This is a genomic window from Delftia sp. S65, assembly GCF_016516495.1.
Classification (GTDB): Bacteria; Pseudomonadota; Gammaproteobacteria; order Burkholderiales; family Burkholderiaceae_C; genus Comamonas; species Comamonas acidovorans.
Window position 1 is genome coordinate 1 of sequence record NZ_JACVUR010000033.1, and the last position, 56,160, is coordinate 56,160.

51 protein-coding genes and 1 riboswitch are annotated in these 56,160 nt (G+C 66.8%); of the genes, 25 read left to right on the forward strand and 26 right to left on the reverse strand.

Annotation, left to right across the window (positions count from 1 at the left end; translation table 11 throughout):
• Positions 1-442: 442 nt before the first annotated feature.
• From eda to IAE24_RS21995, 6 genes are all read right to left on the reverse strand, one after another.
• Entirely contained in the window at positions 443-1,081 is a 639-nt protein-coding gene (gene eda, locus IAE24_RS21970) for a bifunctional 4-hydroxy-2-oxoglutarate aldolase/2-dehydro-3-deoxy-phosphogluconate aldolase (RefSeq protein ID WP_199961703.1), read from the reverse strand.
• Positions 1,066-2,892 (reverse strand): phosphogluconate dehydratase, encoded by a 1,827-nt coding sequence (gene edd, locus IAE24_RS21975; protein WP_199961702.1) that lies wholly within the window; start codon positions 2,890-2,892, stop codon positions 1,066-1,068. Before edd ends, eda begins: the two co-directional genes overlap by 16 nt.
• Positions 2,893-3,002: 110 nt before the next feature.
• The gene (locus tag IAE24_RS21980; RefSeq protein ID WP_012205590.1) at positions 3,003-4,022 is read right to left on the reverse strand and encodes a TRAP transporter substrate-binding protein; all 1,020 of its coding nucleotides are present in this window, start codon (positions 4,020-4,022) and stop codon (positions 3,003-3,005) included.
• 28 nt (positions 4,023-4,050) lie between these two features.
• The gene (locus IAE24_RS21985; RefSeq protein WP_013802434.1) at positions 4,051-5,331 is read right to left on the reverse strand and encodes a TRAP transporter large permease; all 1,281 of its coding nucleotides are present in this window, start codon (positions 5,329-5,331) and stop codon (positions 4,051-4,053) included.
• A gap of 12 nt (positions 5,332-5,343) precedes the next feature.
• Positions 5,344-5,850, reverse strand: a complete 507-nt coding sequence (locus IAE24_RS21990; protein WP_199961701.1) for a TRAP transporter small permease — start codon at positions 5,848-5,850, stop codon at positions 5,344-5,346.
• Between the two features lie 18 nt (positions 5,851-5,868).
• Positions 5,869-6,456, reverse strand: a complete 588-nt coding sequence (locus tag IAE24_RS21995; RefSeq protein WP_233626322.1) for a gluconokinase — start codon at positions 6,454-6,456, stop codon at positions 5,869-5,871.
• A 156-nt stretch (positions 6,457-6,612) separates the two neighbouring features.
• On the opposite strand from IAE24_RS21995, the gene IAE24_RS22000 reads away from it, so the two are divergent.
• Positions 6,613-7,707, forward strand: a complete 1,095-nt coding sequence (locus IAE24_RS22000) for a LacI family DNA-binding transcriptional regulator (RefSeq protein WP_012205586.1) — start codon at positions 6,613-6,615, stop codon at positions 7,705-7,707.
• Positions 7,708-7,743: 36 nt separating this feature from the next.
• On the opposite strand, the gene IAE24_RS22005 is transcribed toward IAE24_RS22000, so the two are convergent.
• Entirely contained in the window at positions 7,744-8,715 is a 972-nt protein-coding gene (locus IAE24_RS22005) for a chemotaxis protein (protein ID WP_199961700.1), read from the reverse strand.
• 240 nt (positions 8,716-8,955) lie between these two features.
• Here IAE24_RS22005 and IAE24_RS22010 point away from each other — a divergent pair, with 240 nt between their 5' ends.
• Both IAE24_RS22010 and IAE24_RS22015 read left to right on the forward strand, forming a co-directional pair.
• A complete protein-coding gene (locus IAE24_RS22010) occupies positions 8,956-9,222 on the forward strand; it encodes an antitoxin (protein ID WP_199961699.1) in 267 nt (88 codons plus the stop codon).
• Positions 9,223-9,230: 8 nt separating this feature from the next.
• Complete coding sequence (locus IAE24_RS22015) at positions 9,231-9,629, forward strand: type II toxin-antitoxin system VapC family toxin (RefSeq protein ID WP_233626321.1); 399 nt, start codon at positions 9,231-9,233, stop codon at positions 9,627-9,629.
• Positions 9,630-9,662: 33 nt separating this feature from the next.
• Here the strand turns inward: IAE24_RS22015 and IAE24_RS22020 are convergent, their stop codons facing one another.
• From IAE24_RS22020 to scpA, 4 genes are all read right to left on the reverse strand, one after another.
• Positions 9,663-11,711 (reverse strand): acetyl-CoA carboxylase biotin carboxylase subunit, encoded by a 2,049-nt coding sequence (locus IAE24_RS22020; RefSeq protein WP_199961697.1) that lies wholly within the window; start codon positions 11,709-11,711, stop codon positions 9,663-9,665.
• 215 nt (positions 11,712-11,926) lie between these two features.
• Positions 11,927-13,459 carry an acyl-CoA carboxylase subunit beta gene (locus tag IAE24_RS22025; protein ID WP_199961696.1) on the reverse strand — a complete coding sequence of 511 codons (1,533 nt, stop codon included), beginning with the start codon at positions 13,457-13,459 and terminating at the stop codon, positions 11,927-11,929.
• 56 nt (positions 13,460-13,515) lie between these two features.
• Positions 13,516-14,577 carry a methylmalonyl Co-A mutase-associated GTPase MeaB gene (gene meaB / locus IAE24_RS22030; protein WP_199961695.1) on the reverse strand — a complete coding sequence of 354 codons (1,062 nt, stop codon included), beginning with the start codon at positions 14,575-14,577 and terminating at the stop codon, positions 13,516-13,518.
• 10 nt (positions 14,578-14,587) lie between these two features.
• The gene (gene scpA / locus IAE24_RS22035) at positions 14,588-16,765 is read right to left on the reverse strand and encodes a methylmalonyl-CoA mutase (protein ID WP_199961694.1); all 2,178 of its coding nucleotides are present in this window, start codon (positions 16,763-16,765) and stop codon (positions 14,588-14,590) included.
• A gap of 114 nt (positions 16,766-16,879) precedes the next feature.
• Here scpA and IAE24_RS22040 point away from each other — a divergent pair, with 114 nt between their 5' ends.
• Positions 16,880-17,515 (forward strand): GntR family transcriptional regulator, encoded by a 636-nt coding sequence (locus IAE24_RS22040; RefSeq protein ID WP_199961693.1) that lies wholly within the window; start codon positions 16,880-16,882, stop codon positions 17,513-17,515.
• Positions 17,516-17,791: 276 nt separating this feature from the next.
• A complete protein-coding gene (locus IAE24_RS22045) occupies positions 17,792-19,735 on the forward strand; it encodes an AMP-dependent synthetase/ligase (protein WP_199961692.1) in 1,944 nt (647 codons plus the stop codon).
• A 138-nt stretch (positions 19,736-19,873) separates the two neighbouring features.
• Here the strand turns inward: IAE24_RS22045 and IAE24_RS22050 are convergent, their stop codons facing one another.
• From IAE24_RS22050 to IAE24_RS22065, 4 genes are all read right to left on the reverse strand, one after another.
• Positions 19,874-21,475 (reverse strand): methyl-accepting chemotaxis protein, encoded by a 1,602-nt coding sequence (locus IAE24_RS22050; protein ID WP_099750877.1) that lies wholly within the window; start codon positions 21,473-21,475, stop codon positions 19,874-19,876.
• A gap of 281 nt (positions 21,476-21,756) precedes the next feature.
• Positions 21,757-22,101, reverse strand: a complete 345-nt coding sequence (locus tag IAE24_RS22055; RefSeq protein ID WP_071955876.1) for a FlxA-like family protein — start codon at positions 22,099-22,101, stop codon at positions 21,757-21,759.
• A 63-nt stretch (positions 22,102-22,164) separates the two neighbouring features.
• Complete coding sequence (locus IAE24_RS22060) at positions 22,165-22,461, reverse strand: AzlD family protein (protein ID WP_199961691.1); 297 nt, start codon at positions 22,459-22,461, stop codon at positions 22,165-22,167.
• A 3-nt stretch (positions 22,462-22,464) separates the two neighbouring features.
• Entirely contained in the window at positions 22,465-23,202 is a 738-nt protein-coding gene (locus IAE24_RS22065; protein ID WP_016446045.1) for an AzlC family ABC transporter permease, read from the reverse strand.
• 309 nt (positions 23,203-23,511) lie between these two features.
• Here IAE24_RS22065 and IAE24_RS22070 point away from each other — a divergent pair, with 309 nt between their 5' ends.
• From IAE24_RS22070 to IAE24_RS22110, 9 genes are all read left to right on the forward strand, one after another.
• On the forward strand, positions 23,512-23,826 hold the full coding sequence (locus IAE24_RS22070; RefSeq protein WP_199961690.1) for a DUF4148 domain-containing protein: 315 nt from the start codon (positions 23,512-23,514) through the stop codon (positions 23,824-23,826).
• Between the two features lie 164 nt (positions 23,827-23,990).
• Positions 23,991-24,518, forward strand: a complete 528-nt coding sequence (locus tag IAE24_RS22075; RefSeq protein WP_199961689.1) for a MarR family winged helix-turn-helix transcriptional regulator — start codon at positions 23,991-23,993, stop codon at positions 24,516-24,518.
• 69 nt (positions 24,519-24,587) lie between these two features.
• Positions 24,588-26,063, forward strand: coding sequence for an efflux transporter outer membrane subunit (locus tag IAE24_RS22080; protein WP_199961688.1), 1,476 nt, complete (start codon positions 24,588-24,590; stop codon positions 26,061-26,063).
• A gap of 132 nt (positions 26,064-26,195) precedes the next feature.
• Entirely contained in the window at positions 26,196-27,557 is a 1,362-nt protein-coding gene (locus tag IAE24_RS22085) for an HlyD family secretion protein (protein WP_063326173.1), read from the forward strand.
• 45 nt (positions 27,558-27,602) lie between these two features.
• Positions 27,603-29,237 (forward strand): DHA2 family efflux MFS transporter permease subunit, encoded by a 1,635-nt coding sequence (locus tag IAE24_RS22090; RefSeq protein WP_013802448.1) that lies wholly within the window; start codon positions 27,603-27,605, stop codon positions 29,235-29,237.
• Between the two features lie 168 nt (positions 29,238-29,405).
• Positions 29,406-30,497: an MBL fold metallo-hydrolase gene (locus IAE24_RS22095; protein WP_199961687.1), complete on the forward strand. Its 1,092-nt coding sequence runs from the start codon at positions 29,406-29,408 to the stop codon at positions 30,495-30,497.
• An 82-nt stretch (positions 30,498-30,579) separates the two neighbouring features.
• Positions 30,580-30,990: a polyhydroxyalkanoate granule-associated phasin gene (locus tag IAE24_RS22100; RefSeq protein ID WP_065345843.1), complete on the forward strand. Its 411-nt coding sequence runs from the start codon at positions 30,580-30,582 to the stop codon at positions 30,988-30,990.
• Between the two features lie 265 nt (positions 30,991-31,255).
• Positions 31,256-32,704 carry a D-serine/D-alanine/glycine transporter gene (gene cycA / locus IAE24_RS22105; RefSeq protein ID WP_180319568.1) on the forward strand — a complete coding sequence of 483 codons (1,449 nt, stop codon included), beginning with the start codon at positions 31,256-31,258 and terminating at the stop codon, positions 32,702-32,704.
• Positions 32,705-33,029: 325 nt separating this feature from the next.
• A complete protein-coding gene (locus IAE24_RS22110) occupies positions 33,030-35,027 on the forward strand; it encodes a TonB-dependent receptor domain-containing protein (protein ID WP_199961686.1) in 1,998 nt (665 codons plus the stop codon).
• A 95-nt stretch (positions 35,028-35,122) separates the two neighbouring features.
• On the opposite strand, the gene IAE24_RS22115 is transcribed toward IAE24_RS22110, so the two are convergent.
• Positions 35,123-35,608, reverse strand: coding sequence for a rod shape-determining protein (locus IAE24_RS22115; protein ID WP_034398539.1), 486 nt, complete (start codon positions 35,606-35,608; stop codon positions 35,123-35,125).
• A 9-nt stretch (positions 35,609-35,617) separates the two neighbouring features.
• Positions 35,618-36,067: a winged helix-turn-helix transcriptional regulator gene (locus IAE24_RS22120; protein ID WP_199961685.1), complete on the reverse strand. Its 450-nt coding sequence runs from the start codon at positions 36,065-36,067 to the stop codon at positions 35,618-35,620.
• A 76-nt stretch (positions 36,068-36,143) separates the two neighbouring features.
• On the opposite strand from IAE24_RS22120, the gene IAE24_RS22125 reads away from it, so the two are divergent.
• Positions 36,144-37,355: an MFS transporter gene (locus tag IAE24_RS22125; protein WP_199961684.1), complete on the forward strand. Its 1,212-nt coding sequence runs from the start codon at positions 36,144-36,146 to the stop codon at positions 37,353-37,355.
• Here the strand turns inward: IAE24_RS22125 and IAE24_RS22130 are convergent.
• Entirely contained in the window at positions 37,352-38,119 is a 768-nt protein-coding gene (locus IAE24_RS22130) for an AraC family transcriptional regulator (RefSeq protein ID WP_013802455.1), read from the reverse strand. The two genes, IAE24_RS22125 and IAE24_RS22130, sit on opposite strands and share 4 nt — an antisense overlap.
• Positions 38,120-38,247: 128 nt before the next feature.
• Here IAE24_RS22130 and IAE24_RS22135 point away from each other — a divergent pair, with 128 nt between their 5' ends.
• Positions 38,248-39,054, forward strand: a complete 807-nt coding sequence (locus IAE24_RS22135) for a sulfite exporter TauE/SafE family protein (protein ID WP_199961683.1) — start codon at positions 38,248-38,250, stop codon at positions 39,052-39,054.
• A 9-nt stretch (positions 39,055-39,063) separates the two neighbouring features.
• On the opposite strand, the gene IAE24_RS22140 is transcribed toward IAE24_RS22135, so the two are convergent.
• Positions 39,064-39,255 (reverse strand): helix-turn-helix transcriptional regulator, encoded by a 192-nt coding sequence (locus tag IAE24_RS22140; protein WP_012205558.1) that lies wholly within the window; start codon positions 39,253-39,255, stop codon positions 39,064-39,066.
• A gap of 25 nt (positions 39,256-39,280) precedes the next feature.
• A complete protein-coding gene (locus tag IAE24_RS22145) occupies positions 39,281-39,670 on the reverse strand; it encodes a hypothetical protein (protein ID WP_012205557.1) in 390 nt (129 codons plus the stop codon).
• 96 nt (positions 39,671-39,766) lie between these two features.
• A riboswitch (cobalamin riboswitch) is annotated at positions 39,767-39,992 on the forward strand.
• 70 nt (positions 39,993-40,062) lie between these two features.
• On the opposite strand from IAE24_RS22145, the gene IAE24_RS22150 reads away from it, so the two are divergent.
• Complete coding sequence (locus IAE24_RS22150) at positions 40,063-41,967, forward strand: TonB-dependent receptor domain-containing protein (protein ID WP_199961682.1); 1,905 nt, start codon at positions 40,063-40,065, stop codon at positions 41,965-41,967.
• Between the two features lie 5 nt (positions 41,968-41,972).
• Positions 41,973-42,923, forward strand: coding sequence for an ABC transporter substrate-binding protein (locus tag IAE24_RS22155; RefSeq protein ID WP_199961681.1), 951 nt, complete (start codon positions 41,973-41,975; stop codon positions 42,921-42,923).
• A 40-nt stretch (positions 42,924-42,963) separates the two neighbouring features.
• On the opposite strand, the gene IAE24_RS22160 is transcribed toward IAE24_RS22155, so the two are convergent.
• The gene (locus IAE24_RS22160; protein WP_012205554.1) at positions 42,964-43,284 is read right to left on the reverse strand and encodes a heavy metal-binding domain-containing protein; all 321 of its coding nucleotides are present in this window, start codon (positions 43,282-43,284) and stop codon (positions 42,964-42,966) included.
• A gap of 126 nt (positions 43,285-43,410) precedes the next feature.
• Between IAE24_RS22160 and IAE24_RS22165 the strand changes: the two genes are divergently transcribed.
• On the forward strand, positions 43,411-44,004 hold the full coding sequence (locus IAE24_RS22165) for a sugar O-acetyltransferase (RefSeq protein WP_199961680.1): 594 nt from the start codon (positions 43,411-43,413) through the stop codon (positions 44,002-44,004).
• Between the two features lie 72 nt (positions 44,005-44,076).
• Positions 44,077-44,418 (forward strand): H-NS histone family protein, encoded by a 342-nt coding sequence (locus IAE24_RS22170; RefSeq protein WP_013802462.1) that lies wholly within the window; start codon positions 44,077-44,079, stop codon positions 44,416-44,418.
• 212 nt (positions 44,419-44,630) lie between these two features.
• Here the strand turns inward: IAE24_RS22170 and IAE24_RS22175 are convergent, their stop codons facing one another.
• The 4 genes from IAE24_RS22175 to IAE24_RS22190 all read right to left on the reverse strand — a co-directional run bounded on the left by IAE24_RS22175 (position 44,631) and on the right by IAE24_RS22190 (position 47,889).
• Positions 44,631-44,999 (reverse strand): antibiotic biosynthesis monooxygenase family protein, encoded by a 369-nt coding sequence (locus IAE24_RS22175; protein WP_012205544.1) that lies wholly within the window; start codon positions 44,997-44,999, stop codon positions 44,631-44,633.
• A 95-nt stretch (positions 45,000-45,094) separates the two neighbouring features.
• Positions 45,095-45,799: a glutamine amidotransferase gene (locus IAE24_RS22180; RefSeq protein ID WP_199961679.1), complete on the reverse strand. Its 705-nt coding sequence runs from the start codon at positions 45,797-45,799 to the stop codon at positions 45,095-45,097.
• Positions 45,800-45,850: 51 nt separating this feature from the next.
• Positions 45,851-46,930: a 2Fe-2S iron-sulfur cluster-binding protein gene (locus tag IAE24_RS22185; protein ID WP_199961678.1), complete on the reverse strand. Its 1,080-nt coding sequence runs from the start codon at positions 46,928-46,930 to the stop codon at positions 45,851-45,853.
• Positions 46,927-47,889: an AurF N-oxygenase family protein gene (locus IAE24_RS22190; RefSeq protein ID WP_012205541.1), complete on the reverse strand. Its 963-nt coding sequence runs from the start codon at positions 47,887-47,889 to the stop codon at positions 46,927-46,929. The genes IAE24_RS22185 and IAE24_RS22190 overlap by 4 nt, the downstream gene beginning before the upstream one ends.
• A gap of 507 nt (positions 47,890-48,396) precedes the next feature.
• Here IAE24_RS22190 and IAE24_RS22195 point away from each other — a divergent pair.
• Positions 48,397-49,677: a serine hydroxymethyltransferase gene (locus tag IAE24_RS22195; RefSeq protein ID WP_170962038.1), complete on the forward strand. Its 1,281-nt coding sequence runs from the start codon at positions 48,397-48,399 to the stop codon at positions 49,675-49,677.
• Between the two features lie 30 nt (positions 49,678-49,707).
• On the opposite strand, the gene pdxR is transcribed toward IAE24_RS22195, so the two are convergent.
• A complete protein-coding gene (pdxR, locus tag IAE24_RS22200) occupies positions 49,708-51,222 on the reverse strand; it encodes a MocR-like pyridoxine biosynthesis transcription factor PdxR (RefSeq protein WP_013802466.1) in 1,515 nt (504 codons plus the stop codon).
• Between the two features lie 191 nt (positions 51,223-51,413).
• Here pdxR and IAE24_RS22205 point away from each other — a divergent pair, with 191 nt between their 5' ends.
• Genes IAE24_RS22205 through glyA form a run of 4 tightly spaced genes read left to right on the forward strand, consistent with a single transcriptional unit; the run spans position 51,414 to position 56,143 of the window.
• Positions 51,414-52,670 (forward strand): benzoate/H(+) symporter BenE family transporter, encoded by a 1,257-nt coding sequence (locus IAE24_RS22205; protein WP_012205538.1) that lies wholly within the window; start codon positions 51,414-51,416, stop codon positions 52,668-52,670.
• Positions 52,671-52,674: 4 nt separating this feature from the next.
• Complete coding sequence (locus IAE24_RS22210; RefSeq protein ID WP_012205537.1) at positions 52,675-53,526, forward strand: YggS family pyridoxal phosphate-dependent enzyme; 852 nt, start codon at positions 52,675-52,677, stop codon at positions 53,524-53,526.
• Between the two features lie 57 nt (positions 53,527-53,583).
• Entirely contained in the window at positions 53,584-54,822 is a 1,239-nt protein-coding gene (locus IAE24_RS22215) for an aspartate aminotransferase family protein (RefSeq protein WP_442778760.1), read from the forward strand.
• 46 nt (positions 54,823-54,868) lie between these two features.
• The gene (glyA, locus tag IAE24_RS22220; protein ID WP_013802470.1) at positions 54,869-56,143 is read left to right on the forward strand and encodes a serine hydroxymethyltransferase; all 1,275 of its coding nucleotides are present in this window, start codon (positions 54,869-54,871) and stop codon (positions 56,141-56,143) included.
• Positions 56,144-56,160: the final 17 nt, after the last annotated feature.

Below are 56,160 nucleotides of genomic sequence, written 5' to 3' on the forward strand. Positions count from 1 at the left end.
GATGCTCGATGCTCGATGCTCGATGCTCGATGCTCGATGCTCGATGCTCGATGCTCGACCAATAAAAATTGGCACTGGCGCCGCGAGGCGCCAGTGCCAATTTTTATTTTCAGGCCCTGCAACGGCAATTGCATTTTTCTTGGTCGGTAAGGAATGATTGCGGCGGAAACTTCAGGCGGCAATTATTCTTGTGCATATGCGAATGCTTCAAGACAGCCTATTGATATCGTCTTGTCAAAAGGCTGTTTGAAGGATAAGCAATGATTGTAACGTTGTGTTATGAAATCAATCCCTCATTTCCTCGCACCTTGACTTTGCATTTTGCGCAAACATTGCCGCAATACGCATAATTTTCAATGGATTCAAGTCCCCATCCCCAATCGATGGCCCAGACAAACAAAAGCGGCCCCTTGGGGGCCGCTGGTTCCGGGGCAATGGCGACTCAGGCGCTGCGCAGGCTTTTGGCTGCTCCGGCCAGTGCGGTGATCCGCTTCCAGTCACCCTGCTCCAGCGCATCGGCAGGCACCAGCCAGGAGCCACCCACGCAGACCACGTTGGACAGCGCCAGGAATTGCGCCGCATTGTCTGGAGACACGCCGCCCGTGGGGCAGAACCGCACGTCGCCGAACGGGCCTTGCCAGGCCTTGAGCATGGCCGTGCCGCCCGCCTGTACGGCGGGGAAGAATTTCAGCTCGTTGAAGCCGTCGTCCTGGGCGGCCATGATTTCGCCGCTGGTGGCCACGCCGGGCAGCAGCGGCAGCTGCAGGGCCTGGCAGGCCTGGCCCAGTGCGCTGGTGTAGCCGGGGCTCACGGCAAAGCGCGCACCGGCGCTGGCGGCGGTACGGGCATCGGCGGCGCTGCGCACGGTGCCGGCACCCACGATGGCCTCGGGCACGGCACGTGCAATGGCTTCGATGCTGGCCAGGCCCTCGGGCGTACGCAGCGTGACTTCCAGTATGCGGATGCCGCCCGCGACCAGGGCCTGGGCCATGGGCACGGCATGTGCGACGTTGTTCAGGACGATGACCGGGATGACCGGCGCGTCCTGCATGATGGCCAGTGCCGTCAGTCGTTGATCCATGTGCAAGCTCCCTCTTCTGCGCTGAGCGCGTGGCGCCGGAATCCGGCAAACAGTTCGCGGCCAAAGCCCCGGCCGTTGGCCTGGCGCAGTGCCTGCGGCATGGTGGCCAGGGGCCGCTGCTGCCATTCGGTGTCATCGACCAGCACGGCCAGGGTGCCGGCCACGGCGTCCAGGCGTACCAGGTCGCCGTCTTGCAGGCGCGCCAGCGGTCCGCCCACGCAGGCCTCGGGCGAGACATGGATGGCGGCGGGCACCTTGCCCGAGGCGCCGCTCATGCGGCCGTCCGTGACCAGGGCCACCTTGTAGCCCTTGCCCTGCAGCACGGCCAGCGGTGGGGTGAGCTTGTGCAGTTCGGGCATGCCGTTGGCGCGCGGACCCTGCCAGCGCACCACGCAGATGACATCGCGGTCCAGCTCGCCGGCCTTGAAGGCCTGCTGCAGTGCTTCCTGCGAGTCGAAGACGCGCGCGGGCGCCTCGACCACATGGCGGTCCTCGGGCACGGCGCTGACCTTGATCACGCTGCGCCCCAGGTTGCCGGACAGCAGCTTGAGCCCGCCCGTGGCGCTGAAAGGCGCATCGGCCGGGCGCAGCACGGACAGGTCGCCGGAGACTTCGGCCTCGTGCCAGACGAGATGGCCGTCGTCCACGGCGGGAATGCGCGCAAATTCCTGCAGGCCCTCGGGCCGCACGGTGAGCACATCGCCATGCATGAGGCCGGCCTTCAGCAGCTGGCCGATCACATAGCCCGGCCCGCCTGCCGCCTGGAACTGGTTCACGTCGGCGCTGCCGTTGGGATAGACGCGGGCCAGCAGCGGCACCACGCCCGAGAGTTCCGAAAAATCATTCCAGTCGATGACGATTCCTGCCGCACGCGCTACGGCCACCCAATGGATCAGGTGGTTGGTCGATCCGCCCGTGGCCAGCAGGGCCACCATGGCGTTGACGATGCAGCGCTCGTCCACCACATGGCCAATGGGCGCGAAGCGGCGGTTCTTGGTGATGGCCAGCGCGCTGCGCATGGCCTCGCGCGTGAGCAGTTCGCGTTCGCCTTCGGCCGGGTTGATGAAGGCCGTGCCCGGCACATGCAATCCCATGGCCTCCAGCAGCATCTGGTTGCTGTTGGCCGTGCCGTAGAAGGTGCAGGTGCCTTCGCCGTGGTAGGCCGCCGTTTCGGCGGCCAGCAGTTCCTTGCGGCCCACCAGGCCCTGCGCGGCCTGCTCGCGCACCTTGGCCTTGTCGCCATTGGACAGGCCCGAGGTCATGGGGCCGGCCGGCACGAACACCGTGGGCAGATGGCCGAAATGCAGGGCCCCGATCAGCAGGCCCGGCACGATCTTGTCGCAAATGCCCAGCATCAGCGCGGCGTCGAACACGTCGTGCGAGAGCGCGATGGCCGTGCCCATGGCAATGGCATCCCGGCTGAACAGGCTCAGTTCCATGCCGGGCGCGCCCTGGGTCACGCCGTCGCACATGGCCGGCACGCCGCCGGCGACCTGCGCCGTGGCGCCGAGCTTGCGCGCCTCGTCCTTGAGGATGTCGGGATAGCGTGCCAGCGGCGCATGGGCCGAGAGCACGTCGTTGTACGCGGTGACGATGGCGACGTTGGGCGCCTTCTCTTCCACGATGCGTATGCGGTCGCCGCCTGGAATGCCCGCAAAGGCATGGGCCACATTGGCGCAGCCCATGGACTGGGCGCCGGGCGGGCGCGCGGCCATGGCGTCCACCTGCTCCAGGTAGGCGGCGCGTGATTGGGCACTGCGCTCGCGGATGCGGCGCGTGACCTGCTCGACGATGGGGTGGATGGTGCTCATGCGGGGTTCCTGCGGATGCGCTGGTGCGCGTTTTCTCTCTGTCGCGTTGTCTTTATGGGAAATGTCGGCCGGGGCATCCCTCCCAGGTGCGTCCGGCCCTGCTCCGAAGCTTACTTCACTGCACGCGCCTGCTTGACGGCGGCCTGCACCTCGTCCCACGTGCCCTGGCCCACGGTCTTGGCAATGCCGGCATTCACCGCCGCGAGCTTGTCGCGCATGCGGCTGGCTTCTGCGGCGGGCAGCTCGTTGACCTGCATGCCCTTGGCCTTGATGTCGGCCAGGGCCTTGGCGGCTTCCTCGCGCGTGTCCTTGCGTTCGAACTCGCGGCTCTTGACGGCGGCATCCTGCAGCACCTTCTTCTCGGCCGGGCTCAGCGTGTCCCACCACTTCTTGCTGACGGTGACGATCCAGGGGCTGTAGACGTGGTTGGACACCGTGAGGTACTTCTGCACTTCATAGAACTTGCTGGACAGCACGGTGTTGAAGGGGTTTTCCTGACCATCGACGGCACGGGTCTCCAGCGCCGTGAACAGCTCGGAGAACGGCAGCGGCACGGCATTGGCGCCCAGGGCCTTGAAACTGTCCAGGAAGACGTTGTTCTGCATCACGCGCAGCTTCACGTCGGCCAGGTCTTCCATCTTGGCGATGGGGCGCTTGTTGTTGGTGAGGTTGCGGAAACCGTTTTCCCAATAGACCAGGCCCACCATGCCCTTGGGCTCCAGCGTGGCCTTGACCTTCTCGCCCACGGGGCCGTCCAGCACGGCGTCGGCTTCCTTGACATTGCTGAACAGGAAGGGCGTGTCCCAGACGGCCATCTCGGGCGACAGGCCCACCAGGGTGGCTGTGGAGCCGACCATCATCTCCTGTGCGCCGCCGATCAGCGCCTGCTGCATCTGCGTGTCCGAGCCCAGCGAGGCATTGCCGATGGCACGCACCTTCATCTTGCCGCCCGTGGCCTTCTCGACCTCCTTGGCAAAGAAGCGCGCCGCGCGGCCCTGGTTGGACTCATCGACCAGGCCATAGCCGAAGCGCACGATGCGCGGCTTGAAGTCCTGGGCCATGGCCTGGCCCGTGGCGGCCAGCGTGGTGACGGCGGCCATCAGGCCGGCGAGTGCAAAGGGAATACGCATGTTCATCTCCTTGGGTTGTAGTGAGGGATCAATGCATCCAGCGCAGAGGGGCCAGGATGATTTGCGGAAAAATCACGAAAAGCACGGCAAGCAGCACATAGACCATCAGGAACGGGTTCGTGCCCTTGATCACGGTCTCCATGCGCAGCCGGCCCACGCCGGCGACCACGTTCTGCACCGTTCCCACGGGCGGCGTGATCAGGCCGATGCAGCCCACATAGATGAACATGAAGCCGAAGTAGATGGGATCGATGCCGGCCTTGACGGCCAGCGGCGCGCACACGGGGCCGAAGATCAGGATGGTTGGCGTCAGGTCCATGGCCGTGCCCACCACCAGCAGGAACAGCATCATCGTGGCCATGAACAGCACGGGACTGCCCAGCAGGCCCGAGAAGCTGTCGGCCAGCATGTTGGGCAGGTCCGCCAGGGTGATCATGTAGGCCGTCACAGTGGCGGCGCCGCACAGGAACATGACCACGGCCGTGGTCTTGGCGGCGGCCAGGAACACGGCGTAGAGCCGGGTCCATGTCATCTCGCGGTAGATCACCATGGACACGAACAGCGCGTAGACGGCTGCGACCACGGCCGCCTCGGTGGGCGTGAACACGCCGCCCTTGAGGCCGCCCAGGATGATGACCGGCATCATCATGGCCCAGAAGCTCTTGGCCAGTGCCTTCAGACGCGGGCCCCAGGCCATGCGCTCGCCGCGCGACAGGTCGTACTTGCGGGCGATGGACCACCAGGCAAAGATCAGGAACACGCCCATGATCAGGCCCGGCACCACGCCCGACAGGAACAGCTTGCTGATCGAGGTGTTGGTCGTCACGCCGTAGATCACGAAGGGCATGGACGGCGGAATGATGGGCGCAATGATGCCGCCCGAGGCCAGCAGGCCCGCGCTGTAGCTGTCGGGATACTTCTGGTCGCGCATCATGGGCAGCAGGATGGTGGCCAAGGCGGCGGTATCGGCAATGGCCGAGCCGCTCATGGACGCCAGCAGCACCGCCGCGCCAATGGCCACATAGCCCAGGCCGCCACGGATATGGCCCACATAGGCCCGCGCCAGGTCGATGATGCGGCGCGACAGGCCGCCTGCATTCATCAGCTCGCCGGCCAGGATGAAGAAGGGCACGGCCAGCAGCGGGAAGTTGTCGAAGCCGGCCTGCAGGTTCTGCGCAAGCAGCTGCGAGTCGAAGAAGTCCAGATGCCACATCAGCGCCACGCCGGTCAGCACCAGCGCCTGGGCGATGGGCATGCCGATCACCATGCCGCCAATCAGCACGGCCAGAAAGATCAGGGTCACAACCATGGTGCGTACTCCTTACTCGACCGTCGTTTCGGCATGGTTTTCTGCCGGCGCGCCACGGCGCAGGTCGCGCAGCGTCACCACCAGCAGGCCCACGGCCAGCACCAGGGTGGCCGCGGCGCCCAGGGCCAGCGGGTAGCCCAGCACCGTGCTGTAGCTGTTCAGTCCGGCCTCCACCTGGGCCCAGGAGCCCCACAGCAGCAGGCCCATGCAGACCAGGACCAGTGCCTGCGACACCCAGAACAGCACCTTGCGCGCGCCAGGCCCCACGCGGGATGTCACGAGGTCGAAGCCCAGGTGGCTGCCCTCGAAAGCGGCCACGATGGCGCCAATGGCCACCAGCCAGACGAAGAGCAGGCGCGAGATTTCCTCATAGGAAACGATGCTGGTGTGGAACACATAGCGCAGCACCACGTTGACGAACACGGCAATGACCATGCCGGCCAGGGCCAGCACCATCAGCACCTCGGCAAAGTGCTGCAGGCGCGGCTTGGGCCGGACTGCGGGGGAATCGGATTGCATGGGGCTTGTCTCCTGGCGTTATGGGTTTTGGGAGAAGGTGTCGGCCTGCGCCGCGGGCAGCACCTGCCAACTTTGGGCGCGGTGCACGATGTCGGTCAGCGGCAGCGTGGCGTCCACGGACAGCACGGCGCATTCGCCATCAGGGCGTTCCAGCGTGGCGAACTGGTTGGCCACCAGCTCGGGCGAGAAGAAGTGGCCGGCGCGCTCCTGCACGCGCTGCAGCGCCGTGTCGTAGTTCAGGTCCAGGAACACGAAGCCCACGGCACCGGCCGGGCCGGCGGCACGCAGCCGGTCGCGATACTTGCGCTTGAGGGCCGAGCAGGTCAGCACCACGCCCTGCCCCGGCATGGCCTGGGCCAGCAGCTGGGCCAGCCGGTCCAGCCAGCCGCTGCGGTCGTCGTCGGTCAGGGGGATGCCGGCCTGCATCTTGCGGATGCTTTCCTCGGCATGGTGGGCATCGCCCTCGTGCAGGGTCCAGCCCAGGGCATCGGCCAGGGCCTGCCCCACGCTGGACTTGCCGCAGCCGGAAACGCCCATGACGACCAGCGCCCGTGGGTGGGTGTCTGCGGGGGCCGCCGCGGTGGTTGTTGGGATAGCGCTATCCATGTTCTTGCAAAAATTGGCAGACCAGGGTCTGCCTTGGATTTCGTTGTGCTTCAGAGGCCTTCGTCCGGGTTTACACGCAGGAGCAAGGGCCTTCGAATGATTGGGATAGCGCTATCATAATCTTCAACCCTCCCGCCCCCGACCTAGGACAATCCCTTGGCCCGTCAGATTCCGCCTGCCTCCCCAGAATCGCCCTCCGCCGATGTTTCCGGCCCGGCCCTGCCCGCCACGGGACGCGCACGCTCCTCGCGGGCCAGCGGGCGCATCACGCTCAGCGATGTGGCACAGGCCGCTGGCGTCAGCCCCATGACGGTCTCGCGCGCCCTGCGCGGCGAGCGCCGCGTGGACCCGGCCCTGGTCGAGAAAATCCGCACGGCCGCCGCGCAGATGGGCTACGTGCCCGACCCCGCCGCTCGCGCCCTGGCCTCGCAGAAAAGCGCCCAGGTGCTGGTGCTGGTGCCCATGCTGTCCAACACCCTGTTCGTGGACCTGATCGAGGCGGTTCACAAGGTGCTGTTCTCTGCGGGCTACCACGCGCTGATCGGCGTGACCCACTACGACCGGGCCGAAGAAGAACAGCTGCTGCGCACCTACCTGCCCATGCGCCCGGCCGGCCTGCTGCTCACGGGTTTTGACCGCAGCCCCGCTGCGCGTGAACTGGTACAGGCCAGCAAGGTCCCCTGCGTGCACCTGATGGAACTGGGCGGCGAGCCTGGTGCGCCCAGCGTGGGCTTTTCGCAGGCCGAGGCCGGAGCCGCCATCACGCGGCACTTGATGGAGCGCGGACACAGGCGCATTGCCTTTTGCGCAGGCCAGCTCGATGCCCGCGTGATGCAGCGCGCCGCGGGCTACCGCCATGCCCTGCAGGCGGCGGGCCTGCATGACCCCGCCCTGGAACTGCTCTGGCCCCGCCCCACGTCGATGGCGCTGGGCGCCGAGCTGCTGGACGCGGCCCTGCGCCTGGACCCTGCCGTCGATGCCCTGTTCTTCTGCAACGACGACATCGCCCAGGGGGCACTGCTGGAGGCTCTGCGCCGGGGGATACGCGTGCCCGAGCAGATCGCCATCGCAGGCTTCAACGACCTGCCCGGCAGCGACCAGATGGTGCCGCCGCTGACCACCATCCGCACGCCGCGCGGCCATATCGGCACCGAAGGTGCGCGCATGCTGCTGCAGCTGATGCGGGGCGAGGCCGTGGAGCCGCCCAGCGTGGATCTGGGCTACGAACTGGTGGTGCGGCAGAGCAGTTGAAGCGAAGAGGGCTTTGTGCGCCCTCCTCCGTGGCCATCAGCCCGGCAGCAGGCGGCGCAGGGTCTCGGCCAGATCCTCTGCCGAGAACTTGGCCACGTAGCCGTCCGCGCCAACGCTGCGCACATGGTCTTCGTTGGCCGATCCGGACAGCGAGGAATGGATGAGCACGGGAATGGAATGGAAGCGCGCGTCCTGCTTGATGTGGCGGGTGAGCGTGAAGCCGTCCATCTCGGGCATCTCCAGGTCGGTCAGCACCAGGGCGACCTTGTCGGCCACCGTCAGGCCCTCTGCCTGGGCGCTGTCGGCAATGGCGTTGAGGCGGTCCCAGGCCTCCTTGCCGGACTTGAGCATTTCATACGGTGCCTGCAGGACCTTGAGCTCCTTCTCGATCAGCGAGCGCGCCACGAAGGAATCATCGGCGGCCAGCACGATGGCGCCGGGCTTGAGCTTGAGCCTGGCGCCCACTTTTTCCGGCGTGATTTCCTGGGCGTCGGTGGGAGACACCAATTGCAGGATGGCCTCCACATCCAGCACCTGGGCCAGGCGCGAGTTGTCGGTGTCGCCATCCAGGCGGGCGATGCTGGTGACCAGCTTGCCGCCGGTGCCGCTGGCCTCGGCCGACAGCACCTGCTTCCAGTCCAGGCGCACGATGTCCTCGACGGACTCCACCGCGAATGCCTGGGTGGTGCGCGCATATTCGGTGACCAGCATGATGTTCAGGCCGGTCTGGGGCTTACAGCCCATGATGGCGGGAAGATTCAGCACCGGGATCACCTGCCCGCGCAGGTTTGCCACACCCAGCGAATGGGCCGTGCCCCCCGCGATGGGCGTGATGTGCGGCATGGCCACGATTTCGCGGACCTTGAACACATTGATACCGAACAGCTCGGACTGGCCCAGGCCGGAGTCGCTGCCCAGCCGGAACAGCAGCAGCTCGAACTTGTTGTTGCTGGTGAGGTTGGTGCGCTCGTCGATCTCTCTTTGAGCTGCCTTGGAATTGAGGTTCATGCCGGTCCTGGAGAGTGACACATATTTTTACAAATTCTAAAGCGAGCGCCTCGGATTTAGCAAAAATTTATTGCGCAACGCAGCTTGCCTGTGGCGCCAACAACGCAGCAGCGCTGGGTCAAGGTATGGGCCGGCCGTGCGACAGCGCCGTCGGGTTCAAGGCCGGATCTGAACAGACAGGTCCATATCCGGTCAATATAGGAAGATGGATCTTTCCGCCAGCACCATGAGGAGCGCGCCATGCCACCCGTTACCGCCCAACTTTTCGCCACTGATGGCGTTCAAGCCGTAAAGCTGCCTGCCGAGTTTCGCTTCGAAGATCGAGCCGAGGTGTATATCCGCCGCGATGAAAACACCGGAGACGTCATTCTTTCGACCATTCCTCGCGCGGACTGGAGTGAATTCATGCGGCTGCGCCACCAGCTGGGGCATGCGGCCGAGTCGGCCCTCCCCGCGCGCCAACAGGGCAGCGAGCAACGCGATCCCTTCCAAGGGTGGGAGGAATGATGCTGTACATGCTGGACACCAATGCCGCCAGCGAAGCCATCCGGGGCAATCCCTTGTTTGATGCGCGCTTGCAAGCCCTCGCACCAGGGCAGTGGTGCGTAGGTGCAGTGACCTGTTCCGAGCTGCGCTATGGAATTGCCCGGCGGCCCGAGGCGGTACGGCTGGCACGGATCGTGGAGGCGTTCCAGCACATCACCGCCATCCTGCCCTGGGACGCCAGGGCGGCCAACCAGCATGGTCAGCTGCGTGCTTATCTGCGTGCCCAGGGCTCGCCGATTGGAGACTTCGACGAAATGATCGCCGCACATGCGCTGGCCCTGGACGCGATCCTGGTCACAGACAATGTGCGGCATTTCGAACGCATTCCCGGGCTCAGGATCGAAAACTGGCTGCGTCAGGGGCATTGATCCCGGCGCCGGGAAAGAGGTTACGCGCAGGAATCACTCGAATTCCAGGATCACATCGTCCACGGCCAGCGAATCGCCCTTGCTGGCACTGATCTTGCCGACCACGCCGTCCTGGGACGCGAACAGGATGTTCTCCATCTTCATCGCCTCGATCACCGCCAGCTTCTCGCCGGCCTGCACCTTCTGGCCCGGCTGCACGGCCACGTCCACCAGCAGACCCGGCATGGGCGACAGCAGGAACCTGGACAGGTCCGGCGGCGCCTTGTAGGGCATGAGGCGGTGCAGTTCGCCGCCGCGCGGCGAGAGCACCAGGGCGTCGATCTGCGTGCCGTTGTGGATGACGCGCAGGGCCAGCGGGTTCCTGGCCGTGCCGCGCTCGACCTGGGCCGTGAAGGGCTTGCCGTTGCAGCTGCCCTGCACGCACATGGCACGCATGGGGGTTTCGCTGCGGAAGGTGTAGGGCTTGCCATCCACCGTGACCGTGCTGGCGCGGCTTTCGGCGTCGAAGTCCGAGACCTGCACGGCGCGGTACTGGTGCTGGCCTTCGGCGCCCAGCACGACCACGCAGTAGTCGGCCGAGACCTTGAGCTCGTGCCCCCGCATCTGGCCGCTGATGGTGGCGGCGCGCGCGCGGTAGCGGCGGTTCATGTGGCCGGCCAGGGCGACCAGGAAGTCCGGGTCGCCGTGGGGCACGTCCTCGGCGTGGAAGCCGTGGGAGTAGTGCTCGGCGATGAAGCCGGTGTTGAAGTCGCCGCTCTTGAACTTGGGATGGGCCAGCAGCGCGGCCTGGAACGGGATGTTGGAGCTGATGCCCCGGATCACGAAGGCATTGAGCGCCTCGCGCATCTTGGCGATGGCGTCGTTGCGGTCGCTGCCGTGCACGATGAGCTTGGCGATCATCGAGTCGTAGAACATCGGAATTTCGCCGCCCTCATAGACGCCCGTATCCACGCGCACGCCGTGCAGGTGGCCGGTGTCGGCCTGCCACATGGTCTGCTCGGGCGGCGCAAAGCGCACCAGGCGGCCCGTGGAGGGCAGGAAGTTTCGGAACGGGTCCTCGGCGTTGATGCGGCACTCGATGGCCCAGCCATTGCGCTTGACGTCTTCCTGCGCGATGGCCAGCTTCTCGCCAGCGGCCACGCGGATCATCTGCTCGACCAGGTCCAGGCCGGTGATGCACTCGGTCACCGGGTGCTCCACCTGCAGGCGGGTGTTCATTTCCAGGAAGTAGAAATCCTGGTCCTTGCCGACCACGAACTCCACCGTGCCCGCGCTCTGGTAGCCCACGGCCTTGGCCAGGGCCACGGCCTGCTCTCCCATGGCGCGGCGCGTGGCGTCGCTGATGAAGGGGGACGGCGCCTCTTCGATCACCTTCTGGTGCCGGCGCTGGATGGAGCATTCGCGCTCGTTCAGGTAGATCACGTTGCCGTGGCCGTCGCCCAGCACCTGGATCTCGATGTGGCGCGGCTCCTGCACGAACTTCTCGATGAAGATGCGGTCGTCGCCAAAGCTGTTGCGTGCCTCGTTCTGGCAGCTGGCAAAGCCCTCGAAGGCTTCCTTGTCGTTGTAGGCCACGCGCAGGCCCTTGCCGCCGCCGCCGGCGCTGGCCTTGATCATCACGGGGTAGCCGATGCCCTTGGCGATTTCCACGGCGGCCTCGGGGCCGGCAATGGGGTCGTTGTAGCCGGGGATGGTGCTCACGCCGGCCTTGTCGGCCAGCTTCTTGGAGGCGATCTTGTCGCCCATGGCCGCAATGGCCGCGTGCTTGGGGCCGATGAAGGTGATGCCCTCTTCCTCCACGCGCCGGGCGAAGGCCTCGTTCTCGGACAGGAAGCCGTAGCCCGGGTGCACGGCCTGGGCGCCGGTCTGCTTGCACGCGGCAATGATGCGGTCGGCCTGCAGGTAGGACTCGCGGCTGGGCGCGGCGCCGATGTGCACGGCCTCGTCGGCCAGCTTGACGTGGCGTGCCTCGCGGTCCGCATCGGAGTACACCGCCACGGTCTGTATGCCCATTTTGCGGGCGGTGGCGATGACACGGCAGGCAATCTCGCCGCGGTTGGCAATCAGGATCTTATTGAACATCTTCTTAGCCCATTCTTGGAACTAAATCATGGGAACCGGAGCTGTCGTCAGCTTCGCTGTCCCTGTTTTGCGCTTCGCCAGCACTGTCAGTAACCGGCGCGACCAAAGCGAGGGACACCGAGGAAGGGCCTAGGCCGGCCGCGCCGCCCCGCACCGAGGGTGTCTCGCGAAGCGAGTTAGAGAGGGGGAAGCGGCGGAGCCGCTCAGGGGGTGCTTCACAAGGGGATGTTTCCATGCTTGCGCCACGGATTTTCCAGCTGCTTGTTCTTGAGCATCTGCAGCGAGCGGCAGATGCGCTTGCGCGTCTCATGCGGCTGGATCACATCGTCGATGAAGCCGCGCGCGCCTGCCACGAAGGGGTTGGCGAAGCGGGTCTTGTACTCGGCCTCGCGCGCTGCCAGCTTGGCGGGGTCGTTCTTGTCCTCGCGGAAGATGATCTCCACGGCGCCCTTGGCGCCCATCACGGCGATCTCGGCATGGGGCCAGGCCAGGTTGACGTCGCCGCGCAGGTGCTTGGAGGCCATCACGTCATAGGCGCCGCCGTAGGCCTTGCGCGTGATGACGGTGATTTTCGGCACCGTGGCCTCGGCGTAGGCGTACAGCAGCTTGGCGCCGTGCTTGATGATGCCCCCGTACTCCTGGCTGGTGCCGGGCATGAAGCCGGGCACGTCCACGAAGGTGACCACGGGGATGTTGAAGGCATCGCAGAAACGCACGAAGCGCGCGGCCTTGATGGAGCTCTTGATGTCCAGGCAGCCGGCCAGCACCAGGGGCTGGTTGGCGACGACGCCCACGGTCTGCCCGTCCATGCGCGCAAAGCCGGTGATGATGTTCTTGGCGTAGTCGGGCTGCAGCTCGAAGAAGTCGCCGTCGTCCACGGTCTTGAGGATCAGCTCCTTCATGTCGTAGGGCTTGTTGGCGTTGTCGGGCACCAGGGTGTCCAGCGACTTGTCGGCGCGGTCCACGGGGTCCGAGGTGTAGCGCACGGGCGCCTTCTCGCGGTTGTTCAGCGGCAGGTAGTTGTAGAGGCGGCGCAGCATCATCAGCGCCTCCACGTCGTTGTCGAAGGCCATGTCGGCCACGCCGCTGCGCGTGGTGTGGGTGATGGCGCCGCCCAGCTCCTCGGCCGTGACCTCCTCGTGCGTCACGGTCTTCACCACTTCGGGGCCGGTGACGAACATGTAGCTGCTGTCCTTGACCATGAAGATGAAGTCCGTCATGGCCGGCGAATACACGGCGCCGCCCGCGCAGGGGCCCATGATCATGGAGATCTGCGGCACCACGCCGCTGGCCAGCACGTTCTTCTGGAACACATCGGCATAGCCGCCCAGGGAGGCCACGCCTTCCTGGATGCGGGCGCCGCCCGAGTCGTTGAGGCCGATCACGGGGGCGCCGACCTTCATGGCCTGGTCCATGATCTTGCAGATCTTCTCGGCATGGGTCTCGGACAGCGCGCCGCCGAAGACGGTGAAGTCCTGGCTGAAGACGAAGACCAGGCGGCCGTTGATCATGCCGTAGCCGGTGACCACGCCGTCGCCGGGGATCTTGCTGTTTTCCATGCCGAAGTCGGTGCAGCGGTGCTCGACGAACATGTCCCATTCCTCGAAGGTGCCGTCGTCCAGCAGCAGCTCGATGCGCTCTCGCGCCGTGAGCTTGCCCTTCTTGTGCTGTGCGTCTATGCGCTTTTGGCCGCCACCCAGGCGGGCCTGTTCGCGCTTTGTCTCCAGTTGATCCAGGATGTCTTGCATGCTGCGATTCCTCTAACGTCTAACGGTACGGGTTGCTGGTGTTGTCTTGTCTGCGGTCACTGCGGCGCTGCGGCGGGTGCAGTCGCCGGCGCTGAAGATGGCGCCATTGCGGGCCCGGCCTGTGCCTGCAGCAGATTTCTGGCGGCCGTGCTGGCCGCGATGCGCCCTGCTGCCACATCGGCCTGCAGCTGGGGCAGCAGCGCCCGCACCTGCGGATGCTGTCGGAAGGCCTGCTTGAGGCCGGAGTCGATGCGCTCCCACATCCAGGACAGGGCCTGGCGTTCGCGGCGCAGCGCCAGGCGGCCGTTGGCCTGCTGCAGGCGGCGGAATTCCTCCACCGCGCTCCAGAAGCCGTCAACGCCCTCTTGCTTGAGCGCGCTGATGGTGATGACCCTGGGCTGCCACAGGCGCTCGTCGTGGTGGGCGTGCTCGGGATTGCCGTGCATGCCCAGCAGGCGCAGGCTGGAGGTGATCTGGGCCTGCGCGCGCGTGGCGGCATGGGGATCGATGTCGGCCTTGTTGATGACGACCAGGTCAGCCAGCTCCATCACGCCCTTCTTGATGGCCTGCAGGTCATCGCCCGCATTGGGCAGTTGCAGCAGGCAGAACATGTCGCACATGCCCTGCACGGCGATCTCGCTCTGGCCCACGCCCACGGTCTCGACGATGACCACATCGTAGCCAGCAGCCTCGCAGACCAGCATGGCCTCGCGGGTTTTCTCGGCCACGCCGCCCAGGGTGCCGCTGCTGGGGCTGGGGCGGATGTAGGCGTCCAGGTGAACGGACAGATGCTCCATGCGCGTCTTGTCGCCAAGGATGGAGCCGCCCGACACGGTGGATGAGGGGTCGATGGCCAGCACCGCCACCCGCAGGCCGCGTGCGATGAGGAACAGGCCTAGCGTTTCGATGAAGGTGCTTTTGCCCACGCCCGGCACGCCGCTGATGCCCAGGCGGAAAGACCCGCCCGTATGCGGCAGCAGGGCCGTGAGCAGCACATCGGCCGCCGCACGGTGGTCGGCGCGCGTGGATTCCAGCAGGGTGATGGCCTTGGCCATGGCCCGGCGCTGAACGGCGGGGTTGCCGTTCAGGATGCCGTCTTGCATTTGCTCGGGAGTCACTGCGGCGGGCTCAGAGGCTGTTGGCCTGGCGGATCTGTTCGAGCACATCCTTGGCGCTGGCCGGTATGGGGGTGCCTGGGCCGTAGACGCCCTTGACGCCGGCGTTGTAGAGGAAGTCGTAGTCCTGCGCGGGAATCACGCCGCCCACGAAGACGATGATGTCGTCCGCGCCCTGGCGGCGCAGCTCCTCGATGATGGCCGGCACCAGGGTCTTGTGGCCGGCCGCCAGCGTGGACACGCCCACGGCGTGCACGTCGTTCTCGATGGCCTGGCGCGCGCATTCCTCGGGCGTCTGGAACAGAGGGCCCATGTCCACGTCGAAGCCCAGGTCGGCAAAGGCCGTGGCCACCACCTTGGCGCCGCGGTCATGGCCGTCCTGGCCCAACTTGGCGATCATCACGCGCGGGCGTCGGCCCAGTTGCTCGGACGATGCATCGATCTCGCCCTTGAGCTTTTCCCAGCCCTCGGCCGAGTCGTAGGCTGCTGCATACACGCCGGTCACCTTTTGCGTATCGGCGCGGTGGCGCCCGAAAACCTTCTCCAGCGCATCCGAGACCTCACCCACCGTGGCGCGCAGGCGCACGGCCTGGATGGCCAGGTCCAGCAGGTTGCCCTCGCCGCTTTCGGCGGCCTGGGTCAGCGCCTGCAGGGCGGCCTCGACCTTGGCCGCATCGCGGCTGGCCTTGATCTGGTTCAGGCGTGCGATCTGGCTGTCGCGCACCTTGACGTTGTCCACCTCGAGGATGTCGATGGGATCTTCCTTGGCCAGCTTGTACTTGTTGACGCCAACGATGACATCCTTGCCCGAGTCGATGCGCGCCTGCTTCTCGGCGGCGGCGGCCTCGATCTTGAGCTTGGCCCAGCCCGAGTCCACGGCGGCCGTCATGCCGCCCATGGCCTCGACCTCCTCGATGATCTTCCAGGCGGCGTCGGCCATGTCCTGGGTCAGCTTTTCCATCATGTAGCTGCCGGCCCAGGGGTCGATCACATTGGTGATGTGGGTCTCTTCCTGGATGATCAGCTGCGTGTTGCGCGCAATGCGGGCCGAGAACTCGGTGGGCAGCGCAATGGCTTCGTCAAAGCTGTTGGTGTGCAGGCTCTGCGTGCCGCCGAACACCGCGGCCATGGCCTCGATGGTGGTGCGCACCACGTTGTTGTAGGGGTCCTGCTCGGTCAGCGACCAGCCCGAAGTCTGGCAGTGCGTGCGCAGCATCAGGCTCTTGGCCTTCTTGGCGCCGAAGCCCTTCATGATGCGGCACCACAGCAGGCGGGCCGCGCGCATCTTGGCGATTTCCAGGTAGAAATTCATGCCGATGGCCCAGAAGAAGGACAGCCGGCCCGCGAAATCGTCCACATCCATGCCCTTGGCCGTGGCGGTCTTCACGTACTCCTTGCCGTCGGCCAGCGTGAAGGCCAGTTCCAGCGCCTGGTTGGCGCCCGCCTCCTGCATGTGGTAGCCCGAGATCGAGATCGAGTTGAACTTGGGCATGTTCTTGCTCGTGTACTCGATGATGTCGCCGATGATGCGCATCGACGGCTGGGGCGGGTAGATATAGGTGTTGCGGACCATGAACTCCTTGAGGATGTCGTTCTGTATGGTCCCCGACAGCTGGTCCTGGGCCACGCCCTGCTCCTCGGCCGCCACCACGTAGCCGGCCAGCACGGGCAGCACGGCGCCGTTCATGGTCATGGACACGCTGATTTTGTCCAGCGGGATCTGGTCGAACAGCACCTTCATGTCCTCGACCGAATCGATGGCCACGCCGGCCTTGCCCACGTCGCCCGTCACACGCGGATGGTCGCTGTCGTAGCCGCGGTGCGTGGCCAGGTCGAAGGCCACCGACACGCCCTGCCCGCCGGCGGCCAGCGCCTTGCGGTAGAAGGCGTTGGACTCCTCGGCCGTGGAAAAGCCCGCGTACTGGCGAATGGTCCAGGGCCGGCCCGCGTACATGGTGGCCTGCGGGCCGCGGATGTAGGGCTCGAAGCCTGGCAGGCTATCCGTATGGGGCAGGTTGGCCGTGTCTGCCACCGTGTACAGCGGCTTGACGTCGATGCCGTCGGGCGTGGTCCAGTGCAGTGCCTGGATGTCGCCCCCGGGAGCGGCCTTGGCGGCCGCCTGGGCCCATTTCTGCAGGTCGGCAGTTGCGAATTCCTGGCCGTTCTGCGCTGTCGGATGGTCTTGTCTCATGTTCTCAGGCTCGTGAATGACAGGTGCCCTTGAGGGCATGCCCCAGAGCTGCCGCAGTTTACATCATTCATAATTATTCATTCAAAATATCTTTGCCGATACAATCCGGGCCACATGTCGACAAACACCCTCACTCCCCGCGCTCTCTACGAACAGGTGGCAGAGAAGCTGCGCCTGCGCATCTTCGAGCACGAGCTGGCGCCCGGTGACTGGATCGACGAACTGAAGATTGCCGAGGAATACGGCATCAGCCGCACCCCGCTGCGCGAGGCCCTGAAGGTGCTGGCCGCCGAGGGCCTGGTCACCATGAAGGTGCGCCGTGGCGCCTATGTGACCGAGGTGTCGTCCAAGGACATTGCCGATGTCTATCACCTGCTGAGCCTGCTGGAATCCGATGCCGTTCAGGTGGTGGCCGAATCGGGCAGCGACGAAGAGCTTGCCGCCCTGCAGCAGACCCACGAGGAACTCAAGACGCAGACGCGCGATGCAGACCGCTTCTTCGAACTCAACGAGAGCTTTCACATGCAGCTGCTGCAGATTGCCGACAACCGCTGGCGCAACCAGCTGGTGGCCGATCTGCGCAAGGTGATGAAGCTCAACCGCCACAAGTCGCTGTTCAAGCAGGGCCGCATCGAGGATTCGCTGGCCGAGCACGAGACCGTCATGCAAGCCCTGCTGCGCCGCGATGGCGCTGCAGCGGCCCAGGCCATGCGTCAGCACTTCCAGAACGGCCTGGCTGCGGCGTCCTGAAGCCTGCCGTTCGGCGCTCTTGCACAGCCGGCACCAGCTGGCGCGGCCATGACGCGCAGGCGGCCGCCCCGTCTGGAATCGGGCCTGGTGTGCAACGGTGGCGACGTAGGCAGACATGCGGCTCCTGGTTGGTTTCAGAGTGGACACACGAATACGCTGCAGTGCAGCATAAACGCGTGCGCCGCACCCACTCATGTCCGAAGCTGACGCCAGGACCTGCGGAAAGCCCCGGCTATCATCAGCGGCTACATACACTTCGGCCCGCACCCTCCTCGCATGAGCATCCAAGACCCAGCCCGCGCCCCTTCCCTGGCCATGAGCCTGCCAGCCGATGCCAGCATGGCCACGGCCTCCACCCTGGTGGAAATGCTGGCCCTGCGCGTGCAGCAGACGCCCGCAGGCGAGGCCTACCGGGCCTATGACGAGGATGCGCGCAGCTGGAAGACGCTGAACTGGGCACAGGCCGGCGAGCGCGTGGCCCTCTGGGCGCAGGCGCTGGCCGCGCAGGAGCTGCCGGCAGGATCGCGCATCGCCATCCTGCTGCCCAACGGTCTGGACGCCATGTCCATCGACCTGGCCAGCCTGCGCTGCGGCCATGTGCCCGTGCCGCTGCACGCCATAGACAACGCGGGCAGCATTGCCTACATCCTGGCCAACGCCCAGGTGTCCATGCTGTTCGTGGCACAGCAATCCACCTGGGACAAGATCTGCGCCACAGGCCAGGCCCTGCCCGCGTTGCGCAAGGTGGTCGTGGCATCGGCCAAGCCGGCTTCCCGGGCCGCAGAGCCTGAAACCGAAGGCGATGCCGCCGCACTGGAGGCCCTGCGCCAGATCCCCGTGCAGCCGCTGGCCCAATGGCTCGCTGAAGGCGACGCAGTCCCCCTGCCCCCGCCTCCCTCTGCCGAGGACCTGGCCGCCGTGGTCTACACCTCGGGCACCACGGGCAAGCCCAAGGGCGTGATGCTCACGCACCGCAACGTGGTCTCCAACGTGCAGGCCGTGATGCAGCGGCTGCAGCCGCGCAGCGATGATGTTTTCCTCTCCTTCCTGCCGCTGTCGCACACCTTCGAGCGCACGGCTGGCTACTACCTGGCGCTGGCAGTGGGCGCCTGCGTGGCCTATGCGCGCTCGGTGGCCCAGCTGGCCGAGGATCTCAAGACCCAGCGCCCCACTGTGCTGGTGTCCGTGCCACGCATTTACGAGCGCGTGCACGCCAAGGTCATGGAGACGCTGGCCCGCGCACCGCTCAAGGCCCAGCTGTTCGAGCTGGCCCAGGCCAGGGGCTGGCAGCGCTTTTGTGAAACACAGGGCATTGCCGATGCGCAAGCGCCCCAGCCCGACGTGCCGGGCTGGATGCAATGGCTGCCCTGGCCGGTGCTCAACCACCTGGTGGCCAAGCCGCTGCTGGCCCAGTTCGGTGGCCGCGTGCGCGTGGCCGTCAGTGGCGGCGCGCCGCTGTCGCCGACGATTGCGCGCTGTTTTCTGGGCCTGGGCCTGCCGCTGATCCAGGGCTATGGAATGACGGAAACCTCGCCCGTGGTCTGCGCCAACACGCTGGAGGACAACCACCCCGCCACCGTGGGCCGCGCCTTGCCCGGCGTGGAGGTGCGGATTGGCGAGAACCGGGAGCTGCAGGTGCGTGGCCCCTGCGTGATGCGCGGCTATTGGGAGCGCCCCGAAGACACCGCCAAGACCTTCACCGACGACGGCTGGCTGCGCACGGGCGACCAGGCGGTGATCGAGGACGGGCGCGTGCGCATACAGGGACGCATCAAGGAAATCATCGTCACCTCCACCGGCGAAAAGATTCCGCCGGCCGACCTGGAGCTGGCCATTACCGGCGACCCGTTCTTCACCCAGGTCTTTGTCGTGGGCGAAGACCGCCCTTTCATCGCCGCCGTGGCCGTCATCGAGCGCGGCGAATGGCAGGCCATGGCCCAGCGCCTGGGCCTGGATCCCGAAGACCCCAAGAGCCTGAACCACTCCGCCGCCGAACGCGAAGCGCTGGCACGCATCGAAAAGCAGGTGGCCAGCTTTGCCCGCTATGCCGTGCCACGCGCCGTGCATCTGGAGCTGGAGCCCTGGACCATAGAAAACGGGCTGATGACGCCTACCCTCAAGCTCAAGCGCAACAACCTCATGACCCGGTTCGAGTCCCAGATCGCCGCCATGTACAGCAAGCCTGCCGAGCGCTGGCAAGGCCGCAACAGCGCGGGTTGACCCCTGCTTCTGACAAACAGCAGCCGCTCAAAACGGTGGCTTTTTCTATTTTTGATATGGGTTCAATTTATGTAAGTTACATTGAATTGATCAAAAAGAAAGGAAGAGCGCACTGCGCACGCTCTTCCTGGGTCTGCGTCAAGCAGCTGCCAATGTCAGGCTGGGGCTCGCCATGCCGATCTCCTTCGCCGAGCTGATCTGGAACGTGGCCACCGCCTGTGCCAGCACCCGAGCCTGCCGTTCCAGGCTGGCTGCAGCGGCTGCCGACTCTTCCACCAAGGCGGCATTCTGTTGCGTGACCTGGTCCATCTGGGAGACGGCCTGGGTGATCTGCCCCAGGCCACCGCTCTGCTCCACGCTGGAGGCAGAGATGGCCTCGATCAGCGACGCCACCTCGCTCACCTGGGCTTCAATGGCATCCATGGCCTTGCCTGCTTCCCGGACCTGGTTGCCGCCTGTTCGCACCTTGTCGGTGGATGCCGTGATCAGTGCCTTGATCTCCCGCGCCGCTGCGGCGCTGCGCTGGGCCAGGGAGCGCACTTCCCCGGCCACCACGGCAAAGCCCCTGCCCTGCTCGCCTGCCCGCGCGGCCTCCACCGCTGCATTGAGCGCCAGGATATTGGTCTGGAAGGCAATGGAGTCGATCACGCCCGTGATCTCGGCAATCTTTCCACTGCTGGCCGAGATTTCGTCCATGGTGCCGATGACCCTGGCGACCGCGCCGCCGCCCACGCCGGCCACCTCCTTGGCACGCACGGCCAGGGCGCTGGCCTGCCGGGCGTTCTCGGAGCTCTGGCCCACGTTGCCGGCCAGCTGCTCCATCGACGCCGCCGTTTCCTGCAGGCTGGAGGCCTGGTGCTCGGTGCGGCTGCTCAAATCCTGGTTGCCGGCAGCGATCTGGCTGGAGGCCGTGGTCACCGACTCCACCCCGCGCCGCACATCGCCAACGATGTTTGCCAGCGACTCGCGCATGGCGCTCATGGAGCGCAGCAGGTCGCCGACCTCGTCACGCCCAGTGGCCTGGATTTCCGAAGCCAGGTCGCCCTGCTCGATGTGCCGGGCCACTTCCACGGCCGACTTCAAGGGCACCGTGATGGAGCGCGTGACCATGTAGCCCAGGGCCACGGCCAGGATGACGGCAGCCGCCACAAAACCGTAGATCAGCATCTGCGACCGTGCAAAAACCTCCCTGGAGTCCCCATAGACATCCTCCGACGTCTTGAGCTGCAGCTCGACCAGCTCGCCGATCTTGGCGCTGATGGGGTCGATGCTGGCATACAGCGCGCCGTCGAACTCATCCAGGCTGCCGGCCTTCTTGCCGTCCAGCTGCTTGAGGCGCTGCAGCAGTTTGTCGATGCTCTGGTTGGCCGGCGCGAACAGTGCCTGGGCCTGTTTGGCCAGCACGGCCTCCTGCGCTGTGAGCTGGGTGGACGAGTAGCTGCGCCAGGCGGCCTCGATCGCGGGCAGCGTGCCCGAGATGCTGGCCGATGCCTCCTGCGCCGTGATCAGGCCCGCATTGGCTTTATTGACCGTGTCTATGACGTTGACGGCATAGGCATCCGCAATCTGCTTGAGCTGCTTGAGTGGAACCACACGGTCCTGGTACAGGGTCTCCGTGCCCGAAAACACATGGCCCAGCGCCCTTGCGCCGACGCCCCCTACGGCCATCAGGCAGACCAGCAGGACAAGAAAGACGGCTGTAAGCCGGGTACCGATACGCACATCGCTGAGTTTTTTCATCGCAGAACCTCTGGCCCAGTGCTGCCGTCGGTATAGGCCATCGCTATCGCATCCAGGCAGTCACATTAGCTGCCTTATCGGTAGCGGTGGCCGATTTCTTGAGAGACAAAACTCAATAAGTTCCGCGAGATGTGTAAAGACGCCCGCCACAGTGAGGATGCCCTGCCCCTGCCCTCAACCCCGTTGCCAGGCCAACCCATCCAAGGCACGGCCAATTCACTCATGTAAGTTACATTGATATCATCAAAAAAATGGCCCGTGAAAGCACGAGCCATTTCCATTCAGACGTAGACGTCGACCACACCACCCAGTCCGGGCGCCTTGTTGCTCTTCGGCTGGGACGGCGACTTGGCTTCAGCCGCCTGCTGCTGCTCGCGCTGCTTGTCGATCTGGGCCTGCTGCCTGGCGCGCATGAGCGCCTCGATCTGGCTTTGCACCATCATGATCTGCGACTGCAGCAGCTTGGCCTTCGTCTGCTTGGCCTTGGCGTCGATGTTCTCGGAAGACACTTCCTTGAGCGCCTGCTGCAGCTCCTTGAGCTTGCGCTGCAACGCAGCGATGTCATTGCCGCCGGAGGATGAAGCGGCTCCCGAGGCGGAAGCCGATGTGGAGGATGAGACTTGCATGCCTCATACATCGTCCACCGCCGCACAAACTGAAGGCCGAAAACACGCCTGCCCCGCCAGTAGTCACCCCAGCACATGCCGCAGCGCTGCCGCCGATGCAATGCCGACCAGCACCGTCGGCAGAATGGGCAGCCGGCTCGCCGCCACCAGCGTCACCACCAGTGCCAGCAGATCGGCCGGCCGCTCGGACACAAACGCCGGGGCAATCACCGAGATCAGCACGCAGCCCGGCAGGCTTTCCATCACGTACTGCATGCGCGGGCTCAGCGTGCGCCCGCGCAGCAGCAGGTAGCCGATCACCCGCGTGAAATACGTGCTGCACGCCATGAGCACCAGCGTCAGCAAGGTTGTGGCTTCCATCGCTCAGCTCCTGGGCGCCAGCAAGGCCGCGCAGATCAGGCCCGAAACGGCGCCGGCCGCCACATACCAGGCGCCAGGCACCAGCTTGTAGACCAGGGCCGCCGTCAGCAGGCTCACCAGCCAGGGCCGGCAAGGCCTGACGCCCTTCCACATGCCGCGCAGCAGCACCAGAAACACGGCGGTGAACGCCATGTCGAAGCCGTACTGCTCCAGGTCGCCAATGCGCGGTCCCAGAAACGCACCGGCCGCCGTGCACGACACCCAGGCCATGTACAGGCCCGCCGACACGCCCATGTAGTAAGGCAGGCTCACGCGCCGGGCGGCACTGCGCTGGGCGTCTGCCAGGGCCAGCGCCCAGCTTTCGTCGCACATGAAGAACAGGGCCGGCAGCGCACGGCGCCTGGGCAGATGGCGCAGATAGGGCGCCAGCGCCGCACCCATCAGGATGTGCCGGCAATTGACCAGGAAAGACATGGCGACGATCAGCAGCACATGCGGCGGCGAGGTCCACAGCCGTATGGCCGTGAACTCCGAGCCGCCGCCGAAGTTCATCCCGGTCATGAGAGGAACTTCCAGCGGTGCCAGCCCCTTTTGCACGGCCTGGGCGCCCAGCACCAGGGCAAAGGGCACGAAGCCCAGCATCACGGGAATCGCATCCCTGAAGCCGCGAAAGGCCTCGGAACTGCGGGAGACGGAATCTGCCGAAACGGCAGCGGGGGAAAGTGGAATGGATGAAGACATGGAGAGCGGCGATTGTCGGCCTGTGCCGCTGAAATTTGCTGCCGATTCATGCTTCCACCAGTCATTTCACAGCTGTTCATGCCGATTTATTCGATTAACTTGAAATTATCTGCTGCACAAGCGCCGCTCAACCCATTTCCATGGCTGGCGGCGCTCCTCGGATGGCCGCGCCTGCCCTCCTGACATTTCACGAAACCCAACAGCCATTGGCTCCCGCCATGCTGCAGTGCGTCGCAAACGGCTGTGCCGGCCAGGGCGGCGGCGGGACCATGAAGCCCTCATCACTTCGCTTCACCTGAAAGGTTCCCCATGCGCACTTCCGACTTCACCCGCTTCGTCGCCCTGACCGCCCTCAGCCTCGGCCTGGCCGGCAGCGCCCTCGCCCAGGACGCCACGCCCTCCTCCACTGCTGCCCCCACCGACCTCAGCCGAGCCCAGGTGCTGGCCGACCTGGAAATGTGGCACCGCGCCGGACTCACCTATCTCTCCGACCGCGAGATCGATGTCCGCTCCACCGAATACCAGCGCGGCCTGGAGCGCTACCAGCAACTGCGCGCCAGCCCCGCCTACCGCGAGGCCGTGGCAAGGCTGGAGAAGGGACATGCCGTGGCCCTGGACAAGTGAGCTTGAAGGCGGCCGGTGGCGGATCTGGGGAGCTGAAAGCCACCGGCGGGTCTGGATAACCCTGATACCGTCCCCGGCACCCTCGCGTCACACGGTCAAACGGTGTTTCTGCAATAATTGCCGCAACAATCATTGCGCAGTCAATTATTTCACCCGCAGACACCATGACCCAGCCTCCCCTGCCCAACGGCCTGCAGCCCTCGGACTTCTACAGCCCCGGCAGCTACACGCCCTTCGAGAGCGTGGGGTTCCTCATGCGCAAGGTGCTCAGCTCCATCCTCCAGCAGGCCGATGCGCAGTTGGCCGAGCATGAGCTGACCTATGTGCAGTGGCTGCCGCTGTACAAGCTGCTGCTGTGCAGCGATGCCACGAATGCCGGCATGGCGCGTGACCTGGGGCTGGATCCGGCCTCCATCACGCGGGCGCTGGACCGGCTGGAATCCAAGGGCATGCTGCGGCGCGAGCGCTCCACGGTGGACCGGCGCGTGGTCAAGCTGGTGCTGACCGATGAAGGCCGTGCCATGGCGGCCAAGGTGCCGCAGGTGCTGTCCAGCGTGATGAATGCCCATATGGCCGGCTTCAGCCATGACGAGTCGCGCCAGCTGCTGGACATGCTGCGCCGCCTGCTGGCCAACGGCGATGCAATGCGCGCGCCGGAGGCCGCGCCCCCGGGCACAGCGCCCGTGGCCTGACAGCGCCAGCCCCCTTTTCCCCGCCGGTTTCCGATTTCCTGATTCTTGACCCCCAACAGGCAGACCACCATGCCCAAATCCCTTGTTTCCGTGTCCGCCGCGCCCCGCCGCGTGGCCGCCGCAGCGGCCACCCTGTGCGCCGCGCTGGCCCTGGCCGGTTGTGCTTCCCAGGGCCCGGCCCATGAGCCGCTGGCCCGGCTGGGCGCCGCCGACCTGGGTCTGACGGCCCAGTCCGAGACAGGCGCCAGTACCAGCCTGCCCGCCGCCGATTGGTGGAAGTCCCTGGGCGATGCCCAGCTGGATTCGCTGATCGCCCAGGCGCTGCAGGGCAGCCCCAGCCTGGCCATGAGCCGCGCCCGCTTCGACAAGGCGGCCGCCCTGGCCACGGCCACCAGCACGGCCACCGATGTGCGCGGCACGCTCGGCGTCGACGCCACGCGCCAGCACTACAGCGCCAACGGCCTGGTGCCCGCACCCATTGCCGGCCATACCTACAACACCGGCAACCTGCAGGCCGGCCTGAGCTGGACACCGGATTTCTTTGGCCGCCATGCCGCCGACCTGCAGGCCGCCCTGGGCCAGGCCCGTGCCGCCCAGGCCGACAGCGCCGCCGCCGCCAACCAGCTGGCGGCCCAGGTGGCGCGCAGCTATGTGGCGCTGGCCCGGCTGATTGCCCAAAAGGATGTGGCTGGCCGCACGCTGACCCAGCGCCAGTCGCTGCTGGACCTGAGCCAGCAGCGCACGCGCGCCGGGCTGGACAGCCAGGTGGAGCTGACCCAGGCCCAGGCCGGACTGCCCGATGCCGGCACCCAGATCGAAATGCTGGACGAGCAGATCACGCTGGCGCGCCGCACCATCGCCGTGCTCTGCGGGCAGGCGCCAGAGGCGCAGCTGCAGCTGGCGCCCCGTCTGGCCGCGCTGCAGATCCAGGCCATGCCCGGCCAGTTGGGTGCCGACCTGCTGGGCCGCCGCCCCGATGTGGTGGCCGCGCGCTGGCGTGTGGAGTCCGCAACGCAGGGCATAGAGAGCGCGCGGGCGGATTTCTATCCCGATATCAATCTCACGGCCTTCATCGGCCTCAATGCCATCGGCCTGGACAACCTGTTCAAGGGCAGCTCGCGCCAGATGGGCGTGACGCCCGCGCTGCGCCTGCCCCTGTTCGACGGCAAGCGCCTGCGCGCCCAGTTGCGCGGCACGCAGGCCGACCTGGACACCGCCATTGCCCAGTACAACGGCGTGGTGCTCGATGCGGTCAAGGAAGCGGGCGACGCCATCACTTCCGTGCAATCGCTGGTGCGCCAACAGCAGCTGCAGGCCGAGTCGCTGGAGAAGGCCGAACGCGCCTACGACTTTGCCGTGCAGCGCTACAAGGCGGGCCTGGCCAGCCAGGTGACGGTGCTGAACACCGAAACCCAGGTGATCACCCAGCGCCGCCTGGACGTGGACCTGCGCGCCCGCGCGCTGGACACGCGCGTGTCGCTGATGAAGGCGCTGGGCGGCGGCTGGACCGATGGCACGGCTGCCGTGCAGGTCAGCCAGCACTGAGATCGCAACCCGCACAGGAATCCACCGCACTCTTGACCCTCCACCGGGCAGACCGCCAGCCAGCGTGACAGACCGCCAGCTCCCTGCCCCGGCCGCACAACCACATTCACAGATAACAAAGCGCCGTACACCATGACCGACACCAACAAGCAAGCACCCAGCCCTGCCGCCGCACCGGCCGCAGCCTCGCCCGTGGCCAATCCGCAGGGCCGCCGCAAGGGCCTGACCCTCATCGCCGCCGCCGTCGCGGTGGCCGCCGTCGCCTGGGGCGGCTGGCACTGGATGGTGGCGCGCAACTACCAGACCACGGACAACGCCTATGTGGCGGGCAACGTGGTGCAGATCACGCCGCAGATCGGCGGCACGGTGATCAGCATCGGCGCCGACGACACCGACTACGTCAAGCCCGGCCAGCTGCTGGTGCAGCTGGACTCGGCCGATGCCCTGGTTGCCCTGTCCCAAGCCGAGTCCCAGCTGGCCCAGACCGTGCGCCAGGTGCGCACGCTGTACGCCAACAATGCGCCCCTGGTGGCCCAGGTGGCCCAGCGCGAGGCCGACCTGGCCCGCCTGCAGGCCGATGCCGCCCGCGCCCGCGAGGACGTGGACCGCCGCCGCCCGCTGCTGGCCACGGGCGCCGTGGGCAAGGAAGAGTTCGACCACGCCCAGTCCCTGGCCCGCACGGCAGGCAATGCCGCCTCTGCAGCAGAAGCCGCCGTGCGCGCCGCCAAGGCGCAGCTGACCGCTGCCGAAGCCCAGACCAAGGGCAGCAGCGCCGAAGAGCACCCCAGCGTGATCGCCGCTTCCGCCAAGGTGCGCGAGGCCTATCTGGCGCTGCAGCGCACGCGCCTGGTCTCGCCCGTGGAAGGCTATGTGGCCAAGCGCGGCGTGCAACTGGGCCAGCGCGTGGCCTCGGGCGCGCCGCTGATGACCGTGGTGGGCCTGCACAACCTCTGGGTGGATGCCAACTTCAAGGAAAGCCAGCTGGCCCAGCTGCGCATAGGCCAGAAGACCGAGCTGACGGCCGATGTCTACGGCGACAAGATCAGCTACCACGGCACCGTGGTCGGCATGGGTGCAGGAACCGGCGCGGCCTTCTCGCTGCTGCCCGCGCAGAACGCCACCGGCAACTGGATCAAGGTGGTGCAGCGCGTGCCCGTGCGCATTGCACTGTCGCCGGAAGACCTGGCCCAGCACCCGCTGCGCGTGGGCCTGTCGATGGAGGCCAAGGTGGACGTGCGCGACCAGCAGGGCGAAGTCCTGGCAACCGCCACGCGCAATGCCCCCGTGGCCCAGACCTCCATCTACGACATGGCATTGCCCCAGGCGGAGGAACGCATCGCCCACATCGTGGCGGGCCAGAACGTGGCGCCGCTCAAGCAGTTGCCCGAGCTGCCGCCCGTCGCCATGGCCGATGCGCAAGACAGGTCACAGGGCAAGGCGCCAGCCGCAGTGGCCTCCGCGCCGGTTGACGCGCAGGCCACGCAGTCCAAGTAAGCAGGCATCGCTTCCCCGCCTTCCCAGAACCTACGCGGACTGCCTATGACTTCCTCTACCACCGCCGTGCCGGAGCCGGCGCAGCCGGGTGGGCCGACCGTGCCGCCTGCCGCGCCACCCTCGGCACCGCCTGCCATGCCCGCACGGCCCGCACCGCTCAAGGGCGCCCAGCTGGCCCTGGGCACGCTGGCCCTGTCGCTGGCCACCTTCATGAACGTGCTGGACTCGTCCATTGCCAACGTCGCCATTCCGGCGATCTCGGGCGACGTGGGCGTCAGCCCCAGCCAGGGCACCTGGGTGATCACCAGCTTTGGCGTGGCCAACGCCATCTCGGTGCCGCTCACGGGCTGGCTCACGCAGCGCTTCGGCGCCGTGCGCCTGTTCACCATGAGCGTGCTGCTGTTCGTGCTGACCTCCTGGCTGTGCGGCTTTGCCTCGTCGCTGGAGATGCTGGTGCTGTTCCGCGTGCTCCAGGGGCTGGTCGCCGGGCCCATGATCCCGCTGTCGCAGACACTGCTGCTGTCCAGCTACCCGCCGGCCAAGGCCGGGGTGGCGCTGGCGCTGTGGGGGATGACCACCCTGGTGGCGCCCGTGGTCGGGCCGCTGCTGGGGGGCTGGATCACGGACAACATCTCCTGGCCGTGGATCTTCTACATCAACGTGCCCGTGGGCCTGCTGTCGGCCCTGATGACCTGGAGCATCTACCGCAGCCGCGAGACCCCCACGCGCAAGCTGCCCATCGACTCCGTGGGCCTGGCCCTGCTGGTGCTGTGGGTGGGCGCGCTGCAGCTGATGCTGGACAAGGGCAAGGAGCTGGACTGGTTCGCCTCGGGCGAGATCGTCACGCTGTGCGTGCTGGCCATCGTGAGCTTCGTGGTCTTCCTGGTCTGGGAGCTGACGGATGCGCACCCGGTGGTGGACCTGCGCCTGTTCATGCGCCGCAATTTCGCGGCGGGCTCGGTGGCGCTGTCGATTGCCTACGGCCTGTTCTTCGGCAACGTGGTGCTGCTGCCGCTGTGGCTGCAGCAGTGGATGGGCTATACCTCCACCACGGCCGGCATGGCGCTGGCGCCGGTGGGCATCTTCGCCATCATCCTGACGCCGCTGGTGGGCCGCAAGGTCACGCAGTGGGACCCGCGCAAGATGGCCACGGGCGCCTTCGTGGTGTTCGCCCTGGTGCTGTGGATGCGCTCGCGCTTCACGGTGGAGACGGACTTCATGCACATCCTGGTGCCCACGCTGATCCAGGGCGGGGCCATGGCGTTCTTCTTCATCCCGCTGACGACGATCACGCTGTCGGGCATCTCGCCGGACCGTATCCCGGCCGCCGCCGGCCTGAGCAACTTCGTGCGTATCACGGCGGGTGCCATGGGCACCTCCATCGCCACCACGCTGTGGGAAAACCGCGCCGCGCTGCACCACGCCCATCTGACCGAAGGGCTGATCCAGGGCCAGGGCGTGTTCGGCGTCACCCTGCAGGGGTTGCAGGCTGCGGGTCTCAGCCAAGCGCAGGCGCTGGCCCAGATCAACCGGCTTATCGACCAGCAGGCCTATACGCGGGCGGCGGACGACATCTTCCTGGCGTCGTCCGTGCTGTTCCTGGTGCTGATCGTGCTCATCTGGATGACCAGGCGCCCTGCGGGCCATGCCGGTGGTGCCGAGGCGGCCGGCGCCCATTGAGGCCCAGCTTGCGGCCATCACGACAAGGAGCTGCCTGCAGGGGCAGCTCCTTTTTTGTTTACATGACGACACGCAAGGCGCCTTGAATCGGGCCGCCAAGACCACCATCTCGACAGGGCTGCGCCACCGGTTCCATGATGGCGGCGGCCTGAACACCGACGGAGCACCGTGAAAACACCCCGCATCTTCCGCGCCCCGATTGCCGACTACGCCCAATCACCCCAGTCGGTGGGCGGGCGCTTTCGCAACGTCCATCCCCGCCCCGCCAACGCGCCCCAGCCCGACGCCAAGGTGATGTGGGACTTTTTCTTCAACAAGCCCAAGGACACCGAGCCTGCCGCGCCCCTGCCCGTGCAGCGGCTCACCCCGGCCGACCTGGCCGCCGCGCCCGAGCGCAGCCTGTACCGCCTGGGCCACTCCACGCTGCTGATGAAGCTGCGCGGCGGCTGGTGGATCACCGACCCGGTGTTTGCCGAGCGCGCCTCGCCCTTTTCCTTCATCGGCCCCAAGCGCTTTCATGCGCCGCCCATCGCCCTGCATGAACTGCCCGCGCTGCGCGGGGTGGTGCTCTCGCACGACCACTACGACCATCTGGACCGTGCCACCATCCGCGCCCTGGCGCCCCGGGTCGACTTCTTCCTGTGCACGCTGGGCGTGGGCGACCGGCTCATGGACTGGGGCGTGGCCCCCGAGAAGGTGCGCCAGTTCGACTGGTGGCAGGACGTGCAGGTGGACGGCCTGCGCTTCACGGCCACGCCGGCCCAGCATTTCTCGGGCCGGGGCCTGCGCGACGGCAACCGCACGCTGTGGGCGTCCTGGGTCATCGAGGACCTGGCAAGCGCCGACACGCTGCGTGTCTTCTTCAGCGGCGACGGCGGCTATTTCGACGGCTTTGCGCAAATCGGCCGGCGCTTCGGCCCCTTCGACCTCACGCTGATGGAAACCGGCGCCTACGACCCGCACTGGCCCTATGTGCACATGCACCCGGCCCAGACCGTGCAGGCCCACCGCGACCTGGGCGGACGCTGGCTGCTGCCCATTCACAACGGCACCTTCAGCCTGGCCATGCATGCCTGGTGGGACCCCTTCGAGCGCGTGCTGGCCCTGGGTGCCGAGCACGGCATTGCCGTGGCCACTCCCATGATGGGCGAGCGCGTGGACCTGGCCGCCCCCCATGCAGGCGAGCGCTGGTGGCGTGCCCTGGTATCCCCTGCCGTGCAGGACGCAGCCGCGTCAGCGCCACAGGCCCAGCCGCGATAAATCCGTTTTTGCTGCATTGCGTCATCGGCCTACGCGGGCCGGCATCCATCTGGATAAAGTGAACCCAGCTTCAGGAGTGCACATGGCAAATCGCAAAAATCCCCGGGCCGCCCTGGTCGCCCGCCAGGCCACCGACCTGGCCGTCGCAGCGCCCCAGGTCGTGGCCCATCGCCTCACCCGCATGGCCATGGCAGGCGCCAATCCCTCCGCGCGGGACCGGCGTGAATTCACACGCATGGTGTCCGAGAAACAGACAGCCTTCCAGCAATCCTGGGCGGCGATGGGCATGCAGTCCATGGTTGCCAGCCAGGCCCTGATGCAGGCCTGGATGCGCATGTGCTGGACCCCCTGGAGCACCTCCACCTGGAACGGCGGTGCCCTGGCATCGCAGGCCTCGCAATGGCAAAACGCCATGTGGGGCGTGGTGGGCAAGGGCCTGGCCCCCGTGCACCGCACGGCGGTGGCCAATGCCAAGCGCCTGGCGCGCGGCTGAGCACGGCCAAGCACGGTTAAGTACGACTGATCGCTGCTCAACGCGGCTGATCCACCCATATCAAGCCCGCTCCATTCACCGGAGCGCGGCCACGCGGCAGGGCCGATGCGGGGGCGAGGTTCGGTTATCCTCGCGGCCTTCGTTCCGTTTTGCTGCGCTGCCGCATTTCCAGGCATGGACTCCATGCAGAGACTGAAAACACGGCCGCGACAGGCGGATTCCCCCTTTCTGCCATCGCTTTGCCAGTCTTCCCCGGAGTTCTCTGATGACACACAAGGCCCCGCCAACCGGCCAGGGCCTGCACGGTCAAGACGACCTGCAGCGCAATCTCACCAACCGCCATATCCAGCTCATCGCCATCGGCGGGGCCATCGGCACGGGCCTGTTCATGGGCTCGGGCAAGACCATCAGCCTGGCCGGCCCGTCCATCATCTTTGTCTACACCATCATCGGCGTGATGCTGTTCTTCGTGATGCGGGCCATGGGCGAGCTGCTGCTGTCCAACCTGCAGTACCGCTCCTTCATCGACTTCTCGTCCGACCTGCTCGGCCCCTGGGCCGGCTTCTTCACGGGCTGGACCTATTGGTTCTGCTGGATCGTGACGGGCATTGCCGATGTGATTGCCATATCGGCCTACTCCCAGTTCTGGTTCCCGGACCTGCCGCAGTGGGCACCGGCCATCGCCTGCGTGGGCCTGCTGCTGGGCCTGAACCTGCTGACGGTGAAGCTGTTTGGGGAGATCGAGTTCTGGTTCGCCATGATCAAGATCGTGGCCATCGTGGCCCTGGTGGGCACGGGGCTGTACATGGTGGGGGCCGCCTTCGTCTCGCCTGCGGGCCGCACGGCCAGCCTGTCCAATCTCTGGAATGACGGCGGCATGTTCCCCAACGGGATGATGGGCTTCTTCGCGGGCTTCCAGATCGCGGTGTTCGCCTTCGTGGGCATCGAGCTGGTGGGCACCACCGCGGCCGAGGCCAAGGACCCCGAGCGCACGCTGCCGCGCGCCATCAATTCCATTCCCGTGCGCATCATCGTGTTCTACGTGCTGGCCCTGATCGCCATCATGGCCGTCACCCCCTGGCGTGACGTGGTGCCCGGCAAGAGCCCGTTCGTGGAGCTGTTCGTGCTCGCAGGCCTGCCAGCCGCCGCGGGCGTGATCAATTTCGTGGTGCTGACTTCGGCTGCCTCGTCGGCCAACAGCGGCGTGTTCTCCACCAGCCGCATGCTCTACGGCCTGGCGCTCAAGGGCGATGCGCCCCGGGCCTTCCACCGGCTGTCGCGCAGCAGCGTGCCCTCGCGCGGGCTGCTGTTTTCGTGCACCTGCCTGCTGGCCGGCGCGTTTCTGATGTGGGTGGTGCCCGATCTGGTGGAAGCCTTCACGCTGGTGACCACGGTATCGGCCATTCTGTTCATGTTCGTGTGGTCGCTGATCCTGCTGTCCTATATCGCCTACCGGCGCCAGCGCGCGGCCCTGCATGAGGCTTCGCGCTACAAGATGCCCGGCGGCGTGGCCATGTGCTGGGCCTGCCTGGTGTTCTTTGCCGCCATCCTGGGCCTGCTCACCCTGCAGGCCGACACGCGCCAGGCGCTGGTGGTGACGCCGGCCTGGTTTGCCCTGCTGGCCATCGCCTACCAGTTCGTGCGCCGCCAGGCTTCGCGCCAGTCGGCGGAGCGCTCCACCGCCCTTGCGGGCACGGCAGCCGAACCGCGCTGACCCTCTCCCGGCCGCCCCCCTGCGCATGGGGGCGGCCATTGCAGGATGCCTTTGGCGCCCGCGTTCCCTCTGCGCCCCCCCTTCAGCGCCTCCCTCCGCTGCCCCTCTTGCTGCGCACCAAACTTGTGCACAGCATCTTTGACCTGTCCAGTAGTTAGATAACGAGTGAACAAAAATACAACTGTCTTTACGCCAACAAAAAGATGTGGATACAAATCGTTATCATTCGCACCTTGATTTTTAACCAAACCGGAACTTTACAAAGATGGTCAGAATCTCGGTGCTCCGCCCGCTTCCTCTTTGCGCAGCCCTGGCATGCACAGCCATGGCCCATGCCCAGTCAGCCGACAACAAGGCCGACACGTCCCTGTCCACCGTGGTGGTGACCGCCTCGGGCACGGCCGTGGACATCAAGGAAGCGCCGGCCAGCATCAGCGTGATCACCCGCGAGGACATCGAGCGCAAGCCCGTCACCAGCATCGGCGAGCTGCTGTCCACCATTCCCGGCGTCACCGGCGGCCTGTCCGGCACGGGCGCCCAGTCCAAGATCAAGCTGCGCGGCCTGCCCGAGAAGTACACGCTGATCCTGGTGGACGGCAAGCGCCAGGGCAACTCGGCCGGCATCAACTACCGCGACGACCTGGGCTCGCAGGATCTGGACTGGATCTCGCCCGAGATGATCGAGCGCATCGAGGTGGTGCGCGGCCCCATGTCCTCGCTGTACGGCTCCGACGCCATGGGCGGCGTGATCAACATCATCACGCGCAAGATCGGCAAGCGCTGGAGCGGCTCGACCACGCTGAACTACAGCAAGCCCTCCGACGGCGACCGCGGCGACACGCGTCAGCTGGGCTTCAACATCAGCGGCCCGCTGTCCGACAAGTTCGGCCTGCGCCTGGGCGGCAACTACACGGACCGCGCAGCCGACGAGAGCACGGGCGGCTTCCCGGGCACCTACCAATCGACGGCCGGCTCGCGCAAGCAAAACCTCAACGCCCTGCTCAACTGGCAGCTCACGCCCGACCAGGTGATCGGCATCGAGGCCGCGCAAGGCATCCAGCGCGCCACGGGCTCCGACGCGCGCACGGCATCGGGCGACCAGGTGGTCTATCCCTGGGGCCTGAGCAAGCTGGAGCAGACCAAGTTCGGCCTCAGCCACGATGGCCGCTGGGGCGACCTGACCTCCAAGCTCAACCTCGTGCACAACAAGTACGAGGACAAGGGCGACACCATCGGCAACAACTCCAAGGAAACCACGCTGGACGGCCGCATCGACAAGCCGTTGAAGCTGTGGGGCCTGGACCAGGCCATGACGCTGGGCATGCAGTGGCGCCGCGAGTCTCTGGACAACCGCGACACCATCGGCCTGGCTCCCATCGACTACGCGGGGCGCCCGGTCTCGGGCTCGGGCCTGAGCGCCACCACCTGGGCGCTGTTCGGCGAGGACCAGATCTTCCTGCGCGACAACCTGGCGCTGACGCTGGGCCTGCGCATGGACCACCACCAGAAATACGGCAACAACTGGAGCCCGCGCGCCTACCTGGTCTACCACCCGGCCTCGGAGTGGACGGTGCGCGGCGGCGTCTCGCGCGGCTTCCGTGCGCCCAACCTGAAGGAAAACTCGGCCAGCGCCGCCACGCAATCTGGGGGCAACGGCTGCCGCAGCCTGGCCGGCATGGGCTGGACCAGCACCAGCGTCAACGCCGACGGCACGCGCGGCTGCTACATGGCCGGCAACCCCGACCTGCAGCCCGAGACCAGCACCAACTTCGAGCTGGGCACCAGCTGGGACCGCAATGGCTGGGCCCTGGGCGCCACCTACTTCCACACCAACTTCAAGAACAAGATCGACTACCAGCCGCTGGGCTTCTACAACGGCTTCTGGTGGACCCGCATGGCCAACGCCCAGCGTGCGCGCACGCGCGGCCTGGAAGGCTTCGTGAACGTTCCCCTGGCCAAGGGCCTGACCTGGAACACCAACATCACCAAGATGTTCGAGTCCAAGAACCTGAGCACGGGCGCCTCGCTGCTGGCCGTGCCCGAGCTGTCCATCTACTCGTCGCTGCAATGGCAGATCCGCCAGGGCTGGTCCGCCATGTTCAGCGCCCGCCACGTGGGCAAGGAAGTCGTGACCACGGGCACGGCCACCACCTTCGCCAAGGCCTATACGACCTTTGACGTGTCCATGAACTACAACGTGACCGACACCCTGACCCTGCGCGCCGGCATCATCAACCTGGCCGACAAGGAAACCCGCACCATCGGCGCCAACTACGACAACGGCGGCCGTACCTACTTCGTGGGGATGACGGCGCGGTTCTGATGGCGCGGTCCTGATGGCCCGTTGCCGGCCCTTGCGCTGACCCAGACAAAGCGCCCGTTGTGACGGGCGCTTTTTTCATGGCGAGGAGCAAAGCCTCACTCCCAGACACCGCCCTGCGCAGGGGGCTTGCGCGTCAGCAATTCCTCGTCTGTCAAGGGCCGGCCTGTCCAGACATTCACCTTCGAGGCGCCGGCCGCGTTGGCCAGCTCGCGCAAGGCCCTCAGTTCCACCTGGGTGAATCCGCCCTCGGGGTCGCCCAGCGGATGGATGACGATGTGCGGGGAGGCCGCCAGCCAGGCACGCCGATGCATGCGCCTGAGCTGGTACTTCAGAAGCTGCTCGGCCAGGATGAAGTCCGATATCAGCGAACGCGGGTGGGCGAAGGGATTGACGACTTCGGCAGGCTCCGATGCAGCCGCGAGCCTGGCCTGCGGGCCGGCCGCGAGAATCCGGCGTCGGGGCGGCGGACTCAGGGCCAGCTCGGGAACCTCCGACAGGGTCTGCCCGGTCTTCGGATCCTTCAGCGTCAGGCGCTCGGGAGAAATCTGTACGTAGATGAGTGATACGAAGGCAGAGAGCATGGATATCCATCAATCGATTTTCTGAACCACGGTCTGGCCCGGCAGCAAGGCCCGGCCATCACCACCGCGCGGCAGCATGGGCGCGACAGGCTGGCCGGTCTGGCGGTCCAGCAGCAGCGAATGCGCCTCGCCCGGCGCGAACAGATGGCCTTCGCCCCACTGCCGCAAGGCCACGACCACGGGGAACAGGTCCAGGCCCTGGGCCGTGAGTACGTATTCCTGGTAGGCCGAGCCTTCTGCGGCCGGGCGGGTTTCGAGGATGCCGGCCTCCACCAGCCGGCGCAGCCGGTCGGCCAGGATATTGCGGGCCGCGCCCAGGCTGCGCTGGAAATCGCCAAAGCGGCTGATGCCATCGAAGGCATCGCGCACTATGAGCAGCGACCAGCGGTCGCCGATCACATCCAGGGAGCGGGCCACCGGACAGGGCTGCGGTGTGTCAGGACGGGTGTCTTCTTTCATGACGTCATTGTGGTTGCATTTCAAAACTGATTCAACTAGCATCCAACCAGTTTTGTTTTGCAACCGGATTCAACCCATGAACGCCTTCCCTGCTCCGGACACGGTCCGCATGCCGCGCAGCCTGGTGCTGCTGTTCGCCGCTGCCAGCGGCCTGAGCGTGGCCAATGTCTACTACGCCCAGCCGCTGCTGGAGGCGCTGGCGGCCGACTTCGGCATCAGCCATGCGGCCGTGGGCGGCGTGGTCACCGCCACGCAGGCCGGCTGCGCGCTGGCGCTGCTGCTGCTGGTGCCGCTGGGCGACCGGCTGGAGCGGCGGCGGCTCATGCTTTTGCAGTTGCTGGGCCTGGTACTGGCCCTGGCGGCCGTCAGCACCGCGCGTTCGGCCGTTCTGCTGCTGGGGGGCATGCTGGCCGTGGGCCTGCTGGGCACGGCCATGACGCAGGGGCTGATCGCCTATGCGGCCAGCGCCAGCCAGGCGCATGAGCGCGGGCGCGTGGTGGGCGCGGCCCAGGGCGGTGTTTTCATCGGCCTGCTTTTGGCGCGCGTGTTTGCCGGCGCCGTGGGTGACCTGGCTGGCTGGCGTGGCGTCTATGCCTGCTCGGCCCTGTTGATGCTGGCCCTGGCCTGGCTCCTGTGGCGGCAACTGCCCCGGCTGGCGGTGCCCTTGCATGCACCCAGCTACACGCAACTGCTCGCCTCCATGCTCCAGCTGCTGCGCCAGGACCGCATGCTGCGCACACGCGGCATGCTGGCCCTGCTGATGTTTGCCACCTTCAACATCTTCTGGAGCGCCCTGGTCCTGCCGCTGAGCGCACCGCCCTACAGCCTGTCGCTCACGGCCATCGGCGCCTTTGGCCTGGCGGGCGTGGTGGGCGCACTGGCAGCAGCCCGTGCCGGCCACTGGGCCGACCAGGGTTTCGCGCAGCGCACCAGCCTGGGCGCGCTGGTGATCCTGCTGCTGGCCTGGGCGCCGATTGCGCTGCTGGAGCAGTCGCTGTGGGTGCTGGTCGCCGGCATCGTGCTGCTGGACCTGGGCGGCCAGGCCCTGCATGTGACCAACCAGAGCCTGATCTTTCGCAGCAACCCGCAGGCCCACAGCCGGCTGGTGGGCCTGTACATGCTGTTCTATGCCGTGGGCAGCGGGCTGGGCGCGCTGATTGCCACCAATGCCTACGCGCGGTTTGGCTGGCACGGCGTCTGCGTGGCGGGGGCGGCGTTCAGCCTGGCGGCCCTGGTGTTCTGGGCCATGACACGGGAGACGGCTGCCCAGGCCAGCGTTCCCGCCTAGACCCGGCTCACCAGCTCCGAAGGCACCCGGCCCAATGCCTTGCGGAACATGGTGGAAAACGCGCTGGGGCTGTCATAGCCCAAATCCAGCGCCACCTGCGTGACCGAGGCGCCCGCAGACAGACGCGACACCGCCGCCAGCAGGCAGGCCTGCTGGCGCCAGGCGCCAAAGGCCATGCCTGTGTGCTGCTGGAAAAACCGGCTGAAGGTGCGCAGGCTCTTGTTCAACGCCTGTGCCCAATCCTGGGGCGTGGCGCGGATGCTGGGCTGGGCCAGGAACTGCTTGCACAGGGCGGCCAGCTTTTCATCGCGGGGAATGGGCGCGAACAGCGGCAGGCTGCGGGCCGAGGCCAACTCGTGCAGCACCAGCGTGACCAGGGCACCGTCGCGGCCCGCTTCGTCGTACAGCGCCGGCAGGTCGGCGCAGGACAGCAGTAACTGGTGCAGCAGCGGGGTGACGACCAGGGCCTCGCAATGCACACCCGGGCGGGGCGCAGCAGCCGGTTCGATGTACAGGCTGCGCGTGCTCACGCCCTGCATGCGCACACTGTGCGGCTTGCTGGCCGGAATCCACACGCCGCTGTAGGGCGGGATGGTCCAGGCGCCGTCGTCGGTTTCCACTTCCATCAGCCCGCTCATCCCGTAGAGAAACTGGGCACGCCGGTGGCTGTGCGTGGGCAGCAGCGTGCCAGGCGTGTAATCGGTGCCGATGGCCAGCACATCGCGCGCCACGGCGTCCACGGAATGCAGCGGGATGTTGAGCATGGGAATGTCCGGAAAACAGCCAACAGGCTTTGGCAGGAATTCGAGGATTATTGACCTATCCGCGAAAGCAGGCCAAACCGCGGCATCCTAAGGTTCAGTCCTTGCTCGTTTTTTCCAAAGGACTGTCTGTGTTCCCTCTCCTGCTGCTGGCTTTCGGTGTGCTTGCCGGCGTGACCACCGTGCTCTTCGGCTTTGGCGGCGGCTTCGTGGCCGTTCCGCTGCTTTATGCGCTGCTGACCTCCATCCACGGCGCGGACTCCGCCATTGGCCAGGCTGCCATGCACATTGCCGTGGCCACCTCCACCTGCGTGATGATTTTCGGCGCCTCCATGGCCACGCTGCGCCAGCACCGCGCGGGCGCCCTGCCCTGGGATCAGGTACGGCCACTGGCCGGCTTCATCGCGGCCGGCGCCGTGGCGGGCGCGGCGGCCGCCACCTGGATCAGCGGCGACTGGGTGCGCTGGGCTTTCATTGCCTACCTTGCGCTGACCATTGCCGACGCGCTGCTGCGCCCGGGCTTCGTGCACGGCACCGCCGCCGGCATGCAACCAATGGGCCGGCGGGCGGCGGCCACAGCGGGCCTGGCCATTGGTGCGATCGCGGCCTTCCTGGGCGTGGGCGGCAGCGTGATGACCGTGCCGCTCATGCGCCGGCGTGGCGCGAGCATGGCGGCGGCCACGGCCATGGCCAGCCCGCTGTCCCTGCCCATGGCCGTGGCGGGCACCGCTGCCTACATGCTGGCATCGCGGGGCGCGGGGCTGGGCCCCTGGCATGTGGGCTATGTGGACCTGCAGGCCTTTGCGCTGCTGACGGCCGGATCGTGGACGGGCATCAGGCTGGCGGCCCCGCTGATCGGCCGCATTCCCGATGCCCTGCATGCCAAGGCCTACCTGACCCTGCTGGGCCTGGTGCTGCTGGTCATGATCATGGCCTGAGCGCTGCGCTCAACCCTCCTGGAAGATCGCCTCGATCCGGGTCTCGAACACCCGGGCGATGGCAAAGGCCAGCGGCAGGCTGGGGTCGTAGCGGCCCGTCTCTATGGCATTGACGGTCTGGCGCGACACGCCCAGCAGGTCCGCCAGCGCAGCCTGGCTCCAGCCGCGCTGGGCGCGCAGTTCACGGATGGTGTTTTTCATGGGAGGGGCACTTTGGCGGAACAGCTCATCGGCTGCGCAGCCAGTGGGCCACCGAAGCCGCCACCCAGAGCGCACCCATCAAGGGCCACACCATGAACATGCTGAGCTTGGGAAAACCTGCCATTTCCAGGAATCCGTAGGTGAAGGTGATGCCGGCCGTGCCCGCCGCTGCAATCGCCAGCTGCTCCAGCATGGACTTGCGCAGGAACTCGTCGGTATCGCGCACCAGGCGCACGATGGCCCGCACGGCCAGCGCAAACGCCAGCATGGGGCTCAGCAGCAGCGCTGTGCGCAGGGCCCCGGCCTGCATGTCGGCACTGAGCAAAAGCGCCCCCACAAGCAGCGCCATGTAGAGCAGCAGCGCAAATCCAAGTTCCTTCTGGTAGCGGCGGTTGGTGACCGTTGTTTGATTCATGGAAGTCTCTCGCAATGTGTAAAGGATGCTTGACATTGTGCGATGTCATCTGCGGACATGTCAAGCAAGCTTTACATCGGTACTGAACGCCCCGCCGTACAATCGCCGCCGTTGGTGCCAGCAGCCCCAGGGGCTGCGGTTAAACGGGAAACATGGGGCGGCCAGATAAAGCCGCCCGCATGTACTGCCCCCGCAACAGTGAGTGAAACGCCGCGTGCATGGCACCGGCCCCCGCCAAACCCGTGCCACTGGGCGTACAGCCCGGGAAGGCCTTGGCGAGTGCGTCACCAGTCTGGATACCGGCCAACAGGCGGCCGGCCGCGCATGCAGCGCAGCCGGTCTTTGTGGTTTCCGTGCCGGCGGGGTCGCTGGCGCGCAACTGGCTCGCATCCATGCACACCCTCGCCCTCGCGCGCGCCCCTAGCGCCGCTCTTCTCTCGCCCTCGGCGTTCCCCGTACTCCGCACGTTGTCCGCCCTGGCTGCGGCCTCGCTGCTGGCCTGCCAGGCCCAAGCACAGGCACAACAGGCGCAGCGCGCACAGGCCTCCCAGCTCGATACGGTGGTCGTCACCGCCTCGCGCAGCGAACAGTCCCTGCGCACCGTCACGGCCGACATGACCGTGATCGACGCCGAGACCATTGCCCGCAGCGGCGCCACGGGCGTGGCCGACCTGCTGGTGCAGGTGCCGGGCGTGCAGATCAACCGCAATGGCGGGCCGGGCCAAGTCACCTCGGTCTACCTGCGCGGCACCAGCAACCAGCACACTGCCGTGTTCATCGACGGCGTGCGCTACAGCTCGCAGGAGCTGCAGGGCGGCGCGGTCTGGTCCACCCTGCCGCTGGCGCAGATTGACCGCATCGAGGTGCTGCGCGGCCCGGCCGCAGCCATCTATGGCTCAGACGCCATGGGCGGCGTGATCCAGATTTTCACCAAGCGGGCGGACGGCCAGACCCGCGCCTATGCCGAGGCGGGCATAGGCAACCAGGGCACCAGCAAGCTGGCCACGGGATTTCAGGGCGGGGCCAACGGCTTCACCTATGGGCTGAACCTGGCTGACGAGCGCAGCGACGGCTTCGACGTCTACCCCGGCAACACCTTCTCGCCCAACCCGGACAAGGATGGCTACAGCAACACCTCGCTGGGCCTCAACGCGGGCTACAAAACGGGCATCCACCAGATCGACGCCAGCCTGCTGCACAGCCGCCTGCGCACCCACTACGACCAGAGCCCGCCGCCTTTCGACGACTACGACGTGGTCAAGAACACCACCGGCAGCCTGCGCTGGCAGGCCGGCTGGAACGCCATGTACAAAAGCGTGGTCCAGATCTCCCATACCGACAGCCAAAGCGACCGCCACACCCAGTCGCCCGAAAGCGCCAAGGGCCGCTCCACCAACTACCTGCTGCAGAACCTGTTCACGCTGGGCCAGCACCGTTTCAACATCGACCTGGAGCGCCGCGAGGACAAGCTGGACACCCAATACGCCTGGACGCAGAACACCGACAGCCGGCGCGTGCAGAACTCCCTGTCGGCCGGCTGGCGCCTGACGGAGGGGCGCCACCAGTTCGACGCCAACCTGCGCCACGACCAGGTGCGCGACCAGCAGAACAAGACCACGGGCGGCCTGGGCTACGGCATGCAGATCGACGAGCGCTGGCGCTGGGTGGCATCGGCCGGCACGGCCTTCAGAACTCCCACGCTGTACGAACGCTTCACGGGCCAGGCGGCGGCCGACCTCAAGCCAGAAAGCAGCACCAACGTGGAAACGGGCCTGCACTATGCGGCCGGTGCCAACCGCCTCTCGGCCGTGGTCTACCGCAACAAGTTCAAGAACCTCATCACCTACGACTGGAACAGCGCCGTTCCCTGCAACTGCTACCGCAACTGGCAGAGCGTGGAAATCACCGGCCTGACGCTGTCGGGCAGCACGCGCCTGGGCAGCGCCAACCTGGGCGCCTCGCTGGACTTCATGAACCCCGAGAACCTGGAGACCGGCAAGCTGCTGCCCTACCGCTCCAAGCGCATGCTCAAGCTCAACGCCGACACCCAGGCGGTCGGCTGGACGCTGGGCGGCGAAGCGCAGCTGTACAGCGGCCGCTACGCAGACGAGGCGAATACCTTCAAGCTGGGCGGCTACGGCGTGGTCAACCTCTACGCCCAGCGCCAGCTGACCAGGCAATGGACGCTGCTGGCCCGTGTCAACAACATCGCCGACCGCGACTACGCCCCCACGCGCGGCTATGCAAACGCAGGCCGCACCGTGTTCGTCAGCGTGCGCTGGACACCTCTGCCCTGACCCCCATGCACCTGCTTGTGCGCCTGCTTGTGCGCCTGCCCCGCATCCTGCTGCTGACCGCAGCCCTGGCCTGCGCGGGCGGCACGGGCAACGCCTTTGCGCAAAAGGCGGCGGATGGGGGAACGGGCGGGGCAACCACCGCCTACACCGTCACCGACATGCGCGGGCGCCAGGTGCGCCTGGAGCGCGTGCCGCAGCGCATCGTCTCGCTGCTGCCCTCGCTGACCGAATCGCTGTGCGCGCTGGACGTCTGCGAGCGCATCGTGGGCGTGGACGAGTTCTCCAACCACCCGGCGCGCGTGGCCGCCCTGCCCAAGCTGGGCCACACCTTTGCCCCCCTGGTGGAGGCCACCGTACGGCTCAGGCCCGACGTGGTGCTGATGGCGTATTCCGCACCCGTCATCTCACAGCTGGAGCGCTTCGGCATTCCTGTGCTGGCGCTGGACGCCAACGACATGGCGCAGCTGGAGCAGGTGCTGCACAAGCTCGACCAGCTGCTGCAGGTGCAGCGCGCCAACGCCTTGCTGGCGCGCATGCAGGCCGAAGTCGACCAGCAGGCCAAGGCGCTGGCTGCGCACGGGCCCGCCGGGCAGAAGGTGTATTTCGAGGTGGACGCCACGCCTTACGCGGCGGGGCCGGACTCCTTCATAGGCCAGCTGCTGCAGCGCCTGGGCGCGCGCAATGTGCTGCCGCAGAAACTGGGTCCCTTCCCCCGCATCACGCCCGAATACGTGCTGCGCCAGCAGCCAGAACTCATCATCCACACGCCGCAGACGCCATCGGCCAGCTTTGCCACCCGCCCCGGCTGGAGCCGCATGCCCGCCGTGCGCTCCGGCCGCATCTGCGCGCTGGACCTGGTCGAGACGGACGTGGTCTCGCGACCCGGCCCGCGCCTGGGCGAGGCGGCACGGGCGCTGGCCCGCTGCCTGGAGATGCGGGGCACGGCGCCTCGTTGACTTCGCTGGCCTGCTTGGCCCGCTTGGCCGATGACCCTGCCTACTCCAGCACCACGGCCGTGCCGCTGGCAGACACCATCAACATGCCGTTGCCCTGGCCCAGCACTTCGTAATCCAGGTCCACCCCCACCACGGCATTCGCGCCCAATTCCTGGGCGCGTTCCTCCAGCTCCTTGAGCGCAATCTCGCGCGCCCGCTGCAGCTCGCGCTCATAGGTAGCCGAGCGCCCGCCCACGATGTCGCGCAGCCCGGCAAACAAATCCTTGAACACATTGGCGCCCAAAATCGCCTCGCCCGCGACCACGCCGCAGTAGCGGGTGATGCGGCGGCCTTCGATCTGGGGGGTGGTGGTGATGATCATGAGAAATCCTCGGTGGTGAGTGACGGAGATAAGCCTTGAGCGCCAAGCCGGCCGGCGATCGGCTCAATCCAGGCCAAAGAGTTGTGGCAGCATAGCCCCCTTTCCCGCATCCCCAACAGACCACGAATGCCCGACCTCGACCGACAGTTCGCCCACATGCGCACTGGCCAGATGTACAACGATTTGTCGCCCGAGCTGGTGGCGGCGCGGCAGCAGGCAGTGCTGCTGGCGAATGCCTACAACGAAGCGTTTGCCGGGCCTGCGGATGAAAGGCAGGCGCTGCTGGGGCGTCTGCTGGGCAGCATGGGTTCGCGCGTGCATTTCGAGCCGGGCTTTCGGTGCGAGTTCGGCCGCAACATCCATATAGGCGACAACTTCTACGCCAATTTCGACTGCATCATGCTCGACGGCGGCGGCATCCATATCGGCAACGATGTGCTGCTGGCCCCGCGCGTTGGCATCTATACGGCCAACCATGCGATCGATGCCGCCGAGCGCGCGGCGGGCGGCTGCTTTGCCAGGCCGGTGCACATTGGCAATCGGGTCTGGATCGGCGCGGGCTGTCATCTGAATCCGGGTGTGACGATTGGTGACGATTCCATCATCGGCTCGGGCAGCGTGGTCACGCGGGACATTCCGTCGGGAGTGATCGCTGCAGGGGTACCGTGCCGCGTGGTGCGCGCGATCACGGAGCAGGACAAGACCGGCTTTCTTGCCTAGGCCTGCATGATCCGGACTCCACGCGGCTGCCCGATCAGCCCCATAATCTGGCTTCAAAATTTCACGACACCAATGACACAGTCCCTCAAAGAACTCCTTGCGGCCAAGGCCGCGCTGGACATGGAAATTGCCAAGGCCCGCACCTCGGCGGCCGACGCTGCCCTGTCCAAGGTCCAGAAGCTGGTGACCGATTTCGGATTCACACAGCAGCAAGTGTTCCCCTACATCCCTGAAAAAACCAGTGCGCCGGCGAAGTATCGCGATCCGGCCACGGGAGCGACGTGGACAGGCCGGGGCAAGCCTCCGAACTGGATCAAGGACCAGGATCGCGAAGACTTCCTCATCGAAAGCAAACCCGAAGCGGCCCAAGGTCCGTTTCTCGCCGAAATGGCGGCAGCGGCAGCTCGCAACTGAAAGCGCTGCACACGGCGGCACGCAGGATGCCGTGCGATGCGGTGGAGTTCCGATGCGAAGGAATCTGTGCCTTCCGAAAAAAAGCCCTCTGAGCATTCAGCGGGCTTTTTTTCGGCCTGGCGCCGGCAGCGTAGTCACTGCCGGCATCTTTCGAGGGCGTGCATCGCGCTCCGGCAGGAGGACCAGCCGGGCGTTTGCGGCACCGCCAGCCCTCAGGCGTGGCTGACCGGGCAGCTGCCTGCCTTGCCCATGATGCTGTCCGCAGGCGCCTGCGCGCGGTCATTCAGGCCGTAGTCGCGCAGCACCTGGGTGACGCGCACGCGGTAGTCCTTGAAGATCTTGTCGCGGCCGGCGCGCTGGGCGCTGAGGTGGGCTTCCACGTTGCGCCACTGGACGACGGCTTCCTCGTCGCGCCAGGTGGTGACGGACATGACTTTCTCGGGGTTGAGCGTGCTCTGAAAGCATTCCACGGAGATGAACCCTTCCATGGGCTTGAGCATGGGGGTGAGCTTGTTGACCAGGTCCACATAGGTCTGGTTCTGGCCGGGCAAGGCCTGCAGTTCGAACAGTACGACAACCATCTTCAACTCTCCTTTTTTTCGGGAACAGAGATTCCGGCGCCGCGCAGCGCGGCTCCGGCGTGGGGGGAAATGGGTGAATGGGCGGCGCCGCAGGTTCAGCGGCTGCGCTCCAGGTTGGCCAGCCAGGCAGCCAGCACATCGCGCGCAGCCAGCGCCAGCAGGCCGCCGTATTTCTGGGCATCGGCGCGCAGGGTGCGCGGGTCCACCTTGGCCATGCCGAGCTCACAGGCATGGCCGACCAGCCAGCGCTCCAGCCGGGCCGCATCGGCCTCCAGATGGAATTGCAGGCCCAGCACCTGCGGGCCCACGGCGAAGGCCTGGTTGGCGCCGATGGCGGTGCCGGCCAGGTGCACGGCGCCTTCGGGAATGTCGAACTGGTCGCCATGCCAATGGAGCACGGGCACGCCGTCCAGTTTGGCCAGGGGCGAGGCCAGGCCGGCGTCGGTAAGCGTGAGCGGCGAAAAGCCGATTTCCTTGACGCCCAGCGGATAGACCCTGGCGCCCAGCGCGCGCGCAATGAGCTGGGCGCCCAGGCAGATGCCCAGCAGCGGCTTGCCGCTGTCCAGCCAGCGGCGCACGGCCGCCAGCTCCTGGGCGACGAAGGGATAAAGCGCCTCGTCATAGGCACCTATGGGGCCGCCCAGCACGACCAGCAGGTCGGCACGGCCCAGGTCCAGGGTGTCAAGCTCGCCGATGCTGGGATCGACGTACTGCACTTCGTAGCCGCGGCTGGCGAACTCGGCATGCAGGGTGCCCAGGTCTTCGAAGTGGATGTGGCGCAGCGCGATGGCTTTTTTCATGGGAGGAACTCAGGTGGATACAGGAGGGTGGCTTGGAACGTACGGAGCCCGTCAGGCGCCGGGCTTGAGATCGACGTGGATATGGCCCGCCGAGGGGAAGGTGCAGCAGGCCAAGGCATAGCCGGCTTCCTTTTCCCTGTCGCTGAGGCAAAAGTCCGCCTCCAGCCGTGAACTGCCTCCCGTGATGCGGATGCGGCAGCTGCCGCAGATGCCGGCCCGGCACTGGCTGCGGATGGCAATGCCCACGCCCTCCAGGATTTCCAGCAGGCTTTTGCCGGACGCGGCTTCGACAATCTGCCCGCTGTGCGCGATCTGCAGCTGGCATGGCTGCACCGCGTCGCCTGGCTGGGCGGTGGATGCGGCAGGCGGCGTGAAGGCCTCGATGTGCTGTATGGCACCGGGAAAGCAGGCCCGCGCATGCTCGCGAAAGGTCTGCGCAAAGGCGTGGCCACCACAGATGACCACTGCCTGGGGCTGGCCCAGCGCCAGCAGGGACTGCTGCGAGGGGCGGCCCGGCACGAAGGGGCCGTGGGCGGCAATGTCTTCGCGCGTGATGTGGATACGCAGGTCGAACCAGGGGGCCGTTTCGCACAGCTGCTGCAGCTCCTGCAGGAACGGAATGTCGGCCATGCGCGCGAAGCACAGCAGCAGCGTGGTGCGAGGCACGCGCTGGCCCTGCTGCTGCAGCCGGTCCAGTTCGCGCAGCAGCGCCAGCGGCAGGGTCAGGCCGATGCCGCCGGCCAGCATGACCAGGGAGTCCAGGCCCAGCACCAGGTCGGCCGTGATGTCACCGGCCACGTGGCCGAGCGGCAGCGTGGAGCCTGCGCGCAGCACTGCATGCATGTGGTCGGAGACGCTGCCCCGGCCCGAGCTTTTGACGGCAATGTCGAACTGGCCGGCGCCGTCGTGCTCGCTGCAGGGCTCGTAGCGGGTGATGGAGTACAGCCGCTGCTGCACGGCGCCACTGGCGTCGGCATGCTCGACGGCCACATGCCGGCCGGGCCGCAGGCCGCCGAGGAACTGCGCCGAGGCGCCCTGCACGCGCAGGGTGTAGACCATGACGCCGCCCGCCTCTGCCCGTGCCGCGGCGCAGCGCGCCAGCGTGCTGCCTGCCTGGAGGGCGGCGCTCATGCCTGCATCTCCTCGAGGACCGAGGACACCAGCGCCACGCTGCCGCCCAGGTTGCGGCCCGCCAGGCCGATGCGGTCGATCAGGCTTTGCACCGAGTCGGTGTAGACACCGATCTCGTTGCTGTCGCCCACGTCGTGCAGGATGTCGCGCGCATGCGGCATGCCGACCATGGTGAAGACGGTGGACCAGGCGCCCAGTTCGTTGTTGGCGAACATCTGCACGGTCTTGAGGATGATGGAGCGCAGGTAACTGCGCTCGCGGTTGCTCAGGCCCTGGACGATGTCGGTGGCCACCGAGCTGAAGACGCTGGAGTGGCTCCATTCGTCCACGGCGTGGGTGCGCGTGACCTCGTGGCAGATGGGCTGGATGGAGCGGTCCTCGGCCATGGTCTTGAGGTAGTCGGTGATCAGGGTCTCGCTGGCGCAGGCAATGGCGAAGCGCGCCAGGCGGCGCTCCCATTCCGCGCCGCACTGCGCCAGCACGCCGTTGCGCCAGCCGACGAGGTTGAAGTCCGCGTAGTCCAGCGGCGCCAGGCCGCGCATCTCGTAGATGTAGTTGCAGGCCATGATGGACATGCGGGTGTGCAGGGCCTCGTCCAGCAGGGCCTGGGACATGACGTCCTGCAGCAGCGCACGGTTGGCGCTGGGCGGCGGGGTCTTGATGATGTCCTCGCAGGCCGGCGTGACCACGTTGCACTCGATGTAGATGGTCTTGAGGTTGTAGATGCCCCAGGCGTAGGACAGGCATTGGTCGCGCAGGTGCTGGGGTGCCTCCACCCATGCCTGGTGATCGCGAAACGGCAGCAGCGAGGCGGTGAAGTCCTGCCGGGCGGGGTCGAACGCCAAGCCGCAGTAATCAGGCAGGTCCTGATTCACGGCCGCTCTTGACTTCCAGAGCAGGGACAGCTTTTTGAGCGCATCGCGCACGGCGTCATCTGTCCGAGAGATATCGAGATTCATTTTTCAACTCCGTGTGATTGAACTTGATTGATCTGAGTCAAATCGCCTATTCCCTCCCCCCGCTTTCTCCATCCGCCGCAATCACCGATGGCGCTGCAAATGACGATGCACATGGCGCTTCAAATGACGCCGCAGATGGCAGATACGTTGTCATGGATTTCTTCACTCTGTCATATTCCACCTTGAATCAATCTGCCCGACTGCAGATTTCGGATGATTCGTGGCGGTATTGGATCTCATGACTTTCAACGTCTGGCGGCGAATTCTATGGAGAGAGCATGGATTCAAACAGACCTATTTTCGTCAATGAACCAGACCGCTTTTTTCAACGGTTTACATTGGCATGCCACCTTAATTGGTCTGCTCACCCGCTGAAACATGGTCGGAATCAAGACAGCTGCACTTTGTAGACTGCCCATTACCGATGCGTCCTGGTTTCCAAATCCTTCCATAACCCGGGCGTTGCCGATTCCCGTGCTTCAGCGCCTCCAAGACAGCCAATGCGACATGGACGATTTATCGCTCCCCAAAATCAATTCACTGGATCTTCAACAGGCAGACAGCGAGGCCTGGGATGCCATCGCGGCCGAGCGGATTCGCCAGTCGCGCTCGATTGAATTGATTGCCTCTGAAAACTTCGTGAGCCGCGCGGTGATGGAGGCGCAGGGCTCGGTGTTGACCAACAAATACGCCGAGGGCTACCCGGGCGTGCGCTACTACGGCGGCTGCGCCAATGCCGATGCCGTGGAGAACCTGGCCATTGCGCGTGCCAAGGCGCTGTTCGGCTGCGCGCACGCCAATGTGCAGCCGCATTCGGGCAGCCAGGCCAACCAGGGCGTGTACCTGGCGTTCCTGGAGCCCGGCGACAAGATCATGGGGCTGGACCTGCGCTCGGGCGGTCACCTGACGCATGGCTCCCGCGTGAGCGTGTCGGGCAAGTGGTTCCAGTCCATCAGCTACGAGGTGGACGCCCGCTCCCAGCGCATCGACATGGACCAGGTGCGGCGCATTGCGCTGAAGGAGCGGCCCAGGCTCATCATTGCCGGTGGCTCGGCCTATTCACGGCAGATGGACTGGGCCGAGTTCCGGCGCATTGCCGACCGGGTGGGCGCCATCTTCATGGCCGACATCGCGCACGTGGCGGGGCTGGTGGCCGCAGGCGTGTTCCCCTCCCCCGTGGAGCACGCCCATGTGACCACGACCACCACGCACAAGACGCTGCGCGGGCCGCGCGGCGGCATGATCCTCTCGGCCGACGCCGAGATCGCCAGGCGCATAGACGCCGCCGTGTTTCCGGGCCTGCAGTCCGGCCCGCTGATGCATGTGGTGGCGGCCAAGGCGGTGGCGCTGGGCGAGGCGCTCAAGCCCGCCTTTCGCACCTATGCGCGGGCCGTGGTGGACAACGCCCGCGTGCTGTGCGACCGGCTTTCGCAGGGCGGACTGTCCGTGGTGTCCGCAGGCACGGACTGCCATCTGGGCGTGATCGACCTGCGCCCCTGGGAGCTGACGGGCAAGGCCGCCGAAACGGCGCTGGAGCAGATCGGCATCACGGTCAACAAGAACGCCGTGCCCGGCGACGGCGCGCGGCCGCTGGTGACCTCGGGCATCCGCGTGGGCAGCGCGGCCTGCACCACGCGCGGCATGGGCGCCGACGAGTTCCGCGAGATCGGCGACATGATTCTTGCCACACTGGGCGGCATACGCAGCGGCACCATGAACGCGCGCACGCTCAAGTCCATCCACGAAGGCGTGTCCGACCTCACCGGGCGCTTTCCCCTGCCCTATTGAGGCATGCAGCGTCCGGCTTCTCCCAACCTGTCAGGGTTTTCGCAGCGCGTTGGCCAGGCGCAGCACGGCGGCCTCGATCTCGTAGGCCGTGAGCGAGGCATAGCCCAGCAGCCAGCCCGGCTGCCGCTGCTCGCCCGCGTACAGGCGGCTGAGCCCCTGCAGCAGCACGCCGGCCGCGGCGGCGCGGCGGATGGTGTCTTCCTCGGACCAGCCGGGCTCCAGCAGGCAGGGCACCTGCATGCCGCCCTGGGGCCGTGGCGCGGTGACGATGCCGGCCAGGTGCCTGCCTATGGATTCGAGGATGACCTCGCGCCGCCCCGCGTACAGCTTGCGCATGGCCCGCACGTGGGAGTTGTAGTGGCCGTCTTCCATGAAGCGCGCCAGCGTCAGCTGCTGGATCTGGGGCGTGTGCCCGTCCATGATGCTGCGCGCTTGGACAAAGGCGCGCACCAGCTCCTGCGGCAAGGCCATGTAGCCCATGCGCAGGCCCGGGTACAGGGTCTTGCCGAAGGTGCCGATGTAGATGGTGCGCGCGTGCTTGTCCAGGCCTTGCACGCAGGCGGTGGGCATGCCGTCGTAGTGGAATTCGCTGTCGTAGTCGTCCTCGATGATCCAGCGCCCGCTCTCGAAGGCCCAGCGGATCAGGTCCAGCCGCCGCTCCAGCTGCATGGTGACGCCCGTGGGGTACTGGTGCGACGGCGTGACATAGACGCAGGTGGCGCCGCTGCGGTCGGCATGCAGCAGGTCCGTGCGTATGCCTTGCGCGTCCACGTCGATGGGCAGGACCTTGGCCTCGGCCGACTCGAAGGCCTTGCGGGCGCCGAAGTAGCCCGGGTTCTCCAGCAGGATGGGCCGGCCCGCATCCACCAGCAGCTGCGCGCACAGGAACAGCGCCTGCCGCGTGCTGCTGAGCACCACGATCTGCCCGGCGTCCACCTTGGCGCCACGCTCCAGGTTGAGGTAGGTGGCTATGGCCTTGCGCAGCGGCTCGGCGCCCTGCGGGTCGCCGTGCAGCAGGACGCTGGCCCGGTAGTCCTTGAGCGCCTGCCGCTGCAGCCGCTCCCAGACATCGGTGGGAAAGGTGCGCGTCTCGGGCAGGCCGGTGGCAAAGGCCCGAATGGTCTGCTGGTCGGCGATGCCGCCGCCGTCAACAATGGCCTGGCCGCGCCGGCTCAGGCCGGCGCCGGCCCTGCCCGCTGCGGCCACCTGGGCGCTGCGCTCGTGCTCGGGCGAGCGGCCGCGCCGCGCCGCCCGGCCCCGCAGCTCGGTGCCGATGGTCTCGGAGACATAGCTGCCCGATCCCTGGCGCCGCACGATGAAGCCGTCGCGGTGCAGCTGGGTGTAGGCGTTCTCCACCGTGTCGCGGGCAATGCCCAGCGAGTCGGCCAGCGAGCGCGTGGCCGGCAGCTTCAGGCCCGGCAGCAGCGCCCCATCCAGGATCAGCGCACGCATGGCGCGCTGCACCCGCTGGTGCAGGTCCAGCTGGCGCAGGTCGGCATCTCCCATGCGGATCTTCAGGGTCTCAAGCTCGAAGGTCTTGCTCATGCGGTCTGCCGCCTTTCATCTCATTGCACCTCTTGGGCAGGCCATTGTACTGACGCAAACGCTGCGCGCTCATTGCAAAGTGGTCTGAAACAAGAGAGCGAAGTGTATGGATCATTCAGTCCACTTCGGCGCTCAAATACCCCTTTCCCAAGACAGCCAGGAATCCAACCCCCAAGGAAAACGAGAAGACCATGCCTTCATCAGACACACACTCACCCCTTCGCTTCAGCGACCTCATCCACCCCGTGGTGGCCGGGCTGATCTCGGTCATCGTCAACTACGGCGGCACCTTCATCCTGGTGTTCCAGGCCGCCAAGGTGGCCGGCCTGAGCCCGGAACTCACGGCTTCGTGGGTGTGGTCGATTTCGATTGGCGTGGGCGTCACCGGGCTGGTGCTGAGCTGGCTCTCGCGCGAGCCCATCATCACGGCCTGGTCCACGCCGGCCGCCGCCTTCCTGGTGACGGCCCTGGCCACCACGCCGTATGCCGAGGCCGTGGGCGCCTATGTGGTGTCGGCCGCGGCCTTCGTGGTGCTGGGACTGTCGGGCTGGTTCGAGCGCGTGATCCGGCTGATTCCGCCCGGCGTGGCCTCGGGCCTGCTGGCGGGCATCCTGCTGCAGTTCGGCATCAAGGCCTTTGGCGGCATGAGCGTGGACCCGCTGCTGGCCGGCCTGCTGATCGTGGCCTACGTTCTGCTCAAGCGACTGACGGCGCGCTATGCGGTGGTCGGCATCCTGGCGCTGGGCCTGGCGTTCCTGCTGGCGCAGGACCGTGTGGACCTGTCCGGGCTGCAGCTGCGCTTTGCCGCGCCCGTGTTCACACGGCCGGAATTCACGCTCAACGCCCTGCTCAGCGTGGCCCTGCCGCTGTTCCTGATCACGCTGACCGGCCAGTACATGCCCGGCATGCTGGTGCTGCGCAACGACGGCTTCAAGACCAGCGCCAACCCCATCGTCACGCTCACGGGCCTGGGCTCGCTGCTGATGGCGCCGTTCGGCTCGCACGCCTTCAACATCGCCGCCATCACGGCCGCCATCTGCACGGGCAAGGAGGCGCATGAAGAGCCGTCCAGGCGCTGGATCGCAGGCATCGCTGCGGGCGTGTTCTACATCCTGGTGGGCGTGTTCGGCGTCACGCTGGCGGCCGTGTTCATGGCGTTCCCGGCCACCTTCATCACCACGCTGGCGGGTCTGGCGCTGCTGGGCACCATCGGCGGCAGCCTGGCCAATGCGCTGGCCGATGCCAAAACCCGCGAGGCCTCGCTGATCACCTTCCTGGCCGCCGCCGCCAACATTTCCATGCTGGGCATAGGCGGCGCCTTCTGGGGCCTGGTCATCGGCCTGGTCGCCCATGCCGTGCTCAACGGCCAGTGGCCGCGCCGGGCCGCCCGCAGCGAGGCGGGCACCGGCAACGTGCCCGCCGCCGATGCCGCCATCAAAAGGAGCTGAAACCATGTTTGCGACACAAGACACCACCGGCGGCACCGCCCAAGCCGCCGACACCCTGACCCGCCACGACCAGCACGGCCGCTATCCCCAGGCCGAGACGGTGGACGATTTCCGGCACAACCTGGCCACCGTGCAGGCGCGCATGGCCGCTGCGTGCCGCCGCGCAGGGCGCGACCCGGCCAGCGTGCGCCTGCTGCCCGTGAGCAAGACCAAGCCCGAGTCCAGCCTGCGCCTGGCCCACGCGGCGGGCTGCCGCATGCTGGGCGAGAACAAGGTGCAGGAAGCCTTCGGCAAGTGGGAGGCCATGCAGGACCTGGCCGATCTGCAGTGGTCCGTCATCGGCCACCTGCAGACCAACAAGGCCAGGCTGGTGGCACGCTTTGCCAGCGAGTTCCAGGCGCTGGACAACCTGCGCGTGGCCGAGGCGCTGGACCGCCGCCTGCAGGCCGAAGGCCGGGCGCTGGACGTGTTCGTGCAGGTCAACACCTCGGGCGAGGCCAGCAAGTACGGCCTGCCGCCCGACGAGGTGCAGGGATTTGTCCAGGCCCTGCCCGCCTTCAGTGCGCTGCGCGTGCGCGGCCTGATGACGCTGGCCCTGTTCTCCAGCGAGGCCGAGCGCGTGCGCCAGTGCTTCGTGCTGCTGCGCCGCCTGCGCGACCAGCTGCGCCAGAGCGCGCCGGCGGGCATCTCGCTGGACGAGTTGTCCATGGGCATGTCCGGCGACTTCGAGATCGCCATCGAGGAAGGCGCCACCGTGGTGCGCGTGGGCCAGGCCATCTTCGGCGCCCGCGCCCAGCCGGACAGCTTTTACTGGCCCGCAGGCGGCCCCGATCCTGCCGCCCTGGCACTGCCCTGAGCGCGCCCCCTCGCCACCCTTTTCGATTCAACCCTGACCCCGCTTGAGGACCTTGACATGCAAAAAGCCATGCAACCCCTTGATTCCCGCCTGATGAAGGCCTATGCCCGCCAGCCCGTGTCCTTCGTTCGTGGCCGTGGAGCCCTGCTGTGGGACGAGCACGGCACCGAATACCTGGACGCCATTGCCGGCGTGGCCGTGACCGCCCTGGGCCACGCGCACCCGGAAATCGCCGCCGTGATTGCCGAGCAGGCCGGCCTGCTGCTGCACACCTCCAACGTGTTCCGCATCGACTGGCAGGAACGCCTGGGCCAGCGCCTGTGCGCCCTGGCCGGCATGGAGACGGCCTTCTTCTGCAACTCCGGCGCCGAGGCCAACGAGGCCGCGCTCAAGCTGGCGCGCCTGCACGGCCACCGCAGGCAGGTGGCGCGGCCTCAGATCCTGGTGATGGACAACGGCTTTCACGGCCGCACGCTGGCCACGCTGTCGGCAACCGGCAACCCGGCCAAGCAGCGCGGCTTCGAGCCGCTGATGCCGGGCTTCGTGCGCGTGCCCTATGACGACATCGCGGCCGTGCACCACGCCGCCGCACAGCATGGCGACATCGTGGCCGTGCTGATCGAGCCCGTGCAGGGCGAAGGCGGCATCCGCCTGGCCAGCCCCGACTACCTGCGCCAGCTGCGCAGCCTGTGCGACCGGCATGGCTGGCTGCTGATGCTGGACGAGATCCAGACCGGCCTGGGACGCACCGGCGCCTGGTTCGGCCACCAGCACGCGGGCATCGCACCCGACGTGATGACCCTGGCCAAGGCCCTGGGCAACGGCATTCCGATCGGCGCCTGCCTGGCGCGCGGGCCTGCGGCCGACCTGATCTCGCCCGGCCAGCATGGCTCCACCTTCGGCGGCAACCCGCTGGCCTGCCGCGTGGGCTGCACGGTGCTGGACATCATGGAGAGCGAGGACATCCCCGGCCGCGCCAGGCAACTGGGCCGGCGCCTGCTCAACGGCCTGCAGCAGGCGCTGCACGGCCACCCCGACGTGCTGGCCGTGCGCGGCCAGGGCCTGATGGTGGGCATCGAGCTGAACCGCAACTGCCAGGACCTGGTGGGCCGCGCGCTGGCCCAGCAGCGCCTGCTGATCACGGTGACGCGCGAATCCACCATCCGCCTGCTGCCGCCGCTGATATGCGACGAGCGCCAGATCGACGACATCGTCGCCCGCCTGGCCTGTCTGCTGAAGCCGGCCAGCGCCGCGCAGGCAGGCGCGCCCGCGGCAGGCCAGCTGGCAGCTGCATGACCATCGACTCCCCCAGCCCTTGCCCCGACACAGGAACCACTCACCCATGTACGACGCATCCCTGACCCTGGCCGACTTCGACCTGCAGCTGGCCAAGGCCATCCAGAGCGAGAAACGCCGCCAGGAAGACCATGTGGAACTCATCGCTTCCGAAAACTACGCCAGCCCGCTGGTAATGGCGGTGCAGAACTCGGTCTTCACCAACAAGTACGCCGAGGGCTACCCCGGCAAGCGCTACTACAGCGGCTGCGAGAACGTGGACGTGGCCGAGCGCCTGGCCGTGGAACGCGCCATGGCGCTGTTCGACTGCGACTACGCCAACGTGCAGCCCCATGCCGGCGCCCAGGCCAATGCCGCCGTGTTCCTGGCGCTGGCCCAGCCCGGCGACACCGTCATGGGCATGAACCTGGCCCAGGGCGGCCACCTGACGCATGGCAACCCGTCCAACTTCTCGGGCCGCCACTACCGCATCGTCCCCTACGGCCTGGACCCCGCCACAGGCCTGATCGACTACGACGAGATGGAGCGCATCGCCCTGGAGCACCGGCCCCGCATGCTCATCGGCGGCTTCTCTGCCTACTCGCGCCACAAGGACTGGGCCCGCATGCGCGCCATTGCCGACAAGGTGGGCGCCGTGTTCTGGGTGGACATGGCCCATGTCGCAGGCCTGGTGGCCGCGGGCGAATACCCCAGCCCCCTGCCCCACGCGCATGTGGTCACCAGCACCACGCACAAGACGCTGCGCGGCCCGCGCGGCGGCCTGATCCTGTCCAAGGGACAGGACGAAACCTTCAACCGCCGCCTGAGCTCGGCCGTGTTCCCCGGCGTGCAGGGCGGGCCGCTGATGCATGTGATCGCCGCCAAGGCCGTCGCCTTCAAGGAGGCGCTGCAGCCCGGCTTCAAGGCCTACCAGCGCCAGGTGCTGGCCAACGCCCGGGCCATGGCCGCCGTGATCCAGCAGCGCGGCTACCGCATCGTCTCGGGCGGCACGGACAACCACCTGATGCTGATCGACCTGTCCGACCGCAGCTACACCGGCAAGGATGCCGACGCCGCGCTCAGCGAGGCGCACATCACCACCAACAAGAACACCGTGCCCAACGACCCGCGCTCGCCCTTCGTGACCTCGGGCCTGCGCATAGGCACGCCCGCCGTCACCACGCGCGGCTTCGGCCAGGCGCAGTGCGAACAGCTGGCCGGCTGGCTGTGCGATGTGCTCGATGCGCTGGACGCGCAGGAAGGCGCCCGCTTTGCCAAGGTGGCGGCGCAGGTGCGCGATCAGGTGACGGAGCTGTGCCGTCGGTATCCGGTGTATGAATGAACTACGGACATGAATCG

Excerpts from the sequence above, each read along its gene's own strand:
- eda (WP_199961703.1), bottom strand. The coding sequence starts at position 1,081 with ATGGATCAACGACTGACGGCACTGGCCATCATGCAGGACGCGCCGGTC.
- edd (WP_199961702.1), bottom strand. The coding sequence starts at position 2,892 with ATGAGCACCATCCACCCCATCGTCGAGCAGGTCACGCGCCGCATCCGC.
- IAE24_RS21980 (WP_012205590.1), bottom strand. The coding sequence starts at position 4,022 with ATGCGTATTCCCTTTGCACTCGCCGGCCTGATGGCCGCCGTCACCACG.
- IAE24_RS21985 (WP_013802434.1), bottom strand. The coding sequence starts at position 5,331 with ATGGTTGTGACCCTGATCTTTCTGGCCGTGCTGATTGGCGGCATGGTG.
- IAE24_RS21990 (WP_199961701.1), bottom strand. The coding sequence starts at position 5,850 with ATGCAATCCGATTCCCCCGCAGTCCGGCCCAAGCCGCGCCTGCAGCAC.
- IAE24_RS21995 (WP_233626322.1), bottom strand. The coding sequence starts at position 6,456 with ATGGATAGCGCTATCCCAACAACCACCGCGGCGGCCCCCGCAGACACC.
- IAE24_RS22005 (WP_199961700.1), bottom strand. The coding sequence starts at position 8,715 with ATGAACCTCAATTCCAAGGCAGCTCAAAGAGAGATCGACGAGCGCACC.
- IAE24_RS22010 (WP_199961699.1), top strand. The coding sequence starts at position 8,956 with ATGCCACCCGTTACCGCCCAACTTTTCGCCACTGATGGCGTTCAAGCC.
- IAE24_RS22015 (WP_233626321.1), top strand. The coding sequence starts at position 9,231 with ATGCTGGACACCAATGCCGCCAGCGAAGCCATCCGGGGCAATCCCTTG.
- IAE24_RS22020 (WP_199961697.1), bottom strand. The coding sequence starts at position 11,711 with ATGTTCAATAAGATCCTGATTGCCAACCGCGGCGAGATTGCCTGCCGT.
- IAE24_RS22025 (WP_199961696.1), bottom strand. The coding sequence starts at position 13,459 with ATGCAAGACATCCTGGATCAACTGGAGACAAAGCGCGAACAGGCCCGC.
- scpA (WP_199961694.1), bottom strand. The coding sequence starts at position 16,765 with ATGAGACAAGACCATCCGACAGCGCAGAACGGCCAGGAATTCGCAACT.
- IAE24_RS22040 (WP_199961693.1), top strand. The coding sequence starts at position 16,880 with ATGTCGACAAACACCCTCACTCCCCGCGCTCTCTACGAACAGGTGGCA.
- IAE24_RS22045 (WP_199961692.1), top strand. The coding sequence starts at position 17,792 with ATGAGCATCCAAGACCCAGCCCGCGCCCCTTCCCTGGCCATGAGCCTG.
- IAE24_RS22050 (WP_099750877.1), bottom strand. The coding sequence starts at position 21,475 with ATGAAAAAACTCAGCGATGTGCGTATCGGTACCCGGCTTACAGCCGTC.
- IAE24_RS22055 (WP_071955876.1), bottom strand. The coding sequence starts at position 22,101 with ATGCAAGTCTCATCCTCCACATCGGCTTCCGCCTCGGGAGCCGCTTCA.
- IAE24_RS22060 (WP_199961691.1), bottom strand. The coding sequence starts at position 22,461 with ATGGAAGCCACAACCTTGCTGACGCTGGTGCTCATGGCGTGCAGCACG.
- IAE24_RS22065 (WP_016446045.1), bottom strand. The coding sequence starts at position 23,202 with ATGTCTTCATCCATTCCACTTTCCCCCGCTGCCGTTTCGGCAGATTCC.
- IAE24_RS22070 (WP_199961690.1), top strand. The coding sequence starts at position 23,512 with ATGCGCACTTCCGACTTCACCCGCTTCGTCGCCCTGACCGCCCTCAGC.
- IAE24_RS22075 (WP_199961689.1), top strand. The coding sequence starts at position 23,991 with ATGACCCAGCCTCCCCTGCCCAACGGCCTGCAGCCCTCGGACTTCTAC.
- IAE24_RS22080 (WP_199961688.1), top strand. The coding sequence starts at position 24,588 with ATGCCCAAATCCCTTGTTTCCGTGTCCGCCGCGCCCCGCCGCGTGGCC.
- IAE24_RS22085 (WP_063326173.1), top strand. The coding sequence starts at position 26,196 with ATGACCGACACCAACAAGCAAGCACCCAGCCCTGCCGCCGCACCGGCC.
- IAE24_RS22090 (WP_013802448.1), top strand. The coding sequence starts at position 27,603 with ATGACTTCCTCTACCACCGCCGTGCCGGAGCCGGCGCAGCCGGGTGGG.
- IAE24_RS22100 (WP_065345843.1), top strand. The coding sequence starts at position 30,580 with ATGGCAAATCGCAAAAATCCCCGGGCCGCCCTGGTCGCCCGCCAGGCC.
- cycA (WP_180319568.1), top strand. The coding sequence starts at position 31,256 with ATGACACACAAGGCCCCGCCAACCGGCCAGGGCCTGCACGGTCAAGAC.
- IAE24_RS22110 (WP_199961686.1), top strand. The coding sequence starts at position 33,030 with ATGGCCCATGCCCAGTCAGCCGACAACAAGGCCGACACGTCCCTGTCC.
- IAE24_RS22115 (WP_034398539.1), bottom strand. The coding sequence starts at position 35,608 with ATGCTCTCTGCCTTCGTATCACTCATCTACGTACAGATTTCTCCCGAG.
- IAE24_RS22120 (WP_199961685.1), bottom strand. The coding sequence starts at position 36,067 with ATGAAAGAAGACACCCGTCCTGACACACCGCAGCCCTGTCCGGTGGCC.
- IAE24_RS22125 (WP_199961684.1), top strand. The coding sequence starts at position 36,144 with ATGAACGCCTTCCCTGCTCCGGACACGGTCCGCATGCCGCGCAGCCTG.
- IAE24_RS22130 (WP_013802455.1), bottom strand. The coding sequence starts at position 38,119 with ATGCTCAACATCCCGCTGCATTCCGTGGACGCCGTGGCGCGCGATGTG.
- IAE24_RS22140 (WP_012205558.1), bottom strand. The coding sequence starts at position 39,255 with ATGAAAAACACCATCCGTGAACTGCGCGCCCAGCGCGGCTGGAGCCAG.
- IAE24_RS22145 (WP_012205557.1), bottom strand. The coding sequence starts at position 39,670 with ATGAATCAAACAACGGTCACCAACCGCCGCTACCAGAAGGAACTTGGA.
- IAE24_RS22150 (WP_199961682.1), top strand. The coding sequence starts at position 40,063 with ATGCACACCCTCGCCCTCGCGCGCGCCCCTAGCGCCGCTCTTCTCTCG.
- IAE24_RS22155 (WP_199961681.1), top strand. The coding sequence starts at position 41,973 with ATGCACCTGCTTGTGCGCCTGCTTGTGCGCCTGCCCCGCATCCTGCTG.
- IAE24_RS22160 (WP_012205554.1), bottom strand. The coding sequence starts at position 43,284 with ATGATCATCACCACCACCCCCCAGATCGAAGGCCGCCGCATCACCCGC.
- IAE24_RS22165 (WP_199961680.1), top strand. The coding sequence starts at position 43,411 with ATGCCCGACCTCGACCGACAGTTCGCCCACATGCGCACTGGCCAGATG.
- IAE24_RS22170 (WP_013802462.1), top strand. The coding sequence starts at position 44,077 with ATGACACAGTCCCTCAAAGAACTCCTTGCGGCCAAGGCCGCGCTGGAC.
- IAE24_RS22175 (WP_012205544.1), bottom strand. The coding sequence starts at position 44,999 with ATGGTTGTCGTACTGTTCGAACTGCAGGCCTTGCCCGGCCAGAACCAG.
- IAE24_RS22180 (WP_199961679.1), bottom strand. The coding sequence starts at position 45,799 with ATGAAAAAAGCCATCGCGCTGCGCCACATCCACTTCGAAGACCTGGGC.
- IAE24_RS22185 (WP_199961678.1), bottom strand. The coding sequence starts at position 46,930 with ATGAGCGCCGCCCTCCAGGCAGGCAGCACGCTGGCGCGCTGCGCCGCG.
- IAE24_RS22190 (WP_012205541.1), bottom strand. The coding sequence starts at position 47,889 with ATGAATCTCGATATCTCTCGGACAGATGACGCCGTGCGCGATGCGCTC.
- IAE24_RS22195 (WP_170962038.1), top strand. The coding sequence starts at position 48,397 with ATGGACGATTTATCGCTCCCCAAAATCAATTCACTGGATCTTCAACAG.
- pdxR (WP_013802466.1), bottom strand. The coding sequence starts at position 51,222 with ATGAGCAAGACCTTCGAGCTTGAGACCCTGAAGATCCGCATGGGAGAT.
- IAE24_RS22205 (WP_012205538.1), top strand. The coding sequence starts at position 51,414 with ATGCCTTCATCAGACACACACTCACCCCTTCGCTTCAGCGACCTCATC.
- IAE24_RS22210 (WP_012205537.1), top strand. The coding sequence starts at position 52,675 with ATGTTTGCGACACAAGACACCACCGGCGGCACCGCCCAAGCCGCCGAC.
- IAE24_RS22215 (WP_442778760.1), top strand. The coding sequence starts at position 53,584 with ATGCAAAAAGCCATGCAACCCCTTGATTCCCGCCTGATGAAGGCCTAT.
- glyA (WP_013802470.1), top strand. The coding sequence starts at position 54,869 with ATGTACGACGCATCCCTGACCCTGGCCGACTTCGACCTGCAGCTGGCC.